We start from the raw sequence: 57455 nt of genomic DNA, 5'->3' as shown, positions 1-57455 counted from the left end.
CAAAGTAAACGCAATGACGCTATTGATTCAGGGGTAGGATTTATCGTCTCATTTGGTTTTTTCGCAACACTTTTCATCATTGCAACTGTTATTAAATTTATCGGTTCTTAAAGACTGCCACTTCATGGCAGTCTTCTCTTTTTCATCTATTATGTGTTTTATCATATGTGATTTTACTTTTAAAGGTTCCATTTTCCCCTTTAAAAACATAGGAAATAGCACCTTGCTTGTCCGTGCGCCATATCGCACTCCCCATCTTCTCAAAACGCTCTATCACTTCTTTATGCGGGTGTCCATACCTATTCTGCTTACCAACAGATATAATCGCTACACGAGGCTGTATGACGTTCAAAAAAGGCTCTATAGATGACGTATTACTCCCATGATGAGCAACTTTTAAAACATCCACTTGTAAATCTGGATATGCCTCTACTAAAATCTTTTCCCCTTCTTCTTCCAAATCGCCTGTAAATAGCCACTTCAACCCTCCAAATTTTGCCCATATTACAATTGAAGCGTTATTTTCGCTTTTTTCTTTTCCTTTTGGAGCTAAAACGAAAAATTCCGCTTCATTTACACTCCAACTCGCCCCTTCCCCCACTTCAGTTATTTTCATTTCCTTTTCTAATGCCTGTTTCTTGACTACTTTTTCTAATACTGCATCTTTTCCCTTTCGGCCAAATACCACTTCTTTTACAGGTATATATGATAATAATTCTTGCGCAGCACCTATATGATCTGCATCTCCATGCGTTACGATTAATTTATCAATTGTTTTAATACCTTCTTTTTGTAAAAAGGGTATTAAAACATCATTCCCAACAGAAAATTCATGCTTTTTTTGTTGCCATTCTTCCTTATTCACACGAAGCGTTCCACCTGTATCAATAAGATAAATCCCTTTATCATACGGAAGGCGAATTAATATTGCATCACCTTGTCCAACATCAATAAATGTTACACTTCCGCTTCCTCTAAAATATGGATATACATAATGACATGTGCTAATAAAAATAAATACACTCGCAACTATACAAACCATTTTTTTCGGCGCTCTTCTTTCCCAAACCATCAATATACTGACAATACTCGCGCAATATACAGCTACAAGATTGAAGGGCGTTTCCCCGAAGATAAGCTGGGTAAATGGTAAACTTTCACAATAACTTAGAAAATCATTAGACATACTCAAGCCTATTGATAATACATCCGCAAATCCTTTTGCAAGAAACGGGACAATTGGCATACACAGTAAAATAATAATGCTACATGGTAATACAATGATAGATAAAAACGGAACGTATAAGAGATTGAGGAGAATGCTATATGGAGAAAAATAACCAAAGTGATATAACAAAATCGGAGTACTAACGAGCTGTGAAATGATAGAAATATAAATAGAATTTCGGATTACTCCGTTGCTACTCCCTAACAATAACGGAGCAGACAAAAGTAAAGCGAAGCTACCTACAAAAGAAAACTGAAATCCAATATTAAAAACAAGATAAGGGTCATATATAAGCATACATATAGCTGTTACACTTAAAGCATCTAAACTAGATAAACGAATCGAGCACATAAAAGCAATCAACATCAAAACCCCTGTTATAGAAGCTCTTATAACAGAGGGTGAAGCCCCTGCTAAAACCATATACAAAGGAATACAAATGATAAGGCAAATTGTTGCTACCTCCCTCGTTGCACCGCTTCTTAGCAAAATAAAATATACTATCACCATCAACAATACAATGTGTGAACCTGAAATTGCTAACAAATGTACAAGACCAAATTGTTGATATTGCTCTTCCACTTCAAACGTCATTTGTTGTCTATCACCAAAGAGTAATGCATTCATAAAAGCACCTGATTGCTCTGGAAACATTTCTGTAACTTTCGAGATTGCTTGTTGCCTTAAAAGAAGAATCCATTGCGTGAACGACAGTGATGTTTTATAGCATTCAGAAATATATGTAGCCTCAAATGTGAAATGAATATGTTGCTTGTATAAATAATCACGGTAATTAAAACCATGAAAATTCCGAGCTGTTTCCGGTTCTTTCCTCTCACCCTCGAATACACATGATATCCCTGCGTATAATTGTTGCATTTTTTTCTTTTCCAAAGCTGATTTTATTCTATAACTTAACTGCACTATATTTTTATTCTGATCTTCAAATTGAAAAGATAGGCGATCCCCATTAACAAGCGGTGTGTTTTGTATAACCCCTCTTGTAACTGCATAGGGCTTCCCTAGAGGCTTATTCCATACTTGAACATAGGAAGTGTATATAACGCTACTAAAGCACGCTACAATACAAAAAATGAAGGTTTTACGCGAAGTGCGATATAAACAGAAGAAAACATTTAAAAAGAGGCAAAAAACTATCAATAAAAGTGACGAGGAAAAGGCAATTGCAATCCCTATTATAAACGAGATTGCAACATACCCCCATTGTTCTTGCAACTTATACTCACTCCTTATAGCATCATTTTTGCTTTCGTGAATACATGCTGTAATTCTTCCATTGATAAATTATCTTTTTCTAAAGACACAAATAATTCTTTCAACTCTGTATAACGTTTTTGATCCTCTAATGCAGCAATATCATATTCTAGCGGAACGTGTTTCACTGTTACATTCGCTTGTTCAAATAACTCTATGGCGTATGGATGATTTTTATAATCCTGCGCATAATAAACCGCTGTAATACCACTTTGAATAATTGCCTTACAACATTGTAAACAAGGGAAATGCGTAACGTAAATTTCTGCTTCCTCTGTTTTCGCACCAAACTTGGCACATTGTAATAAAGCATTCATTTCGGCATGAATTGTCCGAACACAATGATTATCGATTACGTAACAACCATCATCTATACAATGTACGCCACCTTTAATTGAACCATTATATCCACCAGCAATAATTCGTTTATCGCGAACGATTGTCGCTCCTACCGCAAGCCTTGTACATGTACTACGCAAAGATAGTAGATGGCTTTGCGTCATAAAATATTGATCCCATGAAATTCGTTCCATATTTTTCACCTACTTTTTTGTCTACTTGTAGTGTAGCGAAAGAAGAAAAACTTCGTCAATCTTTTACGGAATAATAATTTGATCTTTTATCTTTTCAAGAGACTTCGCACCAATCCCATCAATCTCTAATAAATCTTCTATTTTCTGAAACGGACCATGTTCTTCTCGATATTTCAAAATACTTTCTGCCTTTCGAGAGCCAATCCCTGTAATTTTTTCTAGTTGTTCTTTCGCCGCTGTATTTATTCGAATCTTGCCATCTTCCTTAGAAGAAGTAAGCACCCCTTGTTCTGATTCATTTTTACTCGGTATATAAAGAAGCATTTGATCTTGTACAATTTGTGCTAAATTCACTTTTTTCATATCTACTTCTGATAAAAAACCACCAGCCTTTTGAACCGCATCCTTTACGCGATCTCCTTCCTTCATTTCATATACCCCTTCTTTACTAACCGCTCCTTTCACATCAATTATAATTGTTCTTTTCTGTTCCTTTGTATCCGATATTTTCGGTTTACCCTTTTTTTCGATCTCCTTCTCTTGTACATTCATTGTAATAGGCATTCGTTCTACACTCTGATTCGTTTTCCAAAAAACAAGAAAAAGTAAAGTTCCAATAATAGCTACTAAACCTAACCACTTTTTCGGAAAATCCCACATCATTTTACACCTCTAATCATAAATTTATAACATCATTCATATTGTTTAGGAGAAAGCTGTTACGAAGGAGGGATGAAACTTTGAACATAGGAATTATAGGGACAGGAAACATGGGGAATATACTAATCGATGCATTTTTAGAAACCCGTGCTGTCAAACCTTCGTGCCTTACAATCATTAATCGGACGCCTGCAAAAGCATATCATATAAAAGAAAAATACCCTTCTGTTCATATAGCAAAAACAATCCCGGAAGTAATCGAACAATCACAACTTATTTTTATTTGTGTCAAGCCGATAGATATATACCCTATCCTAAAAAAATACGCTGAACATTTTTCTGATGAAACGTGCTTAGTTTCTATTACAAGTCCAATATCTCCATCACAATTAGAGACTCTCGTACCTTGCCACGTCGCGCGTATCATTCCAAGTATCACAAATCGCGCGCTCTCTGGCGCCTCACTATTTACATTTGGAGATAATTGCTCTGAAGAATGGCAACAAAAACTACTTCGTCTATTCAAAAACATTTCTACACCTCTTGTAATAGAAGAAGATATAACGCGCGTTTCATCTGATATAGCAAGTTGCGGTCCTGCTTTCTTTAGTTATTTACTACAATGCTTCATTAACGCTGCTGTAGATAAAACAAATATTACACACGAAGAGGCTACTACTTTAGTAAGTGAAATGGTCGTGGGGATGGGGAAATTACTTGAAAAAGAAATCTTCACATTACCTACCTTACAAGAAAAGGTTTGCGTGAAAGGCGGCGTTACTGGGGAAGGCATTCGGGTTTTAGAAGAGCACGTTGGAGATATGTTCCATAAGTTAATCGAGCGAACACATGAAAAATTTGATGAAGATTTAGAATGCGTTGATCAGCAATTCAATAAACACACATAATAAATACGTCATTTTCATTCCAAATCCTTTTTATAAATACTTACTTTTTTACAATACATTTTCACTTCAACTACTATTCCCACACTTTACGCATACAATCTTCAGATTATGCTAGAACTAAAAATACATCTTCTTTATAAAACAAAAGCAACCTTCTCGGTTGCTTTTGTTTTATCCGTTTTTCTTCGCCATGAAGAAAATACGCTCTGTTTGTTCTGTAACTTCAAGTCGCTCAAAATCACCTGTTACACGAAGCACTGTAAAACCTGCTTCTTCAAGCCATTTCGTTAACTCTTCCACTTGATATGCACGTTGCACGTGACATTCGTCAAACCGATGGTACACATCTTCTTCCGGATCTTGAACAAAGAATGTTAAATCATGCTCTACACTATTTGATTCTTCACCAGGGAAGCAATTCCAAATAAGAGATATTTCTTCTCCATTCACTGTATACGTTTCATTTTGAAATACATGATGTATTTTATATAAAGAATGTACATCAAATAAAAACAAACCATCTTGACGTAAATGATGAAATACTCTTCTAAATGTTTCTTGTACTCCATCTTCTTGCAATACATAATTTAATGAATCACAAAAGATGGTTACACAATCAAACTCACCTGGAACATCAAGCTCTCGCATGTCTTGTTGATAAAAAGGAATAAAGTATCCCTCTCCTCCTAGTTTTTGCTGAGCGACTGTTAACATTTCTTCTGAAAGATCGACACCTATTAAATCGTAACCCTTTTGCACAAGCGGCAGGGTTACATTACCTGTACCGCATGCTACATCAAGAATTTTTGCCTCTTTCATATCTGCCTGCTGTAAACTTTCCTCTGTAAATTCCACCCATTTATCATAAGGGACATCATTCATTAGTTCGTCGTACAACAATGCAATTTGTTCGTATTTCATTGGCCTAACTCTTCTGTAATATCTTCACGTGGCACATCGCCCCATAGACGCTCTAAATTATAGTGATTACGCTCATCTTTATGGAATACATGAGCAACTACATCTCCAAGATCAACTAATACCCAACGTGCTTCGTCAAACCCTTCCATACGTTGTACGTCGATTTGGAACTCATGTGCTTTTGATTTAATTTCACGTGCAATTGCTTGCACTTGTTTGTCTGAATTCCCGTGACAAATAATGAAATAATCTGCAATTGGTGAAATACCTTGCATATTTAGGACAACCATATCTTCTGCTCTCTTATCATCAGCTGCTTTTGCCGCTAATACTAATAAATCTTTATCGTTCATTTACTCATTTCCTCCTTGATAACTGCATTGTATGTTTGGAATGTTAATGGATAAATCGTCTGATCTTTTTCCATTAAAAATTGAATTGTTCTCTTTAACGCAAATAATAAAGCTTGATTTATATCCGTATATGCGAGTTTACGAGCCTCTTCCACTCCTGGAAACTTTCGCCCAGGTTCAATGTAATCAGCTACATAAATCACTTTATCTAACATCGTCATATTCTCATGACCACTTGTATGATATGTAATAGCTTGCAAAATTTCAGAATCCGTAATGCCTACTTCTTTTTCTACTAAGTATGCCCCAACAGGTGCATGCCATAACTCTTTGTTATAGCAAAGTAAATCTTTCGGCAAATCTTCACGTTTAATAATCTCTTCCATCTCTGAAATTGCTCTACATTTCGCATAATCATGGAATATAGCTGCCATCTCTGCCTTTTTTTCGTCCACACCGTATAACTTAGCAAGCTCAATCGCTGTCTCCATTACACCAATTGTGTGTATATAACGTTTTTCATGCATTTGTTGTTTGACAATATGCAGTGCATTCTCACGATTCATACAACCCATTCCTCTCGATATATACCTGTACTTTTGCGGGAAGTAAATATTTACACGTTTTCTTCTCCTTATATCTCTCACGTAATAAGGATGAAGAAACTGCAAATTCCGGAATTTCCACTGTAGTAATCTTATATGGTGTATGCAATGTATACCCAGGTCTTGCAACTCCAACAAACGTTACAAGATTAAATAAAGCTTCAATGTTATACCACTTCGGTAAATACTCAACCATATCCCCACCAATAATAAAGTGAAACTGCACATCCGGATACTTCTTCGTCAATTGTAACATAGTGTCATACGTATAAGATGGGCCCTTCCTACTTAGCTCTTCTAAACAAATAGAAAAGTGCTCTTCTGCCTCAGTCGCGAGCTCTAACATATGTAAACGACTTTCTACACTTGTAATATTCCGCCCTTGTTTATGTGGCGGAATCTGGTTTGGCAAGAACCATACTTCTTCCAAGTTCAAAGCGTGATATACTTCATTTGCAATTAGCAAATGTCCATAGTGAGGCGGATCAAATGTACCGCCAATGATGCCAATTTTTCTCAAAAGAAACGCCCCTTCCTTTTACATACAGCAACTCTCCTCTATTAGGAATGAAGAGAGTTGCTATTAATAAAAGTTCAATTGGTTTCGCTCTCTACATCATTACGCATAAACGATAAAAATAGCGCATGCTAATCTTTTTATCGAGGAAGCTTAATTTGTTTATTTTCTCTTGATTCTTTGTATAAAACGATTGTGCTTCCAATTACTTGAACGATTTCAGCACGTGCACCTTTTGCAAGTTCTTCCGCAACCTCACGGCGATCAAATTCACAGTTTTGTAATACACTTACTTTAAATAACTCACGAGCTTCTAAAGTATCTGCGATTTGTTTAATCATATTTTCATTTACTCCGCCTTTTCCTACTTGAAAAATTGGTGTTAAATGATGTGCTTGTGCACGTAAAAATCTTTTTTGTTTTCCTGTTAACATATATGTTAGCCTCCAAGTTTTTCTATAACTAATTGTTTCATTCTCTCGATATTTGGCGTGCGTCCTGTCCACATTTCAAATGCAAGTGCTCCTTGATAAACAAACATATCAATACCATTTTGAATGATTGCACCTTGCTCTTTTGCCTCACATAAAATTTTCGTTTCAAATGGATTATAAATTATATCTGATACAATCATTCCTTTTTTTAACGAACAGATTTGTAATGGCGTATGTTCTACGTGTGGATGCATACCTATCGTTGTCGTCTGAATGATAATATCATAATTTCCTTGTTCTTCTGTCGCTTTTTCTAACGACAAAGCAACAGAATTAACATCGGCCGTACGTGCAGCAATAAGTTCCTTTGCCTTATCTACTGTACGATTGGCTACATCAATCTCTTTTACACCTACATCAGCAAGAGAAAAATAAATAGCTCGGCTAGCACCACCTGAACCAAGTAACAAAATACGTTTCCCTTGAAGTGGTTCATTACTAATTGACTGCAGCGCTCGAACAAAACCAATCCCGTCTGTGTTATAGCCAATTAATCTTCCATCCTTATGAACCACTGTATTTACTGCACCGATTTTCCTTGCCAATGGGTCAATCTCATCCAAATACTCCATAATAGCAACCTTGTGCGGAGTTGTTACATTAAATCCTGAAATACCTAATGCTTTTAAACCTCTTACTGCTTCCCCTAGCAATTCCTCTTCAACAAGGAACGCATGATAATGGGCATCCATATTCAAGTGTTCAAATGCATCGTTATGCATAACGGGTGATAATGAATGTCCAATTGGATTTCCGATTACACCATATAATTGTTTCATAAATCCCTCTCCATATTAAATTAAAGATTTACGTAGTGAAACACTTACTCCTTTTGGTACGTGTGCAACAATTTTTGCTCCTGGTTCGTTCACAGTAACCCATCCTAATCCAGAGAATACAACATCCGTTTTAGGTTCACGAATATTAAATTCGTATTTCACTAGCTCAGGCATATTTGCTAATTCTTCTGGCGTTGGTGGGCTTAGTAAATCCCCGGCATGATTTTTATATAATTCATCTGCTTTCTCAAGCTTTGTACGATGGATTGTTAAGCGATTCGAGAAGTGACAAGTAAATGCACGACGACCACCACTTACATAATCAAAACGTGCCAATCCACTAAAGAATAACGTTTGTTCTTCATTTAATTGGAATACCATCGGCTTAATTTCTTTTGTTGGTGTAATAAGCTTTAAGCTTTGCTTTCCAACATAATGAGCCATTTGGTGGTGGTTAATAATACCTGGCGTATCATATAAAGAAGACTCTTCGTCCAATGGAATATCAATTAAATCAAGTGTTGTTCCTGGGAAATGAGATGTTGTAATTACATTTTCAGTCTCATCACTAAATTCTTTAATCATACGATTAATAAATGTCGATTTCCCTACATTCGTACATCCAACAACATAAACATCTTTGCCGCCGCGATAATACTCAATAGCATCTGCTAGTTCAGCGATTCCTTGTCCCTTCGCTGCACTAATTAAAAAGACATCTTCTGGTTTTAATCCTAGCTGCTTTGCACTATAGCGCATCCAATGTTTTACTTTATCATGTTTTACTGACTTTGGAATTAAATCAGCTTTATTTCCAACAAGTAATACTTTATTATTCCCTACGAAACGATGTAAGCCAGGTAACCAGCTACCATTAAAATCAAAAATATCTACAATTTTGACTACTAATGCATCTGATTTTCCAATTCCATTTAAAATGCGTAGGAAGTCATCATCTGTTAACGATACATCTTGAATTTCATTGTAATGCTTCAAGCGAAAACAACGTTGACAAATAACTTGTTCTTTCTCTAAAGATGAGGCAGGAGCATACCCCACTTCGTTTTTATTTTCTGTTTGAATTTCTACACCGCAACCAATACATTTAATTGTTTCAGTCAAACTTTATTCCTCCCAGTTAATTAAACCTTTTTTCTTCATATTTTTCATAATTCTTCGTTCAATTTTTCGATTAAAGCGCGTTACTAATCCGTCCGTTTGTGCTACCGGTACAACTAAAATTGTATGAAGGCCTACTCGGTTGCCACCAAGCACGTCCGTCAGTAACTGATCTCCAATTACTACAACTTCATCTGGCTGCAAACGCATCTCTTGTATCGCACGCTTAAATGCGCGAACAAATGGTTTACGTGCACTATGAATAAATGGAATACCTAATGGATCAGCAAAATCTTTTACACGTTGCTCATTATTATTTGAAACGACCGTTACTTGAATGCCTTGCTCTTTCATTTCCAAGAACCATTTTTCAAGTTGCGGTGTTGCATTGGGACGATCCCATTCAATTAAAGTGTTATCTAAGTCAGTAATAACGCCTTTAATCCCACGTTTTTTTAAATCTTCTGGTTGAACATGATATACATTTTTCACATATTCATTTGGTAAAAATAGTTTCAATTTCTTTCACCTCTTTGAGGATTTTTCATAAAATTTTTCGACAACATTTTTCGATATATAACCTGTGGATAAAATTGTACACATTTTCCACATTAATTTTTCAGTTAATTTGGAATTTACTAACAAACTATACACACTTTATCCACCTAGGTATGTGGATAACCACTCGTTTGTGACTGTCATATTTTTTTGGTACATTAAATGCATCAACGAATCAATCCTTATATTATTAGGAGGTGACTCACCTTGAAAACAAAACATATGGAACAGTTATCCACTGAGTTACTCACTGAGTCTTATTATAAAGCAAAAGAACTAAAATTAAATCCCGACTTCATTTTACTTATAAAACAAGAAATCATTAGACGCTCATTAGAGGACAAGCTTGTCAAATCATCTTGATTACATATAAAGTGAAAGTTTAATCAGCCCTTACCAATTAAACAGTTAAAGGATAATTTATTGGATGCCCTGTAAAAAGAGCCATCCTACGATGGCTCTCGAATAAACAAGTACTCCCATCTAGGGGATTTCATCATTAAGTATCTTTGCCCATAACTCTTACTTACGGTTATAAAAGCTTTTCTTTATTTATGAGCTAAGCGAGTAGCTATTTTTTGACCAAGACGAAGCTCTTGTCCACTCTTTAATTCCTGCACTACTTCTATCATATCTTTTTCAAACAATAACACAACTGTTGAACCAAATGTAAAGTATGCCATTTCTTCACCTTTTTGAACAGTGTCTCTCTCATGCAAAAGCTCAATACTATTAACAAACATGGCACCTACTTTTACAAGAGCCATATGCTCGCCATCACTGCTTACTTCTGTAACAGAACGATAATTTTTTGACAGTGGTTCTTTCCCGTATTCCATACCAGCTGCATTTACCGGATATGATTTTCTACCGAGTACAAATCTTTCAGTCACAGAACCAGAAAGCGGACTATGAATGCGATGATAATGACTTGGACTCAAATAAATTACCATATATGTACCGCCTGCATATCGCGTTGCACGTTCTTCATTACCTAGCATATCCACAATTGAATAGCGCTTTCCTTTAATATCAAATGTTTTTGTATCCTCAATAGGACCTTGATCTGCAAAAACACCATCAACAGGACTAACGATACTCGATGCATCTGTATCAATACTACGCTTTCCTTCTTTTAGCTTACGCGTAAATAATTCATGCAATGTTCTATATTCCTTCAAACCCTTTTCCATCTCATCTTGATTAATTTGAAAAACTTTCGCATACGATGGAATAATGATAGAGCTCAAACGAGATTGTGCAAATTTACGTAATATATAAGAAGTAAAGCGACCATTTGTAAGTTCTATCATAAGTCGATATAATGTACGTCGCAAATTGCGAAACCCCCTAATCAGTCTATAACTTTAGTTTTCCCTTCTTTTCTTTCTATATCATATGTAAAATTGGTTCTTATTCCCACATATCATATAAAGCAACCTTATTATACATACAGAAAACTAAATATGGTATTATTCTTAAATTATTTAGCACCTTCTAATATTACAGATAGAATCCGTCATTTTCAACAGTGAACATGTATTTCTTCTTAGCATAACGCGTTTTCTTTTCTTATTTACAATAAGAAAAGCAGCCCATTTTAAATATGGCTGCTTCTAATACACTTTACTCTTTCGCTTTTTTCTCTTTCTCTGCCCTTACAAACTCGTGGAACATTTTCATTAAAGCACGCTTTTCAATCCGTGATACGTAGCTTCTAGAAATACCAAGCGCCTTAGCGATTTCCCGCTGTGTTTTCTCCTTATCTAGCCCAAGTCCAAAACGTTTCACAATCACTTCTTTTTCTCTTTCGTCTAAAATATCGATATACTCTTTAATTTTTTCTAACTCCATACTAAGCTGAATCATATCAATTACATCTTCAGACTCTGATTTTAATATATCAATAAGCGATATTTCATTGCCCTCTTTATCTTGCCCGATCGGATCATGAAGTGAAACATCTTTTTTCGTTTTCTTTAGTACACGTAAATGCATCAAAATTTCATTTTCAATACAGCGTGCTGCATACGTCGCAAGCTTCGTTCCCTTTCCAGCAGAATAGCTCTCGATCGCTTTAATGAGCCCGATCGTACCAATTGAAATTAAATCTTCTGCATCTTCTCCTGTGTTCTCAAATTTTTTAACGATATGAGCTACAAGCCGTAAATTATGTTCAATTAAAAGATTTCTCGCTTGAGCATCACCTTGCTCCATTAACTCTAAGTACTTTCTCTCATCATCTGATGATAACGGCTGCGGGAACGCATTATTCTTCACATAAGAAACAAAGACAAACACTTCTCGAACCATATATCCAATTGCGGCGAATAGACTCAAACCTTTCACCTCCGCCAAAATAGTGGTCTTTATTATGTGTATGTGGGCGTGAGGTTGTTTGTGTCTGTACAGTTTATTTATAAAACTCAACACTTCCAACATTTAAAATAATTTATTGTTATATTATAATTATATAAAATTGTTATTTATATATGAATATGCTATTAAAGGGGACATTATTCATGATTACATTAGAACGATTATTAAATGTAACAATTTATTTAGGAGTATTTTTACTTTTCATTTCGTTCATTACTTTTGTTATTAAAAGAGGGCCTGATTTATTATTTTTTCAATTTGGAATTTCTTTATTTTTTGGAGCTCAAATTATAACTGGAATAAAATTTTTTCATAACTATGGTTTCTCGTTTCACTCAAAACTAGAACTACTTATCTTTATTTTCTATGTAATTGGAATTATTACATGTATACTATTGTTCTTTCATTTTCAAAATCTGTATCGAATTTTTTTATTAATTTGTAGTTTTTTATTTTTAACTGGATCCAATTATTACTTTAAAGAAACATTAAATTTTAGTAAAAAAATTCCAAAGCAACATAAAACTTTTTTAAGTACACAAGAAGACTCTTTTCCAAAAGAAGTCCGTAAATTTTCAGAGGATTACAATAACATAATAAGGAATGACTTTTATGAAATACCGATGATTCCTACTGAATTACAGATTACAAGCAAAAAAGATTCTTCCCATAGTACATCTTTCTTAGTTGAACTTCATAATAGCGAGAATAAAATTACTGATGACTCTGTACAATTAACTCCATCAGACCGTTTTTATGTGCTGTTAAATACACAAAAAACAAAAATATCAAAAATAGTATATGAAGGGCAGAATTTTTTCACATTTACAGTCACACTAAAGGCTCTTAATTTACAGCAAGAACCAGAAATTCATAATATGTTTTTAGAAATAGATAAACGTAGAGCGATAAATCTTCTTAATTTTGAAATTAAAGCCCATACTAAAGAATGGAAAGTAATATTTAAAAGTGATAGTTCTCATTCCAATCTTCCTATCACATTTACTTTTGAAAAGCGAACAGGCAAATTATAAAAATAAAAAGAGTTATTTTCTTTGAAAAATAACTCTTTTTATTTTACTTACTCCAAATCTTTCTCCCAGTTTGGGCATCAATATAACGAATTTCCCGACTACAATCAAAAGGTTCTTTATATTTTTCATCTGTCGTTTGTTTGTACAGTAGTTTGTATTTCGTTTCCTCTGCATCATGATCTACAAACCATTCTAATTTAACTCGGATAGCCGCTCTGTATATTTCTAACGCTTTTTCTTTTGTTACTTTTGGTGTTGTTTCATATGTAAGTAATTTTTTTATAAAGTTGCTAGACTCCCCCGAGTAGTGCATAACAGCACCATTTTCTGCATTGATGTTGATCATAAATTGGTTATACTCTGCCGGAATATCATTTATATATACAGAAAAGATAAATCTTTCAATCCCATCTTCTTCTGCTTCACGTTCCTCCCAAAGACGCAGATATTGTTTGATATCTGGAATAACTCGTTCTAAAAATTGAAGTGCTTTTTGTAAACATTCCTCTCTAGACAGTATTTGCTTTACTTCTTTATCATCTGTCAGTTTTATAAAACCAGTTAATTCATTGGTTAATTTATCAATTGTAACGCTAACTAAATTATTATATTTCAACATCGGTAAATGCTTGTTAAAGAATTCATTCATTAAATATGGATTCTTTTCTTCTTTCTGTTTTTGTAATTCCTCTTTCGGAACAAATTTCATCCTTATTTCATCATCATTTTCCGTCTCATCTACTTTTGTAAAACCTTCTTTATTCCAGTCAAATAATTCGAATACGTCACCTCGTTGGCTACCCCTTTTTTGTTTTCTAACAGCCACTGTTGGCGGTAATTTATAATGATCTGGTCCAAATAAATCTTTACCTGTACTTGCATCAATAAATACATGACTAGGTTCTGGTACATACACAAGGTGGTACCCTTTTACTTCTTCTCCATTTTCATATTTACATAAAGAATGTGTTAAATCTACAAATACAAGCCTCATATCTTGTTTAGCCTTTAAGTTGTCTAAAACGATATTCTCCTCAACAATCTCACTTGGCCATAACGGCTTTTCTTTTATGCTTTCTCGTCCGTTATAATGAAAATTCACAACATTCCCTGAAGGATGCACTTGCACCACACATCCTGTATCCGGTAATGGATATCCATTTACTTCTTGCATATAATTTATTTCTTTCCAGCCACGCCAATCATCCTGGATAGTTACATATGTATAAAACTCTAATCCTTCTTCCACGTGTTTTTTTATAAATACATTTGCAATCTCTCTTACCCTATTCTCCTCTATAACTTCCTTATCACTCGAAAAATAATTTCCATCATCTATCCTAAATGCAATTAAATTACCAGTATGTCTATTCAATGTAATTTGTATCGTTCTCTCCTGATCCTCTTTATGCTCCCACCATAATAGATGATACGGGTCATCAACCCCTTCTTGATCATCTACAACAAGACTATATTCATCTGGAATGTTAATAATATGAGCCACTCGCTCTTTTCTTTCTTTATCTTTTTGATTCATCATACCGCTCCCTTTATTACATTTTAAGGTAATTATAGCAAACAAAACCAAGGAACTATAAAAAAAAGACTAGAGATATCTCTAGTCTTTCACTTCGTCTCACGATGTAACGTTACTCGCTTTAATCGTGGACAATATTTTTTTAGTTCGATGCGTTCTGGATTGTTTCGTTTATTTTTCTTAGAAATGTAATTACGATCGCCGCACTCCGTACAAGCTAATGTAATATTTACACGCATATTTAATTCTCCTTTCTTTCAAAGATCGCAACTAAAACGTAATGATTACGATTTATATATTATAAAACTTCATTCTATTTGTCAATTGCAAAAACAAGAAGATTCCATTTAGAATCCCCTTGTTTTTATAGTTAAATCAATTTTCTCCCGCATTAACGGGCAGTAAGACCCCCACTAATTAAAAGTTTCACTTTATTAAAACGATTCGTATGTAACAAATTCACTAATCGGCTTTCGATATCCTCGTGGGCGAGTTTTAGTCATATCACTTTTTCCTATCGTAATCATTAAAACAGGTACTATATGCTCCGGCATATTTAATTCACTTTGTACTGCTTTTTCATCGAAACCAATCATTGGACATGTATCATAGCCATAATATTTAGCTGCGTACATAAAAGTCATCGCGCTTAACGAAGCATTTCTAATCGCTTCATCCTCCATGAAACGCTCTCCTTTTCCTTCATATAAACCTTTCGTTTGCCTAATTGTATCTTCATATTCACATTCATCAATCATTTTTAAAACTTTCATACCGAAGTAAATATTTTCAACATTTTGGTATGCTTTTTTATCACCACAAACGAGCACTACCGCTGATGCACTCGATACTTTATATTGACCGAAAGCTAATTCTTTTAATCTTTCTTTTCGCTCTTGATCACGAATTACAACATAATGTGTGTGCTGCAAATTATAGCAAGATGGAGAAAGCTTAGTTAACTCAAATATTTTTTTAAAATCCTCATTAGGGATTTCTATACCTTGTATAAATTTCATTGCAGAACGTCTAGCAATTGCTAATTCTTCAAAGTTCACCATATATCCTCCTCAATAACTATAAATTCAAATATACATTAATTTATACAAATAGATAAATCAAATAAAAACACTTTAAATCCGAATAATAATTATGATTAACAGCAAAAAAGACAAAAAGCTGAAACAATTAGTTCATACGAAATTCACACGAATCTATTACTATAGAAACTGTACATAGTGAACTTATTAACAATCACGTTTATTTATATAAAATCTTACTCGAAAGGAGTTGAAAGTATGAAAACTAAATATCGCTTTATGATCTCATCATTTGCTGCTTGCGCTTATATGATTTGGTATTTAGTATAATAACGACCTCACTTGCAAATAGGAAAAGGTGTGTATATAAATGGAATATAATCAATCAACAGTTAACTACTGGAAAGCTTTTGTATTACCATATACATTTGCTTTAGAAGAGTTAAAAACTAAATTTGAAATTATGAACCGGGAAGCTCAATTTCTAGAGGATTACAACCCGTTTGAACATATAAAAACAAGACTAAAACAACCTGAAAGTATTATTAAAAAACTAGAGCGCAAAAGCTTATTACCAACAGTTGAAAACGCTCAAACACATTTACAAGATATTATTGGTATTCGTATTACATGTTGCTTCGTAGAAGATATCTATCATTTGAAAGAAGTCATTCAAAAACGCGAAGATATGGAAGTCATAGAAGTAAAAGATTATATCGCTAACCCAAAACGAAACGGATATAAAAGTTTACACATGATTATTAAATACCCTTTATCACTAAATTCTGGTACAAAAGATGTATTTGCAGAAATTCAGTTACGTACACTGGCAATGGACTTTTGGGCAAGTTTAGAACACAAACTTTATTATAAATATGAAGGGAAAATACCGGAGTATTTAAAAGATGAACTACATGATGCAGCAATGAAAGCTGAAGATCTGGATAATAAAATGGCCACAATTCGTCAAGATATTGATGATATTGAGGCATGTTCAAATCAAATTATGCTACCACTATAAAAAAAGGTTCTCGCCAATGAGAACCTTTTTTCTACCATTTTGGGAAGTACGACTCCTACACTTATTAAAGTTTCACGTTATTTTTTCTCTATTGTTCGAACCTCTTCAATCTTCCATTTATCCTCTTCTTTTCCAAGGGCATACTGTACTTTCTTTTGAAGAGTGATACTGTCGTCTACTTCCTTTTCTTTCGTTTCAACAATAACATACCCTACTTTACTAACTTTCATATCTATATGTTCCAATTCAATTTTCTTATTTCCCTTTTGAAATGCGGCTTCTTTTTGTGTTTTTAAGTCTTCAGCACTAGGCATCTTCTTTGAAAATAACTCCATATGTTCTGCAAGATTTTTTTCATTCGTCGTTCGCACAAATGTATGAATAACATCTTGAATAGATCTCTCTTCTTCTTTTGTTATTTGTACCTTTTCCTCAGTTTTTTTAGTAGTAGATTTTTGTTCTACATTATTCTCTTCTTGTTGACATCCAACTAGTAATACTACAAATACTAAAAGGAATCTTAATTTCCTAAATAAATTTTTCATATTCCCAACTCCTAAAAAGAAAAGTGAGGCATTTCGCCTCACTTTCGCTCTTAATTAGCGTCTTCCTTTATTCGGATCGCCGCCGCCAACAATATCAAAGACACGTTTCGCTATATTTGTATTCTCTTGAACGCCAGAGAACAAGTATTTACCTGGACCAAATGCATATACGTTCACATCTTCCCCTGTATGTCCACCCGTTGTCCAGCCTGTAACCGAGCGCTTATTGAAAATATCTTCAATTGCATTATCAATCTTTGTTACATCTTTTGAAGGAGCTATATCATTTACAGCTTGAATTTCTTCTGGAGTTAATTGTAAATCAATATACTTTTTCAATGTTTCTTCTACATTTGCACCTTTTGCAATCTCATTTGCCATAAAGTCTGGTGTACGCTTTGCAGCTTTAATTGGATCTACTTTAAAGTTATACTCGCCATTGGCACCTAAAGATAATCCACCAGTAGCGTGATCTGCCGTTGCAACAACTAACGTATTTTTATCTTTTTTCGCAAACTCAATCGCTGCTTTGAAAGCTTTTTCGAAGTCTTCCATTTCACTCATTGCACCAACAATATCATTATCATGTCCAGCCCAGTCGATTTGACTTCCTTCCACCATTAAGAAGAAACCATTTTTATTTTTGTTCAAACGCTCAATTGCTGCATTAGTCATTTCTTCTAATGAAGGTGTTTTCTCATTACGGTCAATCATTTTATCTAATCCACCTGGTGCAAATAAACCAAGAATTTGATCATTTTTATCATTTAACAATTGATCTCGATCCGTTACATAGCTATAACCAGATTTCTTGAACTCTTCTGTAAGATTACGATCTTTTCTAACAAAGTTCTTTACGCCGCCGCCAAGCATAACATCTACTTTATGCTTCCCTTTAATTTTCTCATCAAAATAATCATTTGCAATTGCGTCCATATTTTTACGGCTAATGTCATGCGCACCGAAAGCAGCTGGTGTTGCATGTGTAATTTCAGAAGTTGCAACGAGTCCCGTTGATTTCCCTTTTTCTTTCGCTTGCTCAAGAACTGTTTTCACTTCCGCTTTATCATTATCAACTGCAATTGCAGCATTATATGTTTTAATCCCTGCTGACATAGCTGTTGCTGCCGATGCAGAGTCTGTAATATTTTCATGTTCATCTTCTGGGTATGTTTTTTGTGTTCCTACAAGATGCTTATCAAATTCTGTAGATTCCATTTCAAAGGTTTTTGGATTATCTTTCATATAACGGTGAGCCGTCATATATGAAGGGCCCATACCATCCCCAATTAATACGATAACATTTTTAATCTTTGCATTGCTTCCGTTCTCATCTGCATTAACCTCACTAGAACGAGTAAAATTCCATGTTGCTACCGAAGTAACTGCTAATGATGCCACAACTGCAAATGGCCATGCTTTTTTCACAAACTTTTTCACTGTCTTGTCCCCCTAATTAGGTTATTCATTTCCCACTATCAAATTTAATGGAAGACTATTAAGAGAAAATTAGCTGTATGTAAATTTTTTGTTAACTTATGTAAATATCAGTTATAATTTGTATAACTTTGTCTTTTTGTATCAATCATCCCGCCCTTTACAATTTAAATATAAACAAGTTGGATTTCATTTAACGTAAATCTCTTTTTTTACATTTTGACTCTATTTTTATGAAAATAAATAGAAATGCGGTGAGCCTTTATGAAAATAGTAAAGCTAAATGAGTCTTTTATTTTTGAATTACTTAATCTTTGCAAATCTGTTGGATGGTTACACGATGAAATTTTTATGAAAAAACAATTCGAAATGTATCTTTCTATCGGCACACTTGTAGGTTACATTCATGAAAACAAACTCATTGCCACTGGAGGAGTATTTCCCTTTCCAAGTAACTTCGCTTCCATTGGTATGTTAATCGTTCACCCTAATTTTCAAGGACGCGGATTAGGGCGCATGTTGCTAAATCATTGCTTGGAACAAATTCATCCAAAACAACCCATTGCACTTATTGCGACAAAAGCTGGCGAACCTCTATACACATCATGTGGATTTCAAACAGCAACAACGATTCATCGTTTTGAAAAGCAGACTATTAAGACGTATCCTTCTCACTTACAACAAGTACAAGAAGAAGACCTTATATCTCTTACTTCTCTGGATCAAATTGCAACTGGTATGAATCGTTCTCTACTTTACTCTTTGCTATTACCAAGGGCCGTATACTCTTTTAAAATTGAAAGAAATAACTGTATAGAAGCTTTTTCATTATGCATACAAAAGGGCAATATATTATGTATCAATCCACTTATCGCCAAGCAAGAAGAAGATGCTATCCAATTATTAAAAAAGATATGTGAATGTTGGAATGGTATAGTACGAATTAATGTTCCACACTCACAATTTACATTTCGTCAATTTCTTCAAACAGAAAATTTCCAAGAAACGCTCCTTTCACCTCTTATGATAAAAAATGGTAGCCAACTTCCTGGAAATCGTAATATGCTATTTGCTATGATAGATACAGCGTTATGTTAGAAAGGAGACACCTAATTGAAGCGATTTAGCTATTTTATGGTAGGTTGTCTTACTCTTACACTATTAGTAGGATGTAGTGCAGCAGAAAAGCCAGTAGAACAAGTAAAACAAGTTAAAAATACAATTACAGCGAAACTAGCTACCGAGGAAAAAATGGTAGAAATAGATGGTCAAACCATTTACTTTAAAAAGATTGGTAATGAAAAACCACCTTTACTTATGATTCATGGCTTTGGAGGGTCATCAGATGGTTTTCAAAAGATTTACTCCGATTTAGCAAAAGATCATACAATTATTTCTGTAGATGCTTTAGGATTCGGGCGCTCATCTAAGCCAATGGATTTTTATTATTCTTTTCCAACTCATGCAAATTTGTATTATAAATTAATGAAAAAACTAGGGTATGATTCATTCGCAATACTGGGGCATTCCATGGGGGGAGAAATTTCTCTAAATTTAACATATTTATATCCTGAAGCAGTTTCTCACCTTATTTTAACTGATGCTACAGGTGGCCCTCATACATTCGTTAATAAACAAGGCTCACCAAAACCACAATTGTCGACTGATTTAAATGCCGTTTCTTCTATTACAGATTATGATGAAAGCAAAGTGAAATTCAAACGTAATGATGAAGAGCATTATAATAAAATGAAATTATGGCCTAGACGTCTTAAAATTAATGCAAATGAAATAAAACAGCCAACTTTAATTATATGGGGCAGAAATGATAGTAGCGTTTCCTGGAAAGAAGGAGAAACGTATCATCAATTCTTAAAAAATAGCACTTTACATATTATTGAAAAAGGTTATCATGCACCATTTCGCCAAGAACCACAAGAATTTGTCGGGTATGTAAAAGATTTCTTTAAGAACAATCCGATTAAAGTTGAAAAATAACATAAACGGGTATCTCAAAATGAGATACCCGTTTTCATATATTAAGCAGCTTGCTTTTGGCGTTTTGGAGTTTTTGATCCTAATACTTTCGGGATAACGAAGCCATCCATTCCAAATTTCCCAGCGTTCATACCGGAAACAAGAACAAACATAGATAAGATAACCATCTCAGGGTTCACACCAATTGACCCACTAAACATATAGGAAAAGTTCATTACAAGACCAAAAAAGACCGCTGTTTTTGTTAAACAGCCTACAATTAAACCAATTCCGACTAAAATTTCTCCCCATGTTACAAGTGTATTAAACAAATCTACATTTGGAATTGCAAATTCTTGTAAGAATGATGCCCACCAAGATTGAACAGCCGGTTGTGCACCTTTAGATTTTTCAATTGCCCCTTGCAAATAACCTGTTGCATCGAATCCTTTTCCTTGTAGTTTACCGATTCCAGCCATTAACCATGTGTAACCAAGATATACTCGAATTACTGCTAATGCAAAAGAAACTGCTTTGTTTTCTCTTAAAAATTGAATAACCATATCTTCCTCCTAAAGTTGTAATTAAGTTAGTTACAGTTAATATAATAACATTAGTTACTCATTTTTCAAACGTTAATTATGAATAATTCATGACATGTGTATAAAACATTAAAAACTAACGTTTATATAGTAACTTTTATTACCTGTAAAAACTTGAACATATCATACCACAGGTGATAATCATTTTCATTGAAAAAAATGTAAAAAAATTGTGAGTTAAATGTGAAACACGTTTATTCGAATATAGAATAAACGTGTTTCATACTAATTATAGAATCGAAATGTATGTGTCTCCTCATCAATTAAACTCGCTTCTTGAAACGCTTCTTCTAACGTTTTCCCATGGTTAATAACCCCATAAAATAAGCGTATAGTAAACATAAGTGCTGCATTTCCATCTACATAATCAATCGATCCAATATATGATTTTGCACCACTATGTAAAAAAGATTTTGCAAGTTTTTGCTCCCCTAATGTGCACCCGCTATTTACAATATGTGTATTATGCAATTTTGCATATTTATAAATTTCTGCTTTACCAAAATACCCTCTCGGTTCATCTTGTTCATATACTTCTTCGCCTAACTCTTCCATGACAAACTTTCCTTCTTCACCATGAAAGCAAAAAATAATATAATTAATATCGTCAAATAAGTTCTTTCCAGAAAGAACTTCCACAAAATCTTTCGGTCTACCAATCCAATATGTCACAACTCTTGCACCAAAATACTCAAGAGATGCTCGTATTGATTGCGCCTCTAAATCCGAATTAAAACCAACTACTAATGCAATATTCAACAAACAACCTCCATCCTATAATCAGCCCTTATCAATCAGACTTTTATGAGATAAATCCATTTCATATATACCTGTTTCTTTCAAAAAATCTGATCTAGTTAAAACGACTTTATGTAAATATTGCCTATATGCTGTAATTGTTCCATCGTGAGATACAATGCAAATTCTTTCCGCACCCAGTTCATAACACCAAAGAAGAAATTCATCTACTATTTGCTGAAAACTATTCTCTGAAATAGTGTTTATACCTTCCTTCCATAACTGATTATTTGAGCTTTTCTCTATCGAAAAATGCGGAAATAACTTTGTTATCATTCCCTGATCTACTATATAATCGCACGGTAATGTTCTCGCTTCTTCTCGATAAGGAAAAATACGCGGAGATACATATGGATGAACGATTTTTTGACAAGCAACTTTCGCACTCCATATTGTCGCCGTTTGCAAAGTTCTAAGTGTAGGACTAGCAATTAATATATCCGCCTCTTGTAATGGCACATTGCATTGAAGTAATTTAGCCTGATTCCTTCCTTCATCCGTCAATGGCGGATGAAGCACTTTTAAACTTGATGGCAAATCCCTTGTATGTTCTCCTTCCCCGTGCCGAACAAAGACGATTTTCATCCCCTTCCTCCTCTCATTATGAAATCCTCTTACATATTTCTTCCCTATCTCATACTTTATTCCTGCTATATGAAAACCAATATGTAAAAAACATTTGACATGAAACTTTGTAAAATATTACAATATTATATGTAAAAAACTTTTTACATAGAAAGGAGAATTACATATATGAAATGGATAATTGTCTTTATTGGAATGATTGTATGGGGATATATAAACGGCTTCTTTAGTAGTGATAAAACTGCTAATCCTTGGATTACAGATGATGAACGTGAAACAAAAATTAAGCAAAAAGCAATTACGGCAAGCTGGTCCGGTGTTTTTATGTTTTGTACCATTAGCCTCTTAAATAAATGGTTAGGTTTAAGCACAAACGATAAATCACCGTACTTACCAGACACTATCGCAGCTATTTTAAAAGAAAATGTAGAGTTACAAGTTTTACTCATGCTATTTGTTATGTATGGAATATTTTACTTACATTATCGAAGAAAATTAAGTGCCTAACTTCTAACTCATGATTATCCTCCTAAATGGTTATAGTAATCATGACAAAATGAAAGGAGAGATATAAACATGAGTAACTCGAATGAATTTTTAGATACACTACATGAAAAACAAGCAAAAGATGAACAAAATAGAAAACGTCAAGGGAACGGAAACCCAGCGAAAAAGAAGCCAAATAAAACACATAAATAACAGTAAAAAACTGCCTAAAACGATCTTTTAGGCAGTTTTTTATTCTTCTTTCACCGAGATAACATTTTCCCAATTCCATTTCTCATAATACCACTCTGGTATATCTACATTTTCAATCCACTTTTTTTCATGTTTTCCATCACTATGAGCTATCCATATATTAGCTTTCTTACGATCTGAACGTATCCATATTAATTGATTGCTCTTCTTCATGAAAATTGGATGATAATCGCCTTGCTTATTAGATGACTTTGTAATTTGATATTGTTTATCGCTTGTGCTATTTATCTCATATAAAGATGGGAATGGCCTTTTTTCTGGCAGAGTTTCAAACCCTCCCTCTTTTGCTCGTGAAACGATAATTACATTATCGTTCTTCCATGTAAAATCCCAATCCACATATCCTTTCGGCGTAAATGTTTGCTGCTGGAGTGCTGGCAGTTCTTTTATTTTTAAATGTTTATTCTCTAATGCAACTCTCCCGCTTCCTTCAATATAAGCCAATATGTTTTTTGATGGCGCCCATTTGAACCATTCTGTATTTAATAGCATTTGATCTACTATTTCAAACCGACTACCATCTGCTCGAACTAAGCAAAGCGTATTACTATCAGCTGACCATGAAGCTGTCGGTACTGCTAAAAATGAAATCCACTTTTGATCTGGTGACCACTTAAAGCCACTTGCTACTAGCGCTAGGAAATCATCGTGTTCATTTGGCAATGCATACAAATGCTTCATTTTGTGAGGATTCATATGTGCATCTTTTTGCACTTCATATAGCTGAGCCCCTGTCCATCCTGTTGGAAGTAAGTGCGCTTCAGAGGATACAAGAAAGTTCTTTCCATCGGGGTACCATGCATAATCCCCTACACCAGCCGATACATTTTCAAAATCTGCATTCTTTTTTTCTACATCAAATGTATGTAATGTACCTGTAAATATAAATGCAATTATATTTTCTGTTGGTGACCATTGATAATTCGATGCTTCTGAGTGAAACGGCGTAACTTTCTTTCCATCTTTCAGCCGATATAACTCAAGAATATTTTGTTTCTCCCCTTTTACATATGCCAGCCATTCTCCATCATGTGACCACTTTGGCCCTGTTATGTTCTCTCCTTTTGTAAGTTGTTTTTCTTTCCCATCAACTTTAATCCAAAGGTTATGATGACGAATAAAAGCAACTTTCACACTATTATTTTCTGCGCTAGTAATAGCGATAGAACATAAAAACATAAACAACACTACACTACCACTTACTATTAGCCTTTTCATACCATCACTCCATTTCTCTCATAGCATTCCTCACTTTCTTCCTACAATATGTGAAAAATATCGATTCGACATAATCAGAAAAAATTCCCCAAGAAATTTTCAATTCATAGAGGATTGGTATGAATTATGTCGAAAGTATAGTTTAGCAAACATTTATATGTATAAGTTCTAACTAAAATGTAAGATTACATTTCTGAATATTAGCACTTTTTATTAGGGGGAGTATCAATGAAAAAAACTACATCTACACTATTAAGCATGGCGCTTGTCTTTTCTAGTTTTGGAGCTTTAAGCGCTCATGCTGAATCACTACAAAAGGAGAAGCAATTTAGTCCACAATTAAAAACAACGATTGAACAGTGGGGAGAACATAAAATTGCTCAAAATGTTGAAACGAAAACAACAAAAGAAATATCAGTAATTGTAGAATTGCAACATGCACCTCTCGCTGCTCAAAGTAATATTCAGCATGCTCCAGATTTACAAAATAGTAATGCGCAGTCTTATCATGCTGAGCTCAAAAAAGCACAAGAAGATACGACTAAGAAAATAAAAGAAAAAGCACCTGGTGCAAAAATTAAAGAAGTGTATAATACGTTATTTTCCGGATTCTCTATTTCAGTTCCTGGAGATCAAATTACCTCTCTTGCCTCTTTACCTGAAGTAAAAGCAGTCTATCCGAACTTAACATATAAATTGCATGAAACATCAAAAAGTACTACTAACGAAGAAGCACCAAATATCGGTGGACCGACAATTGGTGCACCTGAAGCGTGGAATTTAAAAGATCCATCTGGCAAACCGCTTGATGGAAAAGGCATGAAAGTAGCCATTATCGACTCTGGCGTAGACTATACACACCCTGACTTAAAGGCAAATTATATCGGTGGATATGACACGGTTGATGAAGATAGCGATCCAATGGATGGTAACGTACATGGTACTCATGTAGCTGGAATTATTGCTGGTAACGGAAAAATTAAAGGCGTTGCTCCAAACGCTTCTATTCTAGCCTATCGTGTAATGAATGACGGTGGAACTGGTACAACAGATGATATTATCCAAGGGATTGAGCGAGCGATTCAAGATGGTACGGATGTGTTAAACCTCTCCCTTGGGCAGGATTTAAATGTACCTGATCAGCCTGTAACATTAACGTTAGAACGAGCAGCGAAACTTGGTGTTACTACTGTCGTTTCAAATGGAAATGACGGACCAAAACCTTGGTCTGTTGATGCTCCCGGTAACGCAAGTAGTGTCATTTCTGTTGGAGCATCTACGGTTTCTATCCCGTTTCCAACATTCCAAGTAGCTGGTTCCAGCAAAACATATCAAGGGTTACCGTTATCAAAATCCGATTTTCCAATAGGAAATGATTCCCCTCTTGTATACGTTGGTTATGGCAATCCAAGTGATTATGCAAAGCAAGATGTGAAAGGGAAATTCGCACTTATTTTACAAGGTACTTCTAGTACATTAGTAAAAGCAGAACAAGCGAAGCAAGCTGGGGCACTTGGTGTGTTATTAATCTCTAGCGAAAAAGAAATTAATATGATGCCGGAATATTTTTCACGTGAACATCTAGCTGTCCCAGTAATGCAATTATCAAATACAAATGGGGAAGAATTAAAAACTTTAATTACAAAACGAAAGAAAAATATAAAAATTGGACAACCAAAGCAAACAGAACTTATCGGTAACTTTAGTTCAAGAGGACCATCACAAGGAAGTTGGCTAATAAAGCCTGATGTTGTTGCACCTGGAGTACAAATTACTAGTACAGTACCGCGAGGCGGCTATGAATCGCATAACGGAACAAGTATGGCTGCTCCGCAAGTAGCTGGAGCGGTTGCCCTCTTGCGTCAAATGCATCCTGATTGGACGACAGAACAATTGAAAGCGGCTCTTGCTAACAATGCCAAAACATTACATGATGTCAATGAAAATACATACCCTGTTATGGCACAAGGATCAGGTTTAATTAACATTCCGAAAGCAGCTCAAACAAATGTATTAGTAAAACCTAACAATGTCAGCTTTGGTCTTATTAAGCCAAATAGCGGAAAAGTAAAACTGACGCAAAATGTTACATTACAAAACCTTTCTAGTAAAAAGAAAAGTTTTTCAACTCGTGTGGAATTACTAGATGCAAACACAAACACAAAAGTAAGAGCTTCTGTCCCTTCATCGATTAGCATACAACCAAATAGTAGTACCGAAAAACCATTTACTATCAATGTAGATAGCTCACTACCACAAGGTGTGTATACTGGAAATGTATATGTAAAAGAACAAGGGGCAAAAGAAGAAATTCGAATTCCATTCACATTTAGTATCGATCCTAAAGATTATAAACGTATCGATGGACTTGAAATTATTAATTCTACTTTTAGCCCAAATGGCGACCACGTACTAGATGATAATCTCATCAACTACTATTTAGTTGCGCCTGTGGATGATGTCACATTGCATGCAAATTTAGTTACGAAAGAACGTGTAACGTATCAAGGGATTATCCATCAAGCTAAAAATGCAACTCCTGGATACAAACCTTTCAAATGGAATGGTACAAAAGCCGATGGCACTCCTTTAGCTGACGGGCTATATCAAATCGAAGCAGTTGCTTCTAATTCTGGCGGAGAAACAAAACAAACAGCTGCTGTATTTCTTGATCGAACTGCACCTAAGTTAACATACGAAGTTGACCAAGAAAATCTCGTAATTAAAGGAAAAGTTGATGATATTCTACTAGATTGGATGTCAGAATCTGGTTGGATAGCACCTGGTATTCCAGTGAGAATGCAATATGAAATTAACGGAAATGGTGTATGGGACCAGGCATTCCTGAACCCTTGGGAGAAAAGCTATGACATTTATTTCGATCGTACTCAATTACAAGAAGGAAAAAATACTATTCACATTGTAGCAACTGATGCAGCTGGCAATACCTCTAATTTAACTGTTAATTTAGAAGTGAAATAAAGTGAAACTCTAATCAGTGGAGATTTCGTTCATCCCCACTGATTATTAGCCTTCACCAATCGGGAGTTACGGGCAGTTAATCTCCCCTCTCACTTCTTTACTCCAACCGAATTTTGAGGTAGGAATTTTACTGCTCATTAACACGGGATAAAAAAATTTTGTTGACAATTTTTTTAATATAGTTTTATAATACAAAACATAGTTTAGTTGAACGAATTATATATCGGCTTTGAAGGAATACTAGTAGCGACTTATATCACTGTCTCAGAGAACTGATGGTTGGTGCGAATCAGTACATATACAAGCGTGAATTACAATTCTGGAGCTTCTTTCCCGTAATGCTTTTTATGCATGAAGAGAAAGACGGATCTTTCCGTTATCGTAAAGTGAGTGGTAAACAATTAGTTGTTTACAAATAGGGTGGTACCGCGATTTTTATCGTCCCTATCGGATTTTCCGATAGGGACTTTTTTGCGTCCATCCTCTTACACAATTTCATATATACGCGTTGAAAGAATCGCAGTAGTATCTTATATCCCTGTTACAGAGAGCTAATGGTCGGTGGAAATTAGCACATATATAAGTATGAATTACAATTCTGGAGCTTCTTTTTCGTAGTGCTTTTATGCATGAAGGAAAAGACGGAATTTTTCCGTTATCATTAATTGAGATGTAAGTATATTTTCACTTACAAATAGGGTGGTACCGCGATTCTTTCGCCCCTATCGGACTTTCCGATAGGGGCTTTTTCTATTTCTCACAGAAACAGATGTTAAATAATTCCGAATCTTATGATAAAATTTTATAAGCGCTTACAAAAATGAAAGGAGGTGATACAAGCTATACGAAATCGATATTCAATTTTATTGAAAAAAAGGAGGATGTCTAAATGACAAAGAAAACAGAAATTCCATCACATTTAAAACCATTCGTATCCACACAACATTATGATCAATACACACCGGTGAATCACGCTGTGTGGCGTTATATTATGAGACAAAATCATAGCTTCTTAAAAGACGTTGCTCATCCAGCCTATGTGAACGGACTACAATCATCTGGTATTAATATAGATTCAATTCCAAAAGTAGAAGAAATGAATGAGTGTTTGGCACCAAGTGGCTGGGGTGCTGTAACGATTGACGGACTTATTCCCGGCGTAGCATTCTTCGATTTCCAAGGACACGGATTACTACCGATCGCAACAGATATTCGGAAAGTAGAAAATATCGAGTACACACCAGCGCCAGATATCGTACACGAAGCCGCAGGACACGCACCGATTTTACTTGATCCTACATATGCAAAATATGTGAAACGTTTTGGGCAAATTGGTGCAAAAGCTTTCTCTACAAAAGAAGAACATGATGCATTTGAAGCTGTTCGTACATTAACGATAGTAAAAGAAAGCCCTACTTCTACTCCTGATGAAGTTAAGGCTGCTGAAAATGCTGTAATTGAAAAACAAAACTTAGTTTCTGGTTTATCAGAAGCTGAACAAATTTCACGTCTTTTCTGGTGGACAGTAGAATATGGATTGATTGGAAATATAGATGATCCAAAAATATATGGTGCTGGTCTCCTTTCTTCTGTTGGCGAAAGCAAACATTGCTTAACAGACGCTGTAGAAAAAGTTCCATTTTCTATCGAAGCATGTACAGGGACAACTTATGACGTAACAAAAATGCAACCACAACTATTCGTTTGCAAGTCCTTTGAAGAATTAACAGATGCGCTTGAAACATTTTCTAAAACAATGGCCTTTAAAACAGGTGGAAAAGAAGGTTTAGAAAAAGCAATTCGCTCTGAGAACTATGCAACAGCTGAGCTAAATAGCGGATTACAAATTACAGGTACATTTAGCGAGACAATTGAAAACGATGCAGGTGAATTAATTTACATGCGAACAAATTCGCCAACGGCATTAGCACTTCATAATAAACAGTTAGCGAATCATTCTACTTCTGTACACAGTGACGGATTTGGAACACCAATTGGATTACTCACTGAAAATATTGCATTAGAAAATTGTACAGACGAACAACTACAATCATTAGGAATTACAATTGGAACTATCGCTGAGTTTACTTTTGCAAGTGGTATTCATGTAAAAGGAACAGTAACAGATATTGTAAAAAACGATAAGAAAATTGCTCTTATTTCCTTTATCGATTGCACAGTTACTTATAACGCCCGCGTTTTATTTGATGCTTCATGGGGCGCATTTGATATGGCTGTTGGCTCACAAATCACTTCAGTATTCCCAGGTGCCGCAGATGCAGCAGCATTTTTCCCAATGGATGAAGAAGTTCAAGAAATTCCTGCTCCACTTGTACTGAATGAACTTGAACGTATGTATCAAACAGTTCGAGATATTCGAAGTGAGGGGATTTTACACGAAGCGCATATCGATCAATTAGTAGCAATTCAAGAAGTATTAAATAAATTTTATGCGAAAGAATGGTTGCTGCGCCTTGAAGTATTAGAGTTACTTTTAGAGCATAACAAAGGGCATGAAACATCTGCAGCATTACTACATCAACTTTCTACTTTCACAACTGACGAAGCTGTAACACGCCTTATTAACAATGGTCTTGCGTTACTTCCAGTAAAGGATGTGAAAAATGATGCTAAGATTAACTGAAGAAGAAGTTCACGAGGAATTATTGAAGGTAGATAAATGGATGGTAAAAGATGAGAAATGGATTGAACGAAAATATATGTTTTCCGACTACTTAAAAGGAGTCGAATTTGTCTCTGAAGCCGCCAAACTATCAGAAGAACATAATCACCATCCATTTATCCTTATCCAGTATAAAGCAGTTATTATTACTTTGTCATCTTGGAATGCAAAAGGTTTAACGAAACTAGATTTTGAGCTTGCAAAACAATTTGACGAACTATTTTTACAAAACGAAAATGCAATTATAAGAAAATAAAAAAGAGAAGCCTTTTTAGGCTTCTCCTTTTATTTTGAAATGGATACAATGTCCAAATGGATCCTCGACTTGTAATATTCCATCTTTGTACGTAGCAATCTTGCCAATATTTTTTAAGCTTTCACATACTTGCTCTTTTTGTTTTTCATCCGCTAGTACAATTGTGAAATATTTTAAACCAACAGAACCTGGCATTTGCGGTGGTACCCCTTCACCTTGCCACGTATTTAAACCGATATGATGATGATAACCACCTGCTGATACGAACAACGCTCCATTACGAGCTGGGATCGTTACTTCAAAACCAAGACCATCAACATAGAAACGTTTCGCTTCCTCTAAATCAGCTACATGAAAATGAATATGCCCCATCACAGTACCAGCTGGAAAGCCATTCCATGTACTTCCTTGCTGTAATAATTCTTCACCAGCTAACGGGTTACTAACAAATGGGAGTTCTCCATTCTCATCACGCCAAACTTCTTTTTGTCGATCATGATAAATTTCAATCCCGTTTCCATCTGGATCAGCTAAATAAAGAGCTTCACTAAAGTAATGATCGGCTCCGCCATGTAGTGGATATACCATCTCTACAAGATGACGAAGAACATTCGCTAAATCCTGTCTACTTGGTAATAAAATTGCGTAATGATATAACCCTGTTCTTCCTCTTTGCTTCGGAAAAGCTTCTTTCTTTTCTTCAATGATAAGAAGTGGTTCATCATTTTCATTCCCAAATGTAACGACTGCTTCTTCTTCTCTTAGCACCTTCATACTTAGTACTTCCGTATAAAACTCTAGTGATTTCTTTACATTAGATACGTATAAATGAACAACATCAAGTGTTGTATCGGGATGAAGTTGAAAACTCATCTTGTTAGCCCCCCCATTTAAATTAGTTCTTCTTTGACATTTTTTCTTTTAAGAAATTATCTACAAAGCCATCAGCTTTTGCAACAAATAAGTATGCACCCATTGCTAATAATGCAAGTTCTAATTCGAAACCAGGATTTTTTCCATCTCCCAATAAACCAGCTGACCATTTCACTTTTACGATTGCTCCAACCATAACAAGTGCAAATAATAATCCAATATATCTTACACCTAAACCTAGAATTAATAATAGACCTCCAACTAATTCAAACGTTGCTACACCGTATGCAAGTCCTCCTGGTAAACCAATACTTGTAAACCATCCTGCAATATTGTCAATTCCTGATTGGAATTTTGTTAAACCGTGCATGAAGAATGTTACCCCTAACACGATACGAATAATTAAGTTACCAATATGTTGATTCATTTCATTCTCTCCTTTATAGTTTTCTTATACAAAACTTTTATTTACATTACAAAACATACACTAATTTTTTTTATTCGTCAATTCATTTTCACTGGGAAAAAATATATTTTTTTTGCTATGATACAAATAGTTGTTTACAAAAAGGAGCTTGATTTTATGAATATTGGTTCTGCAATACGTGAAATTCGTCAACGTAGGGGCATAACAATCGCACAAATTTGTGAGGGAACAGGTCTTTCTAAAGGATTTATGAGTCAGGTTGAAAATAATAAAACATCACCATCTATCTCAACTTTAGAAACGATCTCCAATTTTTTAAACGTTCCCCTTCCCTATTTATTGTTAGAGCAAAAAGATCGATTAAAAATTGTCAAAAAAGAAGAACGGAAATACAGTGTATACGGCAAAGATGAGCAAAGAATTGAACACGTTGCGGAGCAAGGGGGCCTTCGCCTATCTTTAGTAGAAATCCCTACTGGATTCCCGAAAGAAAATTCACCAAATGCCCATGAAGGGGAAGAATGTCACCTTGTATTACGCGGAAAATTAGAAGTTCAGCACGGTGAAGATATTGCAATTGTAGAAGAAGGTGATTCTTTCTCATGGAATGCATGCGTTCCTCATATTGTTCGTAATATAGGAGAAGAAACTGCATTATTACTCATCTCTAGTTATGCAGAAAATCGAAAACGTGTTTACTAAATAATAAAAAAGAAGCCTGTTAAACAGGCTTCTTTTTATCCCCTTATAATTCCATAACTTGTCCCAACTAGTACAGTCTTCTCATGCTGATTGCGATAAACTGACTCGATTGAAACTTTTTTATAGCCTTCCATTTGCTCAACATTTGTTAAAGTTAGTTCACAAGTGATCGTATCTCCTGTGAAAACTGGTCTAATAAACTCACTTACTAATTCTCTTGCTATGTAATGTAACTCTTCTCCCACTTTCGTCCCAATGCTAGCAGTCAATAAACCATGAACCATTAATCTTCCATTTTCATCGTATTCCACATGGTGTCTACCTTTATCACCTGTAATATTTGCAAATTCAAAAACTTCTTCCTCAGTAAATCTTCTTTCATATTTAAATACATCCCCAGCTTTTACACTCATTTTTATCCCCCTAATAATAAACAGAATTTTCTTTTATTTTATCATAAAACGAGCCTCAATCCATTCTCTATTATCAAAAGTCTCAAAATTACCTCGCTATACTTTTTTACTTTCCATTCATTTATCGGTGACCATCTCTTTTTGCGACTTGATATCCATAATACGCACATGTTCCATTTCTCGATAGCTCTCTAACTTCAAATCCACAGCTTCTATAAAAATCAAAATTGTTCGCTGATGTATGCGCAAACCAATCACCGTGGGGAAGTTTTTGCAGGCAAAGAGCTACAAGCTTCTTACCTAATCCCTTCCCTCTATATTCACACTTCACAACTAAATTTACTATGTTCGCAATCATAATTCCATCAGAAATGACTCTAACCATCGCAATCATCTCTTCCTCATCCCAAATTGTGAAAGCCCATGTTGAATTTTCGAATGCTATCGTAAATTTTTCAATTTGCCAAGAAGGGATATTATCATTACTCCAACCGGCATCTTCAAATAAAGCTTTAATTGCATATGCTGGTACACTACTCGTTCCCTCACGAATAATAAGTCCATTATGATAAATGTACATGTAACCCCTCCCTTTATTTTCATATACCATTCTTCAAAAAATGCAATTTACCTTTAAAAAAGTAATTTTTTCATCCAACACGCTTAATAGAATAAACTAGAGCATCGATTCCATGAAATGACGTTGTTTTCTCGTAGCTGAGCCCAGTTTTTCTAGCAACAAATATTGAGGCGGGATGATTCGGATTAATAAGAGAAATTAATTTATTCATTCGTAATGCTTGGAAACCATAGTCACGAAATGCTGCCGCCGCTTCTTTTGCATACCCTTTTCCCCAATACTGAGGAAGTAACCAATAACCAATTTCAATTTCCTCTTTTCCATCTATTTTCTGCTTTACCAGCCCTGCATGACCAATTCTTGTTCCCGTTTCCTTTTCAATCAATACAAATAAACCGAGACCGTTTTTATAGCTAGGAATCACCCATTCCTCCAGACTTTTTTTACACTGCATATATGTTTTTAATGTCCCATTTCCAATATAACGCATTACCTTCTCGTTCCCCCATAGTGAAGCGTAGAACTGTAAATCATCCATTGTATATTTGCGAATTTGTAAACGTTCTGTATGAAACATGCTGGCACTCCTTTCCACTAATTTATTCTTCATTTCACGATCATGTTTTGTATGTATACGGTATGTTACTATTTATTATAAAGTGAAACTTTAATCAGTGGGGAATTTTGTTCACCCCAATGATTATTAGCCTTTACCAATCCGACGTTTACGGGCAGTGGATCTCCCGTCTAACTTCTTTTCTTTAACTGAATTTTTAGGCGCGAGTCTTACTGCCTGGAAAATAGCGGGATAAATGAACCAACAATAAAATACAGAATATTCATTCTAAATAACTAAAAAAAGCAGTAGACAAATATTGTCCACTGCATCCATATCATAACTAGCATAAAGAAAACTACAATTGAGGGGGGTGTAGGATTTTCAAATATACTAGATACTTATCCCGTTCTAACGGGCGGTAAACTTTCCAATTGTTTCAAGTGAAAAGTTTACCGCACATAAGAACTTCCTTCGTTCATTAAGATAGTATTGCTAAATAATCATATACACGCTTAGATTTCTCTCCACCCATTCGTGCATGTTGAAGAAGAGAAATACCATGAGGGCCAGATGCACGCAATGCTTCTGGTTGAGCTACTAAAATAGCTTGTACAACTTCTAATTCACCAAGCATAGCTGCTGCAAAAATATCCATCCGAGCACCCTTTTCTAGTAAATAAAGAGCAATATCTTTACGACCTACATGTGCCGATGCGCCTAACGCACTTTCCCAATCTGATCCACCCCAATTATAAGAGGCGTGAAGTAAGCTTGGTGATTCAACCAATAGCTCTTGTACTTTCTCTAAATCCCCGTGAGCTGCCATAACAAATTCTCTTACTAATTCAGTGGTAATACGCTCTTCTGTTTGCATCGCTCTTCTCCCCTTTTAGAAATTCGTTTCGGTGTAAAAAAAGGCTTGTCACTTCCCTGAAAAATATCTACATCTATGCCAAATACATGTTGAAACATTTCATGGCATAGTACTTCTTCTGGTATACCATCATACTGAATCTTTCCTCGCTTTAATACAAGTAAACGATCACTATATTGAGCAGCTTGGTTAATGTCATGTAAAACCATTATAATTGTCATTCCAAACTCCTCATTTAATCGTTTCACAAGTTCCATTACTTCCAACTGGTGAACGATATCTAAAAAGGTTGTTGGTTCATCCAATAATAAGACATTTGTACGTTGCGCTAGCGTCATCGCAATCCAAGCACGTTGCCGTTCCCCTCCTGATAAAGAATGTAAAAGACGATATTCATACCCTTCAAGATTTGTAACAGACAATGCCCAATCAACAATTTCTTCATCTTCTTTATTTAAGCGGCTACTCCATGATTTATGTGGACCTCTTCCGAACTCAATTAGTTCTTTCACTGTTAAGTCTAATTGATGATCATGCATTTGTGGTAACATTGCTAATTGCTTCGCTACATCAGCACTCTTCATCATATGAATATTTTTCCCATCTAAAATGATGTCCCCTTCGCTTTGTTTCAGTAGCCTTGCTATTAAACGAAGCAAAGTAGATTTTCCCGATCCATTCGGACCAATTAAACTAACGATTTCTCCAACCTTAATATGTACATTCATATTTTGCATTTGAAATCTTTCAGAGTGTGCGTAAAACACTTTGTTAACGGAAATCACTTTGTTTTCCTCCTCTATGAATTAAATATAAGAAGAACGGACCACCTAAGAAGGACAGTAAAATACCAACAGGCAATTCGATTGGGTCAAACCAACTTCGAGCTATTGCATCCGCAAAAACAAGTAATACCCCGCCGCCAAGGCATGATAAAGGTAGCAAATATCTATAATCATTTCCAACTAATAAACGTAGCATATGTGGTACGACAAGACCGACAAATCCAATAAGACCAGACACACTTACTGCAATTCCAGCTAATAATGTACTTACTACGATTAAATAAAACCGACTTTTTTCCACATTATGTCCTAATAACTTTGCCATTTCATCTCCAAGCATTAACACTCGAATATGCTTAATACCAAAGAAAGCTAATATAATGGCGACTATTGCATAATAAATAATCATGTTTAAATGTGCCCAACTTACACCACCAATACCGCCCGCTAACCACGGTAACACCGATTGTACTTTGTCACTATGTAATAACATTAATGCTGACGTTGCTGCACCAATTAATGCATTGATCGACACCCCTACTAAGACGATCCTTGAAGGTGGTGCCCCTTTTTGCCATGATAAAGCATAAATAACCATCGCTGTTATGAAAGCTCCTAAAAACGCCCCTAGTGGTAAAAAAGCTAGATGCTGTGGGAATAAAATCATGATGACAATTGCTACAAAGCCTGCTCCAGATGAAACTCCGATAATACCAGGATCTGCAAGAGGGTTTCTCATAACCCCTTGTAGCAGTGTACCAGATGCAGCTAAACATGTTCCTACTATAAACCCAATAAGCACTCTCGGTATGCGAAGATCCCATACAATTCGATGAACTGTCGAACCTTCCTCTTGTATACCTGTTAAAATATCTCGTATAGAAAAGGATAAACTTCCTGCGAAAAGACCGTACAAGAGACCTAGGATTGTTAATATAACTAAAGTAACTGCTATTATCCATCTTTTTTTCGCAAAAGGATGTTCCTTTTCTCTTACTACTTCACTACTTTCCATACGTATCATTTCCTTACATCTTGTATACTTTTATACATAAAGTCCATTGCTTCTGTAACTTTTGTACCAGGATTAGATCCAAATAAATCAGGTGGCAAAATAACTACGCGGTTTTGTTTTACTGCCTCTAAATTTTTCCACGCTTCATTTTTCATCATTTCGCCTTCGAATGCTTTTTTCACACTTTTTGGATCTCCGTGTGTAATTAAATAAATCACATCTGGATTCGCCTCAATAATACGTTCTACACTTAGCTGTGCATATTGCGGATATTCTTTCGTTTCTGGAAAATCAGAAGCAATATTTTTTCCGCCTGTTTTTTCTAAAATATCACCTGATAAAGATGTTGGTAATGCCGCTAAATAAGTACCTGGTGCGCCATACACTAGCAATGCTTTCACATCGCTCTTTTTCTCATATTTCTTCATTTGATCATTCATTTTTTGATTAATTTCTTTTGCTTTATCTTCTTTCTTCATTACCGTTCCATATAATTCAATATTCTTTTGAATATCTTGTACAGAATTCGCAGAAGAAATGATAACTTGCGTTCCTTGTCCTTCAACCGTTGGCACATTCTTTTGGAATCCATTGTTAGCAACAAGTACATCGGGCTTTAAACTAGCAATTTGCTCAAAATTCGGTTGATGTGCATTCCCAATTACTTGTGCTTTCTTTAACTCCTCTGGAAGAGTTAATTTCGTATCCGGGCGACCTACTATTTTTCCACCTAAAGCATGAATAATATCCATGTCCCCCATACTTAATGTTGCAAAACTTTCTGGCACTTTATCGAATGTTACCTTTCTTCCTAATAGGTCGGTAATTTCGATTTTCTCTTTTCCTTTTTCTGTTTTGGTTGCAGACGCTTTTTCGTCCCCTTTGGCACTGCAACCTATTAACAAGAAAAAAATAGATAAAATCGCTGTAAATAGCGTAATAGATTTTTTCATTCCTCCACCTCTAATTGATAATGATAATCATTAACTACTATTCTACTTTAATTGATAAGGATTATCATTGTCAACACGAAACGCATACATTTTTCTACAAAAAACAAAAAGCGTGACAAAAAGATTTTTTCTTTTCGCCGCGCTCTAGTTAACAATATTATTCACATTCATTTTCCTCTAGCTGGTCACGCATCACTTTCACACGCTGAAAGAAAAAGAACGATAAACTTAAAAATATAACGATGCTCCCCATCATAACAAAAAATTGGATTGTCTCTTTTGCTCCATTCGGAATCAACAAGCCAACCATTAACAATGTACTTACAGCGAGAAGAATTTGTCCGAACCGAGTATAGTCTTCTATTTTCCCTTTTAATTCTTTCATTATATTCTCACTCCTCCATTTCACTGTATCATATTCTATGAAACTGAAAGACCAGTAAATACAGGCATTCTGGGAGATATTTTCCAATAAAAAAAGAGCCGCTTTACTGCGGCTCTTTTTTAATCATTATTCACCTTTATATGCTTCCATATAAATTTCTTTCAGTTCTGAAATAAGCGGCAACTTTGGATTAGCAGTTGTACATTGATCTTCAAAAGCTCTTTCTGCTAATACTCCAACAACCTCTTCAAATTGCTCTTTATCTACTCCTTGTCCTGCAATACTCATATTAATATTTAAGCTTTTTCCAAGCTCAATAATTGCTTTGACGAGTGATTCCACCCCTTCTGCTGCCGAGCTTGCTGGAAGCCCGAGCATTCTCGCTATATGTGCATATCTTTCATCTGCCACAAAGTGCTCATATTTTGGGAACAATGCGTGTTTTCTTGGCTTAATAGCATTATAGCGGACTACATGCGGCATTAGAATGGCATTTGCGCGTCCGTGCGGAATATGGAATTCTGGTCCAATTTTATGTGCTAAGCTGTGATTAATACCGAGGAAAGCATTTGCAAATGCCATACCTGCAATTGCAGAAGCGTTATGCATTTTTTCTCTTGCTTCTTCATCATTTCCATCTTTATATGCTCTCGGTAAATATTTGAATACGAGATCAATAGCTTTTAATGCTAATCCATCTGTATAGTCATTTGCCATAACAGACACATACGCCTCAATTGCATGTGTTAAAACATCCATACCAGTATCTGCTGTTACATGTGGTGGAACTGTCATTACAAATTGCGGATCAACAATTGCTACATCTGGTGTTAATTCATAATCTGCAAGCGGATACTTTATATTATTTTTCTTATCTGTAATAACCGCAAATGGTGTCACTTCTGATCCCGTTCCTGATGTCGTTGGAATCGCAACAAACTGCGCCTTATTTCCTAATTCTGGATATTTACATGTACGTTTTCTTATATCTAAAAACTTCTGTTTAATGCCATAGAATGTCGTTTCTGGATGCTCATAGAATAACCACATTCCTTTTGCTGCATCCATAGCTGAACCACCACCAAGTGCGATAATTACATCTGGCTTAAAGCTTCTCATCATTTCCGCACCTTTAAAAACAGTTTCATCTGATGGATCTGGTTCGACCTCAAAGAAAACTTCAACTTTCACATCATTTGCATGCTTGTTTAAATAGTGCGCGACTGTATCGACATAGCCATGTTCAACCATTCCAGGGTCCGTTACAATAAATGCACGTGAAATGTTAGGCATATTTGCTAAATAAGCTGTAGCATGTTTTTCAAAATAAATTTTTGGTGGCAATTTGAACCACTGCATATTCTTTTTTCTATTTGCCAGCCTTTTTATATTTAATAAATGAGTGGCTGTTACATTTTGGGAAACTGAATTCTTTCCGTATGAACCACAACCAAGTGTAAGTGATGGAATAAATCCATTATATATATCCCCTATTCCACCTTGTGATGAAGGTGCATTTACAATGAGACGGCAAGCTTTCATACGTAACCCAAATTGCTTTTGCACATCTTTATTTGTAGAATGGATAACTGCTGAATGTCCTAAACCACCTAGGTTCAACATTTCTTCGCAATATGTAAATCCTTCTTCTAATGAATTCGCCTTCACACAAGCTAATACTGGACTCAGTTTCTCACGAGATAACGGATATGCTGCTCCGATACCTTGAATTTCAGCTACAAGCATTTTTGTATGTTCAGGAACAGTAATCCCAACTAAATCGGCAATATACTGTGCTGATTTCCCTACAATATCACTATTTACTGCACATGTATTTTCATTTATAACAAGCTTTTCTAATTTTTTTCTTTCTTCTTCTGTTACAAAGTAACAATTGTTTTCAATCATTTCTGTTTTAACATCATCATAGATTTCTTTATCGACAATGATTGCTTGTTCCGATGCACAAATCATACCGTTATCAAATGTTTTCGATAAAATTAAATCATTAACAGCTCGTTTTACATGTGCTGATTTTTCTATATAACACGGTACATTACCAGGCCCAACACCTAACGCTGGTTTTCCAGTAGAGTAAGCTGATTTCACCATACCAGCGCCTCCAGTTGCTAGAACGAGTGCTACACCATCATGGTTCATTAATTGTTTCGTCGCTTCAACAGACGGTCTTTCAATCCATTGAATACAGTGTTTTGGTGCACCAGCTTTCATCGCTGCATCATATACTGTTTTCGCCGCTGCCACAGAACATTTTTGTGCGGAAGGATGAAATGCGAAAATAATTGGATTTCTTGTTTTTATCGCAATTAACGCTTTAAACATTGTTGTCGACGTTGGATTCGTTACTGGCGTTACCCCAGCTACTACACCGACAGGTTCCGCGATTTCTATTATTTCTTCATGAGAATCTTCGTGAATAATTCCTACCGTTTTATCTTGCTTTATACTATGCCAAATATATTCAGTGGCAAAAATATTTTTAATGCATTTGTCTTCATATACACCACGGCCGGTTTCTTCAACTGCCAATTTTGCTAGCGGCATATGTTGATCAACACCTGCTAATGCCATTTCATGAACAATGTTGTCAATTTCCTCTTGTGTAAAACTTTCTAATGCTTGTAAAGCTTGTTGACCATTATTTACTAGCGTATCAATCATCTTTTTTACTTCCTGCATTTCATTTACAACTTTCTCTTTGACTACCATGTAAATTTCCTCCTATTCTACTATCACGGTCCTTATATGTCCCTATAGGTCAAAATAAGTCCCAATTAACATAAAAAAATAGAGATGCTTTCCTACATGAATTTCATTGTTTGTGAAATGTTTCACAAGTTTGTTCGTGAGTAACATTTCCTGAATTCAATATACATGAAATCATTTCGTTTGTGTATGTCTATTTTGTGAAATATTTCACAAAATGATGTAATAAAAAAACGCACTGCTCTATATTAGCAGTGCGTTTTTTTATTATGCTAGCGCTTGTGCTAAATCTTCAATTAAATCTTCACCATCTTCAATACCGACAGAAATACGAATTAATGTATCTGTAATTCCTAATTCTTTGCGGCGATCAGCTGGGATTGATGCATGTGTCATTTGAGATGGAATAGAAATTAAACTTTCTACTGCTCCTAAACTTTCAGCAAGTGTAAAGTACTGCAATTTCTCAAGTACTTTATTTAATGTCTCTTCACTATCTACATCAAATGAGATAATAGCACCAAATCCATTTGCTTGTTCTGTTGCTAATTCGTGGTTTTGATGTGATTCAAGACCTGGGTAATATACTTTATTTACTTTTGGATGATTATTTAAGAACTCAGCAATAGCGCGTGAATTCGTTTCATGTTCTTCCATACGAATTCCTAATGTTTTTAAACCACGAAGTAGTAAGAAGCTATCTTGCGGCCCAAGAATACCTCCTGTTGAGTTTTGTACAAAGTGAAGATCTTCTGCTAGTTGTGGGCTATTTACAACTACTAGACCTGCAACTACGTCACTATGACCTCCTAAATATTTCGTTGCACTATGAAGCACAATATCTGCTCCTAAAGAAATCGGCGACTGCCAATATGGCGTCATGAATGTGTTATCAATAATTGTTAATAAGTCTTTCTCTTTAGCAAGAGTAGATATTTTCTTAATATCAGTAATTTTTAGTAGTGGGTTCGTTGGTGTTTCCACATAAATTGCTTTCGTATTTGGACGAATCGCTTCTTTAACTTCCTCTAAGTTTGTTGTATCTACAAATGTATGCTCAATACCGAAACGGTTTAATACTTTTGTAATAACGCGGTATGTTCCGCCATACACATCATCTGTTAAAATAACGTGGTCACCTTTTGAGAACAACATAATTGTCGCTGTAATAGCAGCCATTCCTGAACCAAATGCAAATCCAGCATGCCCATTTTCTAATACAGCAATCATTTCTTCTAAAGCTGCACGTGTTGGGTTACCTGTACGTGAATATTCATATCCTTGATGCTTACCAACTGCTTCTTGTTTGTACGTACTTGTTTGATAAATCGGTACGTTTACAGATCCAGTTGAAGGTTCTCCTATGCGAATACCATGAATTAACTTTGTCTTTGCTCTCATTTTTTATTCCCATCCTTTGTATATGTCTTTACTTAAATAGCGCTCACTGCTATCAGGAAAAATGGTTACAATATTTGTACCTGGTGCTGCCTTCTCTGCCTCAAGTAAGCTCGCATGAAATGCTGCTCCTGAAGAGCTCCCAACGAGAAGTCCTTCTTTTTGCGCTAATTCTTTCACTCGTAAAAATGCATTTCGATCAGAAATCGTATGAATTTCATCAAAATAAGATGTCTTCAAAAATGGCGGGATAAATTCCAGTCCAATTCCTTCGGTCTCATGTGAACCAGCCTTACCACCATTTAAAATAGATCCTTCTGGCTCTACGATAACTGTTTTAATATCTATATTTTTTTCTTTCAAATAAGATGCAGTCCCCATAAATGTACCGCCAGTTCCTGCTCCAGCAACAAATATGTTAATCTCTCCATTCAATGCGTCCCACAGTTCAGGTCCTAATGTTTTAAAATATGCACGAGGATTTGCCTCATTTGCGAACTGACTTGGAGAGTATGAATTCGGTATTTCATTTACTAACTCTTTTGCTTTGGCAATTGCACCGGTCATTCCTTGCTCAGTCGGTGTATGCACGACAGTTGCACCTAGTGCTTTCATTAATTCTTGTTTTTCAATACTAAATTTCTCTGGTACACAAACAATAACACGTAAATCATGCTCTAATGCTGCAAGTGCCAGTCCAATACCAGTATTCCCAGCAGTCGGTTCAATAATTGTTCCACCCTGGGTAACAAGCCCTTTTTCTAGCGCATCTTCGATTAATTCTCTTCCTAAACGATCCTTAACGCTTCCGCCTGGATTATAAAATTCAAGCTTTGCAAATAAACGGACCCCTGTTGGAAGTGAAAAACGAGTAATTTCTACAATTGGTGTATGACCAATTAACTCATGAACTCCACGATATACATTCATCGTGTTCTCCCCCTTGTTTGCCAATAAAGAAAAGGCAACTGTATGTATTTTCTTTATATGAGACAGTTGCCTTTTTGTTACATTACTTTAACTCTTCTAACACTTTTACGATAAAGTTTGTAGAATGAAGAGCTGCTTGATCTAAAAACTGATCAAATGAAACATTTGATTCTTTACCAGCAATATCAGAAAGTGCGCGAATGATAACAAACGGAATTTCATATTGGTGGCATACTTGTGCAACAGCTGCTGCTTCCATTTCTACCGCATAAAGATTTTCAAATTTATCACGGATGGCTGCAACGCGGTTCGGATCACTCATAAATGAATCACCTGTTGCAATCATACCTTTTACAACTTGAATATTTTCTTCAGCCTGCATACATTTCTCAGCTAATGCAACTAACGCCTCATCAGCTTTAAATCCAGGCGGCATTCCTGGTACTTGACCATATTCATAGTTAAATGCTGTTACATCTACGTCATGGTGACGAACTTCAGTGGAAATAACTACATCACCAACGTTTAGAGAATGATGGAATCCACCAGCTGAACCAGTATTAATTACTTTTTCAGGCTTATATTTTTCTAATAAAATTGTCGTTGACATCGCTGCGTTTACTTTACCAATACCAGACTTTAACAAGATTACTTCATGCCCTGCTAATAGCCCTTTCGTAAATTCACAACCAGCAACCGTTTCTGTTTCTGCTTGTTCTAATTTGTCACGTAAAATACGTACTTCTTCTTCCATTGCTCCAATTACAGCAATTCTCAATCTAATCCCTCTTTCTATTGCTTAGTTGCCTCCATTACCCAAACGAAATGATTTAATCTCGTGAATGTTACATGGAAGCCATTGTTTTCAAAAATAGTCTGCATAACTGGAATACGTGTATAGTATTCCGTTTGCAAATCGTTTGCTAACTGGTGGAAACCTCTTTCTTGTGCTGTTTCAACAGTTTTATCATATGCATCTTGATCTGCAAATATCGTATCAGCAAACACTATTTTACCACCTTTGTTTAGCAATTGACTATACTTCGCAATCGCTACATTTTTTTCATCATCTGTTAAATGATGAAATGCATAGGTGCTTACAATGGTATCAATTGAATTTGGAACTTCAAACGAAAGAAAATCACCCTCTGTAATTGAAAATTCTTTTGGCAATTTCTCTTTTGCAATCATGCGCATTTCACGCGACGGTTCTATACCGTAAACTGTGCGGCCAGCAAGTAATAATTTATTTGTTAAATTACCTGTACCGACACCAAATTCTAATACATTACCAAATGACTTGTTAACTACATCCTCTAGAATGTCCTCATAATGGGCGAAAACTTCTTTATATTGTATATCTTCGCCTTGTACAAATGAGTCGTACGTATGAGCCCACTCATCAAATAAACCATTAAATTCTGTACCCATAAAAATTCCCCTTTTTCTTATCGGTTTTATCAGTATGATATTCCCTCTTTCTAAAAATGTCAATTGAAATGTACATGGTATTTCCTTCTTTTCTTTGTTACACTATAGTTGATTACATAGGAGAGGGGCCGTCTTCATGTCATTTACCTTTGAAATGTTAGAAGATAAAGTAGAGTTTTTTGAAGCGGGAGACTTAGCTTCTTTAGAACGAAAAATTAGTGAACAAATCGATAATAATAAAGCGCTTATGCTGGAAGTTCATCACATCTCTCATCAAATGGTTATGGATCCTGAAAGCAAAAGACCGTATTATAGCGCGGTTGTTCATTTTAAATTAAAGAAATTGCGTTAACAAAAAAGAGAAGCTCCTAAGGAGCTTCTCTTTTTTAGTTTAGAGTTTGAACAAGTACTGGTTTCCAGCCCTCATTGTCTACCCAATCAATATTTACGTAATATCTTTTCCCACTTTGCTTATCTTGAACATCACCATAAGCTTTGCTCTTTCCAGTTTTGTCTCTTCCAACAAAATGGAATACTAATTGCTCTTTCGGTATCTCAACACCTGCAGCAATTGCACTTTGCATCTCATTCCAATCTGATGACCCTTGTTTAAACGTCATCGCCGGTGATGAACCTTGTTCTGTTCCTACAGCTTTCCAAGAAGGTTTTGTGTAAGCCTCTTTTGCCTTAGATACAGTTTTTTCAGCTGATACTTTCTCGTTAGCTTTCGCTTCTTCTTCAGCTTTTTTCTGTTCTTCTTCAGCCTTTAGCTTCTCTTCTTCAGCTTTTTTCTTAGCTTCTGCTTGCTCTTGTTCTTTTTCTTTTTTCTTAGCAGATTCTTTATCTTCTGATTTTCCAGCTTTCTCATTCTTTGTTGTTTGTTGAGAGACTTTCTTATCAGTAGAAGATGCTTGCTCTTTCGTACTAGGAACGAACAATTGATATGCTACAATAGCTACTAATAGTAATACAATAGCGATTGCAATATTTAAAACACCGTTTTGACGACGTTTTTGTTGTTTCTGTTGGAATCTTGATCCTCCTGCCATTCTCCAAACCTCCATGCAGTTTTTCCTAATTGCTATTGTAACATTAAATCTAGAAAGGTTGAACATTTACAATGATATTTTCATGAAATGAAGACATTTCACTATAAATTGCAAGATTACTTTTCATTCTCCAATTGATAGATTGCTCCCACCATATCTTTAAAAATAGGTGTAACTTTATTCACTTTGCTATCAGTCTCTAGATCAACAACAACTAAAGCATATCTTGGATTCTCATACGGAAAATAACCTGCAAACCAGCGATTCACCCTCGTCCCTTTCCCCGTTTGCGCTGTCCCGGATTTTCCAGCGACACTTAGTGGCAACGAACGGAATGCCGTTCCTGTTCCTTTCTCCCTTGTTACAACGCCTCTTAATAACTCTTGTAATGTTTTCACTGTTTCATACGAAAGCTGTTTTCCATTTAACGTATGGCTCTCAAATGTAAAAAAATCCGCTCCATTTTTATATACTATTTTTTCAACAGCTTTCACTTCCATCTTTTCTCCATTCCTCGCAATCGTCGCCATCATATTGGCAATTGCTAGAGGTGATATACGTACATCTTTCTGTCCAATCGCTGTTTGTTCTACCGCTTTTTTATTACTTTTATTTTCTTCATTCCCCCAAATAGTAGTGCCTTTCTCTTCTGACATTTGCTCAAAATGAGGTGTATGAAATACAGAACCTTTCCATCCAACCTTTTCATTTGCTCCTAGAGCTGCTACGTATGTTTCTAACACCGTCCTATCCTTTTGTAATAGCTCGTTACCTAACTCGGAAAATGTCCTGTTACAGCTCCTAGCAAAGCTCTCTTTAAAGTTAAGCGTACCCATCCTAACTTGCGGGTCGTTTTCACCATATAAATCTTTATTACAGTTAAATGTCCGATTAAACAAATTTACTTTTTGATCAATGACTGCAGCTGCAACTACTGTTTTAAAAACCGAGCCTGGAAAATGTGGCGTTAACATTTGATTTTCAAGTGTAGTTTTATATAAATTCTCATCCCTTACTTGTAAAGACGGCTTACTAACCATCGCTAATATTTCATTTGTCTTTACATCAAGTAATACTAATCCCCCCTTCTTTATTTCGTTTGCTTCAATCACTTCTTCTGCTTTTTGCTGCAACTCTTTATGTAAAGTAGTTTGAATCCTAACTGGATAAAATGGATTTCCTGGTGAAGTGTATTTCGCTTGCTTTCCGAAAATTGGTTCTCCTTGCCGATCTACTTGATATAATACTTTTGCCTCTCCATCAGTCAATAGAAATTCATCAAATGATTGCTGTAATCCTGAAATACCTATCGGCGTTTGTTTTGAAATTTTTTTCAATTCTCCATATCGCTTTTGAAATTCCCTTTCGTTCTCCCCTACATCACCAATTAAATGACTTATCTCTCCAGTTTGTTTTAATCGCACTTCAGCTGCTACAATACCTAATACATGTAATTCATTTACCTTCTCCATCTGCTCTCGTGTCACTCGAAATGGAGCAGTTTCTCCTTGTAGGGTAAATGCTTTTTTGTTATTTTTCATTTGTCTTCTAATCTCTTGTCTCGACACACCAATGATATGCGCGATTTTCTCTAACATGTCATTTTTTATTTGTAAAAATGGAAAAATAATTAAAACAGGATATTTTTCCTCACCTATTTCTTTACCATTACGATCTATAAACTGCCCACGTCCATCGTCTACTGTAATGGATTGTGTGCGTTGCGTAACACTTTTTTCAATTAAATTTATTTTGCGATCAGTAAATGATTCTGTATCTATAATTTGAATTTGGATTAAACGACAAAGCAATAAAAACATAACGCTCATAAAACAAATTAAAACAATTGTAATTCTCCGTTTTATTTTCATAAAAAACACCTCGTCTATTGTAGTTTAGACGAGGTACTATTTTATTTATACAAGCTCCAAAACAAAAATAGATATTATATAAAGCTATTATTGTTTTTTTGGCTTCTCTAAAAATTTCGTAAGAAGCGATTTAAATTCAGTTTCATTCACTCCATTGTTTTTAGCAACTTCAATTACAGTAGTTGTTACATTAGCCGCTACTTTTAAATAGTCCTTACTGAAATTATCCATTTCATTTCTTTTTTCTTTTGCATTCTCAACTGTTACAGAATCAATACAAGTAATCATCTTATCTACAATATGTAAATAATTATTTTGTGCATCTATTATTTTTTGAACGTCATCTTTATTACTTACTTTCGATTGTTTTAAATATGTATATGCTTGATTCACTTCATCTTTTAAAATTTTATCATTATTTTTCGCCTGTTCTTGTAACATATTCTTCATATCATCTATTGTTTTTTGATCCATCGAATCTCGCAATAAATAATCTGGATTCCCAATCGCATAATCGTACTTAATCGTTACATCTTGAAATATTTTCATCACAATAGCTAATTGATACGCTACATCAAAATCATTGAATTCCTTTTTATCTTGTGGATTTGCTAAGGCTTTTGAACTCTCAGTTGCTTTTGAACTCTCAGTTGCTTTAATATCCTGTTTTTCTTCTTGCTTCACTTTTTCTCCCTTTGATGATGTAGTTTCCTCTTTCGTTCCGCAGGCAGCAAGTCCTAATATAGAGATACTACAAACCAATCCTGTAAAGATTTTATGTTTCATAATTAGCCCCTTTTCCCTTTTGAAACCTATATTCTCCAATTATGATATCAAAGTTTAAAATGTTTTTTTGACATTTTTTGTCGAATCACTCCCAGGTTTACACAATTTTTTCTATTCTACAGATAAAGTGAAACTTTAATTAGCCCTCACCAAGCGGGCGTTTACGAGCAGTCCGACGCCCACCTAACTTCTTTACTTCCGCTGAAGTTTGAGATAGTGGTCTTACTGCCTGGCAAATAGCGGGATAAAAAAAAAAGATTCTCCCGATAGGAGAATCTTTTTTTTTATTTTACAGAGACAATCTCTACTTGCATTTCTCCGCCTGGTGTTTGGATTGTTACTTTCTCACCAATTTGCTTACCTAATAAGCTTTTTGCGATTGGAGAATCGTTAGAAATTCTTCCTTCAAATGGGTCAGCTTCCGCGCTACCTACGATTGTGTACGCTTCTTCATCTCCATTTGGTAATTCTTTAAATGTTACTGTTTTACCTAATGTAACAACAGTTGATACTTCGCCATTATCTTTAATGATAACTGCGTTACGAATCATATTTTCTAATTGTGTAATACGTCCTTCTACGAACGCTTGCTCATCTTTCGCTGCATCGTACTCAGAGTTCTCAGAAAGGTCCCCGAAGCTACGTGCGATTTTAATACGTTCTACTACTTCTTTACGTCTTACTGTTTTTAATTGCTCAAGTTCGTTCTCTAGTTTTTGCTTACCCTCTTGCGTCATAGGGTATGTTTTTTCTGTTGACATATTTTCCACTCCTTTTATATACCAATCCCCCGAAAAAAAGAGGAGTTCCATATGAAAACTCCTCCGCTTCCATTGTTAGCGGAGGTTTCTAGTACCCTTGCACTAGCGGAGTTGTCACATACAACCCCGTATTTCCAATTCTTCTTTATATAAAGAAGATATGTATGGAAAGTTGATATAAATATGCCCTCACCTATATATAGATGAGGTTGCATGTTTCATTGTATTCGATAGGAAGGGAAAAAATCCCTTCCTACCGTATATCTTTTACTATGCTATTACAAATTTACTTTTTGTTCAAGAATTGTTGCAATTTTTGTCACCATAATATCAATTGCAACGTGGTTTTGTCCACCTTCAGGGATAATAATATCCGCAAATTTCTTAGAAGGCTCAATAAATTGATTGTGCATTGGACGTACAACATTTACGTACTGATCAATAACTGAATCCATCGTACGACCGCGCTCTTTAATATCACGCTGCATGCGGCGCAGAATACGAAGGTCAGCATCCGTATCAACGAATAATTTAATGTCCATTAACTCGCAAAGACGTGGGTCTTCTAAAATAAGAATTCCTTCTAAAATAATTACATCTTTCGGCTCAACTGGAATAATTTCTTCTGAACGCGTATGCAATGTATAGTCATATACAGGCTTATCAATTTGCTCATATGCAAGCAACTGCTGCAAATGTTCAATTAACAGATCATTATCAAACGCAAGCGGATGATCATAATTTGTTTTTAAACGCTCTTCCATTGGTAAATGGCTTTGATCTTTGTAATAATAATCTTGCTCTAAGATTAAAATAGAATGACCTTTAAAATGGTCAAAAATCGCTTTCGTTACACTCGTTTTACCTGATCCCGAACCACCAGCAATTCCAATTACAACAGGCTTATTCGTCCCCATTCGACTATCACTCTTTCTTATTGAAGTATGCTTTTGCGCATCATATTATTCACATACACTCGTTGATCCACTTTGAATTTCACGATTTGCAACGGATGTCTCGCTGCATCTAATTCGTTTCCATCCTCATCCCAAATTTTCTCCACCGTTTGCGTAAAGTTTTCTATTTCTGGTCCAAAGAACTCCACTTCATGTCCTGGTTTGAAATGATTACGTTGCTCAATCGTTACGATGCCCGTTTCTTCATTATAATCTAACACTAAACCAGCAAAATCATACGTTGTTTTCTTACTATGATTTCCAAACATTTGCTCTTGATGTCCTGGAACCCCTTCAAAGAATGCAGGAGCTGTATCACGATTTGCACATTTATCAAGCTCATCTAACCATTCTTGTTTAAACTCAAAGTTATCTGGATCCGCACAATAAGCATCAATTACTTTACGATATACAGTTGCTACAGTCGCTACGTAATGGATTGATTTCATACGTCCTTCTACCTTTAAGCTATCGATTCCGATTTCAATCATTTTCGGAATTGATAAAATTAAATTTAAATCTTTTGGACTCATCGCAAAGTGAGCATCTCCTTCTTGGAATAGAGGAAGCTCTTTTGCATCTTTATGTTGTGATACTGTTTGAACTAAATCATAATCCCAGCGGCAAGATTGGCAACAACCACCACGATTAGAATCACGCGCTGTCATATGGTTACTTAATGTGCATCTTCCTGAATATGCGATACACATTGCACCATGTACGAATGCTTCAATTTCAATATCCACTTTTTCTTTAATTTCTTTCATTTCTTCATAGCTTGCTTCACGAGCTAATACAAGACGATGTAAACCTTCTTCTTTCCAATACTGTGCTGCTTTCCAGTTGGATAGTGATTGCTGTGTGCTTAAATGCACCTCAACAGAAGGCGCTACGCGTTTACAAGTCTCAATGATAAGCGGATCAGCAACGATAATTCCCGTTACGCCAGCTTTTTCAATCCCTTTTAAATATTCCTCTAGCCCGTCCATATTTTCATTATGTGCAAAGATATTTGTTGTTACGTATATTTTTGCTCCATACTTCTTTGCAAACTCAACGCCTTCTGCCATTTCTTCTAGCGTAAAGTTACCTGCATTCGAACGAAGACCAAATTCTTGTCCACCTAAATATACAGCATCTGCCCCGTAATGGATAGCTACTTTTAATTTTTCTAAGTTACCCGCAGGGATTAACAGTTCAGGTTTCTTCACAATAACACGTTTGCCATCGATCACTCGTGAAATTTCTTGTACAGTCATTTCCTACACCCTCCTCGTTTAGTAAACCGTTTCTTTAAAGAAGAATCCTGTATCTAACGGACGATTTACTGGTTGCATTTCTTCTATTTCTTTATATAGATCATCTTTCACGTCATAATATGCATCACGATCTTCTACGCATAAATCAATCGCTTGACGATATTTCTTCGTTACTTCAATAATGTATTCAGAGCTTTTTAGTACACCGTCGATTTTTAAGCTATCAACTTCAGCTTCGATTAGTTCCTCTAATTCATCGATGAAACAAATATCGTTCGGACTCATAATGTGAGTACCATTTTCATCTTCATAAATTGGATATTTATTGTTACGCTCTGGGTCATATAAGAACATATTCTCTTCATATTTTTTCTTTTCAATGTCAAGATTACGTCCTTGATACTCAAAGTAGTTTCCTACTAATGAACGCTTCGATTGGAACATACAAGTCATACCGTGAATTTGTACTTCTAGTTCCACTTCAGCATTTTCTTTTAAATCAACAATTTCATCTAAGCTCAGCTCACGAGCTAATACAGCGCGCTTCGCTCCTCTTTGTCCCCAGTAGTTACAAGTGAACCAGTTTGTTGCTGTCGTTTCTGTATTCCAGTGCAACTGCATATTTGGTGCTACTTCGCGAACAGCCATTAATACCGCTGGATCTCCGAAAACAATTGCATCTACATTTACTTCGTTTAAAAATGAAACGTAATCTGTTAATTCTTCTACTTTATCGTTGTGGAACATAGCGTTCATGGCTACGTATACTTTCACACCATTTTCATGTGCAATCTTCACAGTTTGTTTTACATCTTCACGTGAAAACTCCCCTGCTAAACGTAAACCAAACTTTTGCTCACCGATCATTACCGCATCTGCTCCTGCTTTCGCAAGAGGTTCGATATCCGCCACCGCTCTTGGCGTTACTAACAATTCAGGTTTCTTCATACCTTGGTCACCCTCTCTTTTTACTAACAGCTACTCCATCACCAATTGGGAAAATCGTTGTATCATATCCTTCATGATTCATAAGCCACTCATTGTACGTCTTAATACGACGGATTAAACCACGTGTACGTCTGTTTTCAATTTTCTCTTTTGTCGTTACAAGACCGTGGTACATAACATTATCTGAAATAATTACTCCACCAGGATTTAATAACGGTTCATATAAGTCAAAAAAGCGACGATACTGTCCTTTTGCTGCATCAATAAAAATAACGTCAAATGTCCCGTGTTCTTTTACTTGTTCACCTGTCTCTAACGCATCACCGTAAATAACTGAAATACGATCTGTTACTGGGGAACGTTCTATATATTCAAGTGCTTTTTCATATCTCTCACGATTGCGCTCAACTGTCACAATACGTGAATTTGGAATAGCTTGCATCATACGAATACTAGAATAACCGATTGCTGTTCCAAGTTCTAAAATGCTTTTCGGTCCAATTAAACGTAAAAATTGCAGCATAAATTCCATTCCAAGTCGATCCATAATTGGCACATGATTTTCTGTTGCATATTCTTCCATTTCAAGAATTAATTTATCTTTCGGATCAATAAATGATAATAGGTACTCGTTAACTGCATCCTCCATAAATGGTCCTCCTTATTTACATGGAGAAGTGCCTCTATGACGTCTTTTCACACATAGAATGCAATAAAAATACAAGCCAGCTTTACCCTTAGCTTGTACGTCCCGTTTTGATATTAAAAACGATTCTTCTGCCAGTTTTTAACCCGATATATTTTACCACAAAAAAGAGGGATGTGCGACTTTTTTCGCTATCCCTCCCCATTTCACTGTTTTTTCGTAATGTATTTTTGCTTTAATGCATTATGCTCTTCTAATGTTTTCGCATAATACACTTCACCACTTGGTGCAGCTAAGAAATAATAATAATCTGTTTGCGCAGGTTCTAACGCAGCTTCCACTGAATGTTTACCAGAGTTTGCGATCGGCCCTACCGGCAACCCTTTTACAACATACGTATTATACGGTGAGTTGACCTTTAAATCTTCGTATAATACACGTTGTTTATGCTTTCCAAGTGCATATAATACCGTTGGATCCGTTTGAAGTGGCATACCTTTTGTTAAACGATTATAAAAGACACTAGAGATCTTTTGACGATCTGTAAAACCAGTTGCCTCTTCTTCAATAAGTGAAGATAATGTTAAAAGCTGATGAACATCCCAATTCTTCGCTTTCATTTTCGCCTCATTTTGAACAATGATTGCATTTGTTTTCTCAAGCATTGGAATTACAATTGCTTCTAACGTCGTATCTTTCTTATAAAACGAATACGTTGCAGGATATAAATAACCTTCTAATGGGTATTTAATATTACTATCAAAGATTTTATCTGTTAATAACTTCGGATACTTTTGCTGCATTTTTTGAATAAATGCTTTATCGTTTAATTGACGCGTAACATCATCTTTATTCCACTTTAGTTCTGTCGCAATCGTTTCTGCAATTTCAGTTACTTGCGCCCCTTCTTTAATCGTCACTTTATAAAGAGCTGGACGATGCACGTTGCCAGATGACATTTGTTCGATCACATCTTCAGCATTCATTGAAGGATTTAATAAATATGTACCTGCTTGTAAACTTTTCGATTTAGCCTTTGTATAAAAACTAAAAACTGTACCGTTTTTTACAGCGCCTTTTTCTTCTAAAATTTCTCCAATTTTACTTGTAGATGATCCTTTCGGAATTTCTACTTCAATCTCTTTTTTATTCCCGCTATCAACTGGTCCTAATGCAGATGAAATATACGCATAGACTGAACCACAAACTAAAAGCAATGCAATAATCGAAAATAAAAAGATGCGTCTACGCTTCTTTTTCACTTGATTCTCTATCAAAACATTTCCTCCTTACTTAATTGTAGACCGTATGTACACCTTTCTATACAGCACGATGTAAAAACGCAACAAATTCACTTATCTTTTTTAATTGACACTTTATTTTTCTACAATCCGTCTCATTATACTACAAAGACTTACACAGTTTCGACAAAAAATCTTTCATTTTACATATAAATACAAAAAAAGATGGACTGTATGTCGTCCATCTTTTCAGTACTTATTATTCAGCTTCTTGCTCATCAGCTAGAGTGTTGAACATTTCTTGTACCATTTCCCACTCTTCTTCAGATTCGATTGGAAGTAAAGTTCCGCCCTCTTCCTCATTTTGCTCATAAGCCATTGCATCATAAATTTGGTCTCCATCTTCGTCTACTTCACCGATTGGAGAGAAGACTACGTATGATTTTTTACCAAATTTTTCAGCGTCAAAAGTGAAAATAATTTCACATAAATGTTCGTTACCTTTTTCGTCTACAATTGTAATTTGATTTTCTTCCATTTTGGTCACCTCTTATTTACTATCTAAAAATCCTTGTAAGATTACGACTGCAGCCATCTTATCAATTACTTGCTTTCGCTTCTTACGGCTTACATCGGCTGAAATGAGTAGACGTTCCGCTGCCATTGTTGACAAACGCTCGTCCCACATTACAACGTCTAATTGTAACAGCTCCCGTAGGTTTTCTGCAAATTGTTGGCACGCTTCACCACGTGGGCCAATTGTACCATTCATATTTTTAGGTAAACCTACTACTATTTTGTCCACATTGTACTGCTTTACTAACTCACAAATACGATCAAAACCAAAGTGACCTCGTTCTTCGTTAATCTTAATTGTTTCTAATCCTTGTGCTGTCCAGCCCATCTCGTCGCTAATTGCAACTCCGACTGTTTTTGTACCTACATCTAAACCTAATATCCGCATAAACTACTCCTCACGATGATGTTTCAAGTAAGACTTCACAAGCTCTTCAATTAACTCATCACGTTCAAGCTTGCGAATGATGCTACGTGCATCTTTATGGCGAGGTATGTATGCTGGGTCTCCACTTAATAAATAACCGACGATTTGGTTAATCGGATTATAGCCTTTTTCTTGAAGTGCATCATACACAGTTAAAAGTACATCATTTACATGGACACTCTGTTTTTCATCTTGAATGCTAAACTTCATTGTTTTATCAAAACCGTCCATTTCAAGCACCTCACTTATATAGTAAGTATAGGGAGAAGAACTTCTCCTCTCCCTACCATTGTACACTACTATCTCTTTATTTTGAAACAGATTTAACGTACTCTTGTACAAATGCTAAAGCTTCTTCGACTTGAGCTGGGTTTTTACCGCCTGCTTGTGCCATATCAGGACGGCCACCACCGCCACCGCCGCAACGAGAAGCTACTTCTTTCACAAGTTTACCAGCATGGTAACCTTGGCTAATTAAGTCTTTCGTTACACCTGCTAGGATGTTTACTTTATCGTCATTAACAGACGCTAATACAACAACTGCTGATTCTAATTTATTTTTCAGATCATCCATCATCGTACGTAAGTTGTTCATATCTGCAACATTTACTTTCGCTGCTAATACATTCACACCATCAACTGTCATTACAGAATCAGTTAAGTTTCCAGCTTCGATATTGCTTAATTTCGCAGCAAGAGATTCATTTTCTTTTTGCAGTTGTTTCACTTCAGCAAATAGACCATCAACTCTTGTTAAAATATCTTTCGGATTTGTTTTCATTTTTCCTGCTGCTTCTTTTAATAAACCTACTTGATCGTTCATTAATTCGTATGCAGACTTACCAGTTACTGCTTCAATACGACGAGTTCCTGCACCAATACCAGACTCAGCAACGATTTTGAAAATACCGATAGAAGCTGTATTATCAACGTGACAACCACCACAAAGCTCTAAGCTGTAATCGCCAACTTGTACAACGCGTACAACATCTCCGTATTTTTCACCGAATAATGCCATTGCGCCCATTTCTTTCGCTTCTTCGATTGCTTTTTGAGAAATCTCAACATCAATACTTTCCCAAATTTTTTCGTTTACCATACGCTCAATTTTTTCTAATTCGTCAGCTTGTACTTGACCGAAATGAGAGAAGTCAAAACGTAGACGTTCAGAAGTTACAAGAGAACCTGCTTGGTTAACGTGTGTTCCAAGTACGTCTTTTAATGCTTGGTGTAGTAAGTGAGTTGCTGTATGATTTTTTACAACGCTACTACGGTTTTTCGTATCGATAATAGCTTTTACAGCCGCACTTTTCGTTAATGTACCTTCTTCAACAACAACTTTATGCAAGTTTTGGCCGTTTGGTGCTTTTTGTACGTCTTTTACAAGAACTTTCACACCATCTGCAAGAAGGTAACCACGGTCTGCAATTTGTCCACCACTCTCAGCATAGAATGGTGTTACATCAAGAATTAACTGTCCTTCTTCACCAGCTTGTAAGCTGTCTGTGTATTCGCCGTTTTTCACAAGTGCAACAACGTTACTTTCTGTTGCAACTGTACCGTAACCAACGAATTCGCTCGCTACTTTAATTTCTCCAAGGACACCACCTTGAACTTGCATAGAATCAACGTCTTGACGAGCAGCACGTGCACGCTCACGTTGTTTTTCCATTTCATTTTCAAAGCCTTCATGATCAACTGTCATGCCAGCTTCTTCTGCATATTCTTCTGTTAATTCAATTGGGAAACCGTATGTGTCATATAGACGGAACGCATCTACTCCAGAAATAACAGTTGTTTTTTCTTCTTTTGCTTTTGCAATTACTTCAGCTAAAATCGCTTCACCATCATGAAGTGTTTCATGGAAACGCTCTTCTTCGTTCTTCACAACTTTCGCAATGAAATCTTTCTTTTCAAGTACTTCTGGATAGAAGTCTTTCATTACTTCTCCAACAACCGGTACTAATTCAAACATAAATGGACGGTTGATGTTTAATTTCTTCGAATAACGAACAGCGCGGCGTAATAAACGACGTAATACATAACCACGGCCTTCGTTAGATGGAAGAGCACCGTCACC

The 57455-nt window shown here is 35.5% G+C and carries 64 protein-coding genes and 2 other annotated features (2 of these 66 only partly in view); of the genes, 14 read left to right on the top strand and 50 right to left on the bottom strand.

Going from position 1 to position 57455, the window contains the following annotated elements; translation table 11 throughout:
• Positions 1–111, top strand: the 3' portion of a protein-coding gene (locus ACTFRM_RS15945; RefSeq protein ID WP_000997609.1) for a YqzM family protein. Its footprint begins 24 nt before the window's first position; only the last 111 of its 135 coding nucleotides appear in the window; the start codon falls outside the window, past its left edge; it ends in the stop codon at positions 109–111.
• 31 nt (positions 112–142) lie between these two features.
• On the opposite strand, the gene ACTFRM_RS15940 is transcribed toward ACTFRM_RS15945, so the two are convergent.
• From ACTFRM_RS15940 to ACTFRM_RS15930, 3 genes are all read right to left on the bottom strand, one after another.
• On the bottom strand, positions 143–2464 hold the full coding sequence (locus ACTFRM_RS15940) for a DNA internalization-related competence protein ComEC/Rec2 (protein WP_234574211.1): 2322 nt from the start codon (positions 2462–2464) through the stop codon (positions 143–145).
• Positions 2465–2478: 14 nt separating this feature from the next.
• Entirely contained in the window at positions 2479–3036 is a 558-nt protein-coding gene (locus tag ACTFRM_RS15935; RefSeq protein WP_000439770.1) for a ComE operon protein 2, read from the bottom strand.
• 63 nt (positions 3037–3099) lie between these two features.
• The gene (locus tag ACTFRM_RS15930) at positions 3100–3699 is read right to left on the bottom strand and encodes a helix-hairpin-helix domain-containing protein (RefSeq protein ID WP_000989932.1); all 600 of its coding nucleotides are present in this window, start codon (positions 3697–3699) and stop codon (positions 3100–3102) included.
• Positions 3700–3776: 77 nt separating this feature from the next.
• Here ACTFRM_RS15930 and comER point away from each other — a divergent pair, with 77 nt between their 5' ends.
• Positions 3777–4604 (top strand): late competence protein ComER, encoded by an 828-nt coding sequence (gene comER / locus ACTFRM_RS15925; RefSeq protein ID WP_001020554.1) that lies wholly within the window; start codon positions 3777–3779, stop codon positions 4602–4604.
• A 171-nt stretch (positions 4605–4775) separates the two neighbouring features.
• On the opposite strand, the gene ACTFRM_RS15920 is transcribed toward comER, so the two are convergent.
• The 8 genes from ACTFRM_RS15920 to ACTFRM_RS15885 form a co-directional block, all read right to left on the bottom strand.
• Positions 4776–5525, bottom strand: coding sequence for a methyltransferase domain-containing protein (locus ACTFRM_RS15920; RefSeq protein ID WP_440043452.1), 750 nt, complete (start codon positions 5523–5525; stop codon positions 4776–4778).
• A complete protein-coding gene (rsfS, locus tag ACTFRM_RS15915; protein ID WP_000998173.1) occupies positions 5522–5878 on the bottom strand; it encodes a ribosome silencing factor in 357 nt (118 codons plus the stop codon). The genes ACTFRM_RS15920 and rsfS overlap by 4 nt, the downstream gene beginning before the upstream one ends.
• Entirely contained in the window at positions 5875–6444 is a 570-nt protein-coding gene (gene yqeK / locus ACTFRM_RS15910) for a bis(5'-nucleosyl)-tetraphosphatase (symmetrical) YqeK (RefSeq protein WP_001078477.1), read from the bottom strand. The genes rsfS and yqeK overlap by 4 nt, the downstream gene beginning before the upstream one ends.
• Positions 6434–7003 carry a nicotinate-nucleotide adenylyltransferase gene (nadD, locus tag ACTFRM_RS15905; RefSeq protein WP_322372385.1) on the bottom strand — a complete coding sequence of 190 codons (570 nt, stop codon included), beginning with the start codon at positions 7001–7003 and terminating at the stop codon, positions 6434–6436. Before nadD ends, yqeK begins: the two co-directional genes overlap by 11 nt.
• Positions 7004–7140: 137 nt before the next feature.
• Positions 7141–7434 carry a ribosome assembly RNA-binding protein YhbY gene (gene yhbY, locus ACTFRM_RS15900; RefSeq protein WP_000955224.1) on the bottom strand — a complete coding sequence of 98 codons (294 nt, stop codon included), beginning with the start codon at positions 7432–7434 and terminating at the stop codon, positions 7141–7143.
• Positions 7435–7439: 5 nt separating this feature from the next.
• A complete protein-coding gene (gene aroE, locus ACTFRM_RS15895) occupies positions 7440–8273 on the bottom strand; it encodes a shikimate dehydrogenase (protein WP_000812075.1) in 834 nt (277 codons plus the stop codon).
• A 15-nt stretch (positions 8274–8288) separates the two neighbouring features.
• Positions 8289–9395 (bottom strand): ribosome biogenesis GTPase YqeH, encoded by a 1107-nt coding sequence (gene yqeH / locus ACTFRM_RS15890; RefSeq protein ID WP_000140799.1) that lies wholly within the window; start codon positions 9393–9395, stop codon positions 8289–8291.
• A 3-nt stretch (positions 9396–9398) separates the two neighbouring features.
• Complete coding sequence (locus tag ACTFRM_RS15885; RefSeq protein ID WP_000765314.1) at positions 9399–9911, bottom strand: YqeG family HAD IIIA-type phosphatase; 513 nt, start codon at positions 9909–9911, stop codon at positions 9399–9401.
• A 246-nt stretch (positions 9912–10157) separates the two neighbouring features.
• On the opposite strand from ACTFRM_RS15885, the gene ACTFRM_RS15880 reads away from it, so the two are divergent.
• Positions 10158–10313: a sporulation histidine kinase inhibitor Sda gene (locus ACTFRM_RS15880; protein WP_000850094.1), complete on the top strand. Its 156-nt coding sequence runs from the start codon at positions 10158–10160 to the stop codon at positions 10311–10313.
• 185 nt (positions 10314–10498) lie between these two features.
• Here the strand turns inward: ACTFRM_RS15880 and ACTFRM_RS15875 are convergent, their stop codons facing one another.
• Positions 10499–11287: a phosphatidylserine decarboxylase gene (locus tag ACTFRM_RS15875; RefSeq protein WP_001255003.1), complete on the bottom strand. Its 789-nt coding sequence runs from the start codon at positions 11285–11287 to the stop codon at positions 10499–10501.
• Between the two features lie 289 nt (positions 11288–11576).
• Positions 11577–12290: an RNA polymerase sporulation sigma factor SigK gene (gene sigK, locus ACTFRM_RS15870; RefSeq protein WP_000051382.1), complete on the bottom strand. Its 714-nt coding sequence runs from the start codon at positions 12288–12290 to the stop codon at positions 11577–11579.
• Between the two features lie 152 nt (positions 12291–12442).
• Between sigK and ACTFRM_RS15865 the strand changes: the two genes are divergently transcribed.
• Positions 12443–13363, top strand: a complete 921-nt coding sequence (locus ACTFRM_RS15865; RefSeq protein ID WP_440043450.1) for a hypothetical protein — start codon at positions 12443–12445, stop codon at positions 13361–13363.
• Between the two features lie 43 nt (positions 13364–13406).
• Here the strand turns inward: ACTFRM_RS15865 and ACTFRM_RS15860 are convergent, their stop codons facing one another.
• The 3 genes from ACTFRM_RS15860 to ACTFRM_RS15850 all read right to left on the bottom strand — a co-directional run bounded on the left by ACTFRM_RS15860 (position 13407) and on the right by ACTFRM_RS15850 (position 15961).
• Positions 13407–14903 (bottom strand): YcdB/YcdC domain-containing protein, encoded by a 1497-nt coding sequence (locus tag ACTFRM_RS15860; RefSeq protein ID WP_136363640.1) that lies wholly within the window; start codon positions 14901–14903, stop codon positions 13407–13409.
• Between the two features lie 86 nt (positions 14904–14989).
• The gene (gene rpmG, locus ACTFRM_RS15855; protein ID WP_001265617.1) at positions 14990–15139 is read right to left on the bottom strand and encodes a 50S ribosomal protein L33; all 150 of its coding nucleotides are present in this window, start codon (positions 15137–15139) and stop codon (positions 14990–14992) included.
• Positions 15140–15334: 195 nt separating this feature from the next.
• Complete coding sequence (locus tag ACTFRM_RS15850; protein ID WP_000245983.1) at positions 15335–15961, bottom strand: nitroreductase family protein; 627 nt, start codon at positions 15959–15961, stop codon at positions 15335–15337.
• A gap of 349 nt (positions 15962–16310) precedes the next feature.
• On the opposite strand from ACTFRM_RS15850, the gene ACTFRM_RS15845 reads away from it, so the two are divergent.
• Positions 16311–16961 (top strand): GTP pyrophosphokinase, encoded by a 651-nt coding sequence (locus ACTFRM_RS15845; RefSeq protein WP_000456230.1) that lies wholly within the window; start codon positions 16311–16313, stop codon positions 16959–16961.
• Positions 16962–17038: 77 nt separating this feature from the next.
• On the opposite strand, the gene ACTFRM_RS15840 is transcribed toward ACTFRM_RS15845, so the two are convergent.
• Positions 17039–17506 carry a hypothetical protein gene (locus ACTFRM_RS15840; protein ID WP_000792894.1) on the bottom strand — a complete coding sequence of 156 codons (468 nt, stop codon included), beginning with the start codon at positions 17504–17506 and terminating at the stop codon, positions 17039–17041.
• Positions 17507–17560: 54 nt separating this feature from the next.
• Positions 17561–18946 carry an alkaline phosphatase gene (locus tag ACTFRM_RS15835; protein ID WP_000714912.1) on the bottom strand — a complete coding sequence of 462 codons (1386 nt, stop codon included), beginning with the start codon at positions 18944–18946 and terminating at the stop codon, positions 17561–17563.
• A 261-nt stretch (positions 18947–19207) separates the two neighbouring features.
• Here ACTFRM_RS15835 and ACTFRM_RS15830 point away from each other — a divergent pair, with 261 nt between their 5' ends.
• Together ACTFRM_RS15830 and ACTFRM_RS15825 are read left to right on the top strand one after the other, a co-directional pair.
• Positions 19208–20041 carry a GNAT family N-acetyltransferase gene (locus tag ACTFRM_RS15830; protein ID WP_322372384.1) on the top strand — a complete coding sequence of 278 codons (834 nt, stop codon included), beginning with the start codon at positions 19208–19210 and terminating at the stop codon, positions 20039–20041.
• A 15-nt stretch (positions 20042–20056) separates the two neighbouring features.
• Entirely contained in the window at positions 20057–20941 is an 885-nt protein-coding gene (locus tag ACTFRM_RS15825) for an alpha/beta fold hydrolase (RefSeq protein ID WP_000819807.1), read from the top strand.
• A 41-nt stretch (positions 20942–20982) separates the two neighbouring features.
• On the opposite strand, the gene ACTFRM_RS15820 is transcribed toward ACTFRM_RS15825, so the two are convergent.
• The 3 genes from ACTFRM_RS15820 to ACTFRM_RS15810 all read right to left on the bottom strand — a co-directional run bounded on the left by ACTFRM_RS15820 (position 20983) and on the right by ACTFRM_RS15810 (position 22905).
• Positions 20983–21483: a DoxX family protein gene (locus ACTFRM_RS15820; protein WP_000236592.1), complete on the bottom strand. Its 501-nt coding sequence runs from the start codon at positions 21481–21483 to the stop codon at positions 20983–20985.
• Positions 21484–21747: 264 nt separating this feature from the next.
• Positions 21748–22284, bottom strand: a complete 537-nt coding sequence (locus ACTFRM_RS15815) for a delta-aminolevulinic acid dehydratase (protein WP_098976539.1) — start codon at positions 22282–22284, stop codon at positions 21748–21750.
• Positions 22285–22302: 18 nt separating this feature from the next.
• A complete protein-coding gene (locus ACTFRM_RS15810) occupies positions 22303–22905 on the bottom strand; it encodes a histidine phosphatase family protein (protein WP_322372382.1) in 603 nt (200 codons plus the stop codon).
• A gap of 168 nt (positions 22906–23073) precedes the next feature.
• Here ACTFRM_RS15810 and ACTFRM_RS15805 point away from each other — a divergent pair, with 168 nt between their 5' ends.
• Both ACTFRM_RS15805 and ACTFRM_RS15800 read left to right on the top strand, forming a co-directional pair.
• Positions 23074–23412: a hypothetical protein gene (locus ACTFRM_RS15805; protein ID WP_000871150.1), complete on the top strand. Its 339-nt coding sequence runs from the start codon at positions 23074–23076 to the stop codon at positions 23410–23412.
• A 69-nt stretch (positions 23413–23481) separates the two neighbouring features.
• On the top strand, positions 23482–23604 hold the full coding sequence (locus ACTFRM_RS15800) for a DUF4023 domain-containing protein (protein ID WP_000071866.1): 123 nt from the start codon (positions 23482–23484) through the stop codon (positions 23602–23604).
• Positions 23605–23643: 39 nt separating this feature from the next.
• On the opposite strand, the gene ACTFRM_RS15795 is transcribed toward ACTFRM_RS15800, so the two are convergent.
• On the bottom strand, positions 23644–24882 hold the full coding sequence (locus tag ACTFRM_RS15795) for a TolB family protein (protein WP_259591332.1): 1239 nt from the start codon (positions 24880–24882) through the stop codon (positions 23644–23646).
• A gap of 228 nt (positions 24883–25110) precedes the next feature.
• Here ACTFRM_RS15795 and ACTFRM_RS15790 point away from each other — a divergent pair, with 228 nt between their 5' ends.
• The 3 genes from ACTFRM_RS15790 to ACTFRM_RS15780 all read left to right on the top strand — a co-directional run bounded on the left by ACTFRM_RS15790 (position 25111) and on the right by ACTFRM_RS15780 (position 30803).
• Entirely contained in the window at positions 25111–27864 is a 2754-nt protein-coding gene (locus ACTFRM_RS15790; protein ID WP_259591331.1) for a S8 family peptidase, read from the top strand.
• A gap of 220 nt (positions 27865–28084) precedes the next feature.
• Positions 28085–28313, top strand: a binding site (T-box leader).
• Between the two features lie 50 nt (positions 28314–28363).
• Positions 28364–28591 (top strand) — a binding site (T-box leader).
• Between the two features lie 162 nt (positions 28592–28753).
• A complete protein-coding gene (locus ACTFRM_RS15785; RefSeq protein ID WP_000163213.1) occupies positions 28754–30508 on the top strand; it encodes an aromatic amino acid hydroxylase in 1755 nt (584 codons plus the stop codon).
• On the top strand, positions 30489–30803 hold the full coding sequence (locus tag ACTFRM_RS15780) for a 4a-hydroxytetrahydrobiopterin dehydratase (protein ID WP_000979538.1): 315 nt from the start codon (positions 30489–30491) through the stop codon (positions 30801–30803). Before ACTFRM_RS15785 ends, ACTFRM_RS15780 begins: the two co-directional genes overlap by 20 nt.
• A gap of 15 nt (positions 30804–30818) precedes the next feature.
• On the opposite strand, the gene ACTFRM_RS15775 is transcribed toward ACTFRM_RS15780, so the two are convergent.
• Together ACTFRM_RS15775 and ACTFRM_RS15770 are read right to left on the bottom strand one after the other, a co-directional pair.
• The gene (locus ACTFRM_RS15775; protein ID WP_000009847.1) at positions 30819–31676 is read right to left on the bottom strand and encodes a VOC family protein; all 858 of its coding nucleotides are present in this window, start codon (positions 31674–31676) and stop codon (positions 30819–30821) included.
• A 22-nt stretch (positions 31677–31698) separates the two neighbouring features.
• Positions 31699–32103 (bottom strand): DoxX family protein, encoded by a 405-nt coding sequence (locus ACTFRM_RS15770; protein WP_001071553.1) that lies wholly within the window; start codon positions 32101–32103, stop codon positions 31699–31701.
• 156 nt (positions 32104–32259) lie between these two features.
• Here ACTFRM_RS15770 and ACTFRM_RS15765 point away from each other — a divergent pair, with 156 nt between their 5' ends.
• The gene (locus ACTFRM_RS15765) at positions 32260–32805 is read left to right on the top strand and encodes a helix-turn-helix domain-containing protein (RefSeq protein WP_001020693.1); all 546 of its coding nucleotides are present in this window, start codon (positions 32260–32262) and stop codon (positions 32803–32805) included.
• Between the two features lie 35 nt (positions 32806–32840).
• On the opposite strand, the gene ACTFRM_RS15760 is transcribed toward ACTFRM_RS15765, so the two are convergent.
• The 13 genes from ACTFRM_RS15760 to ACTFRM_RS15700 all read right to left on the bottom strand — a co-directional run bounded on the left by ACTFRM_RS15760 (position 32841) and on the right by ACTFRM_RS15700 (position 44855).
• Positions 32841–33218, bottom strand: a complete 378-nt coding sequence (locus tag ACTFRM_RS15760; protein ID WP_000111564.1) for a MaoC/PaaZ C-terminal domain-containing protein — start codon at positions 33216–33218, stop codon at positions 32841–32843.
• Between the two features lie 121 nt (positions 33219–33339).
• A complete protein-coding gene (locus tag ACTFRM_RS15755; RefSeq protein ID WP_000276126.1) occupies positions 33340–33798 on the bottom strand; it encodes a GNAT family N-acetyltransferase in 459 nt (152 codons plus the stop codon).
• Positions 33799–33868: 70 nt separating this feature from the next.
• Entirely contained in the window at positions 33869–34408 is a 540-nt protein-coding gene (locus tag ACTFRM_RS15750; RefSeq protein ID WP_004408018.1) for a GNAT family N-acetyltransferase, read from the bottom strand.
• A gap of 427 nt (positions 34409–34835) precedes the next feature.
• On the bottom strand, positions 34836–35231 hold the full coding sequence (locus ACTFRM_RS15745; RefSeq protein WP_001192766.1) for an ankyrin repeat domain-containing protein: 396 nt from the start codon (positions 35229–35231) through the stop codon (positions 34836–34838).
• A complete protein-coding gene (locus tag ACTFRM_RS15740; RefSeq protein WP_000626552.1) occupies positions 35198–36016 on the bottom strand; it encodes an ABC transporter ATP-binding protein in 819 nt (272 codons plus the stop codon). The genes ACTFRM_RS15745 and ACTFRM_RS15740 overlap by 34 nt, the downstream gene beginning before the upstream one ends.
• Entirely contained in the window at positions 36003–37031 is a 1029-nt protein-coding gene (locus ACTFRM_RS15735; protein WP_002204710.1) for a FecCD family ABC transporter permease, read from the bottom strand. The genes ACTFRM_RS15740 and ACTFRM_RS15735 overlap by 14 nt, the downstream gene beginning before the upstream one ends.
• A 5-nt stretch (positions 37032–37036) precedes the next feature.
• Positions 37037–37984, bottom strand: coding sequence for an ABC transporter substrate-binding protein (locus ACTFRM_RS15730; RefSeq protein WP_322372380.1), 948 nt, complete (start codon positions 37982–37984; stop codon positions 37037–37039).
• Between the two features lie 157 nt (positions 37985–38141).
• Entirely contained in the window at positions 38142–38369 is a 228-nt protein-coding gene (locus ACTFRM_RS15725) for a YrhC family protein (RefSeq protein WP_000661263.1), read from the bottom strand.
• Between the two features lie 126 nt (positions 38370–38495).
• Positions 38496–41099 carry a bifunctional acetaldehyde-CoA/alcohol dehydrogenase gene (adhE, locus tag ACTFRM_RS15720; protein ID WP_000260508.1) on the bottom strand — a complete coding sequence of 868 codons (2604 nt, stop codon included), beginning with the start codon at positions 41097–41099 and terminating at the stop codon, positions 38496–38498.
• A gap of 264 nt (positions 41100–41363) precedes the next feature.
• Positions 41364–42497, bottom strand: coding sequence for a bifunctional cystathionine gamma-lyase/homocysteine desulfhydrase (locus tag ACTFRM_RS15715; protein WP_001201917.1), 1134 nt, complete (start codon positions 42495–42497; stop codon positions 41364–41366).
• Between the two features lie 3 nt (positions 42498–42500).
• Positions 42501–43424 (bottom strand): O-acetylserine dependent cystathionine beta-synthase, encoded by a 924-nt coding sequence (locus tag ACTFRM_RS15710; RefSeq protein ID WP_001103883.1) that lies wholly within the window; start codon positions 43422–43424, stop codon positions 42501–42503.
• Between the two features lie 82 nt (positions 43425–43506).
• On the bottom strand, positions 43507–44202 hold the full coding sequence (mtnN, locus tag ACTFRM_RS15705) for a 5'-methylthioadenosine/S-adenosylhomocysteine nucleosidase (protein ID WP_001217024.1): 696 nt from the start codon (positions 44200–44202) through the stop codon (positions 43507–43509).
• Between the two features lie 14 nt (positions 44203–44216).
• Positions 44217–44855, bottom strand: a complete 639-nt coding sequence (locus tag ACTFRM_RS15700; protein ID WP_000536321.1) for a class I SAM-dependent DNA methyltransferase — start codon at positions 44853–44855, stop codon at positions 44217–44219.
• A gap of 136 nt (positions 44856–44991) precedes the next feature.
• Between ACTFRM_RS15700 and ACTFRM_RS15695 the strand changes: the two genes are divergently transcribed.
• Positions 44992–45207: a YrzA family protein gene (locus ACTFRM_RS15695; RefSeq protein ID WP_000010984.1), complete on the top strand. Its 216-nt coding sequence runs from the start codon at positions 44992–44994 to the stop codon at positions 45205–45207.
• Positions 45208–45241: 34 nt separating this feature from the next.
• On the opposite strand, the gene ACTFRM_RS15690 is transcribed toward ACTFRM_RS15695, so the two are convergent.
• The 13 genes from ACTFRM_RS15690 to alaS all read right to left on the bottom strand — a co-directional run.
• A complete protein-coding gene (locus ACTFRM_RS15690) occupies positions 45242–45904 on the bottom strand; it encodes a YrrS family protein (RefSeq protein WP_000897098.1) in 663 nt (220 codons plus the stop codon).
• Between the two features lie 116 nt (positions 45905–46020).
• The gene (locus ACTFRM_RS15685; RefSeq protein ID WP_322372377.1) at positions 46021–47775 is read right to left on the bottom strand and encodes a peptidoglycan D,D-transpeptidase FtsI family protein; all 1755 of its coding nucleotides are present in this window, start codon (positions 47773–47775) and stop codon (positions 46021–46023) included.
• A gap of 87 nt (positions 47776–47862) precedes the next feature.
• Positions 47863–48561 carry a hypothetical protein gene (locus ACTFRM_RS15680; RefSeq protein WP_322372376.1) on the bottom strand — a complete coding sequence of 233 codons (699 nt, stop codon included), beginning with the start codon at positions 48559–48561 and terminating at the stop codon, positions 47863–47865.
• A gap of 284 nt (positions 48562–48845) precedes the next feature.
• Positions 48846–49322: a transcription elongation factor GreA gene (gene greA / locus ACTFRM_RS15675; protein WP_014894880.1), complete on the bottom strand. Its 477-nt coding sequence runs from the start codon at positions 49320–49322 to the stop codon at positions 48846–48848.
• 278 nt (positions 49323–49600) lie between these two features.
• Positions 49601–50239 carry a uridine kinase gene (udk, locus tag ACTFRM_RS15670; protein WP_000537078.1) on the bottom strand — a complete coding sequence of 213 codons (639 nt, stop codon included), beginning with the start codon at positions 50237–50239 and terminating at the stop codon, positions 49601–49603.
• 17 nt (positions 50240–50256) lie between these two features.
• Positions 50257–51537 carry a peptidase U32 family protein gene (locus ACTFRM_RS15665; protein ID WP_000217974.1) on the bottom strand — a complete coding sequence of 427 codons (1281 nt, stop codon included), beginning with the start codon at positions 51535–51537 and terminating at the stop codon, positions 50257–50259.
• Between the two features lie 18 nt (positions 51538–51555).
• On the bottom strand, positions 51556–52485 hold the full coding sequence (locus ACTFRM_RS15660; protein WP_000742801.1) for a peptidase U32 family protein: 930 nt from the start codon (positions 52483–52485) through the stop codon (positions 51556–51558).
• Positions 52486–52492: 7 nt separating this feature from the next.
• Positions 52493–53134 carry an O-methyltransferase gene (locus ACTFRM_RS15655; RefSeq protein WP_000389102.1) on the bottom strand — a complete coding sequence of 214 codons (642 nt, stop codon included), beginning with the start codon at positions 53132–53134 and terminating at the stop codon, positions 52493–52495.
• A 203-nt stretch (positions 53135–53337) separates the two neighbouring features.
• The gene (gene mltG, locus ACTFRM_RS15650; protein WP_000572134.1) at positions 53338–54408 is read right to left on the bottom strand and encodes an endolytic transglycosylase MltG; all 1071 of its coding nucleotides are present in this window, start codon (positions 54406–54408) and stop codon (positions 53338–53340) included.
• Positions 54409–54631: 223 nt separating this feature from the next.
• Positions 54632–54910: a DUF1292 domain-containing protein gene (locus ACTFRM_RS15645; RefSeq protein ID WP_000392247.1), complete on the bottom strand. Its 279-nt coding sequence runs from the start codon at positions 54908–54910 to the stop codon at positions 54632–54634.
• Between the two features lie 12 nt (positions 54911–54922).
• Positions 54923–55336, bottom strand: coding sequence for a Holliday junction resolvase RuvX (gene ruvX / locus ACTFRM_RS15640; protein ID WP_243341038.1), 414 nt, complete (start codon positions 55334–55336; stop codon positions 54923–54925).
• A 3-nt stretch (positions 55337–55339) separates the two neighbouring features.
• Complete coding sequence (locus ACTFRM_RS15635) at positions 55340–55606, bottom strand: IreB family regulatory phosphoprotein (RefSeq protein ID WP_000348590.1); 267 nt, start codon at positions 55604–55606, stop codon at positions 55340–55342.
• A gap of 76 nt (positions 55607–55682) precedes the next feature.
• A protein-coding gene (gene alaS, locus ACTFRM_RS15630; protein WP_440043448.1) for an alanine--tRNA ligase crosses the window boundary here: on the bottom strand, positions 55683–57455 show its 3' portion. Its footprint extends 870 nt past the window's final position; only the last 1773 of its 2643 coding nucleotides appear in the window; its start codon lies beyond the right edge, outside the window — the gene reads right to left on this strand; its stop codon occupies positions 55683–55685.

Origin of the sequence: Bacillus cereus group sp. MYBK227-1, from assembly GCF_051916325.1 — a bacterium.
In the GTDB taxonomy this organism is placed as follows: Bacteria; Bacillota; Bacilli; order Bacillales; family Bacillaceae_G; genus Bacillus_A; species Bacillus_A cereus.
Note: the sequence above shows the minus strand (reverse complement) of the source record. Positions and strands in the feature narration are given on the sequence as shown.

What these genes read in the sequence shown, in the direction of transcription:
- greA (WP_014894880.1), bottom strand. Translation starts at nt 49,322, where the DNA reads ATGTCAACAGAAAAAACATACCCTATGACGCAAGAGGGTAAGCAAAAA.
- ACTFRM_RS15805 (WP_000871150.1), top strand. Translation starts at nt 23,074, where the DNA reads ATGAAATGGATAATTGTCTTTATTGGAATGATTGTATGGGGATATATA.
- ACTFRM_RS15800 (WP_000071866.1), top strand. Translation starts at nt 23,482, where the DNA reads ATGAGTAACTCGAATGAATTTTTAGATACACTACATGAAAAACAAGCA.
- ACTFRM_RS15680 (WP_322372376.1), bottom strand. Translation starts at nt 48,561, where the DNA reads ATGAAACATAAAATCTTTACAGGATTGGTTTGTAGTATCTCTATATTA.
- rsfS (WP_000998173.1), bottom strand. Translation starts at nt 5,878, where the DNA reads ATGAACGATAAAGATTTATTAGTATTAGCGGCAAAAGCAGCTGATGAT.
- ACTFRM_RS15830 (WP_322372384.1), top strand. Translation starts at nt 19,208, where the DNA reads ATGAAAATAGTAAAGCTAAATGAGTCTTTTATTTTTGAATTACTTAAT.
- ACTFRM_RS15850 (WP_000245983.1), bottom strand. Translation starts at nt 15,961, where the DNA reads ATGGTGAACTTTGAAGAATTAGCAATTGCTAGACGTTCTGCAATGAAA.
- ACTFRM_RS15645 (WP_000392247.1), bottom strand. Translation starts at nt 54,910, where the DNA reads ATGGAAGAAAATCAAATTACAATTGTAGACGAAAAAGGTAACGAACAT.
- adhE (WP_000260508.1), bottom strand. Translation starts at nt 41,099, where the DNA reads ATGGTAGTCAAAGAGAAAGTTGTAAATGAAATGCAGGAAGTAAAAAAG.
- ACTFRM_RS15685 (WP_322372377.1), bottom strand. Translation starts at nt 47,775, where the DNA reads ATGAAAATAAAACGGAGAATTACAATTGTTTTAATTTGTTTTATGAGC.
- ACTFRM_RS15755 (WP_000276126.1), bottom strand. Translation starts at nt 33,798, where the DNA reads ATGTACATTTATCATAATGGACTTATTATTCGTGAGGGAACGAGTAGT.
- ACTFRM_RS15655 (WP_000389102.1), bottom strand. Translation starts at nt 53,134, where the DNA reads ATGGAGGATGCAGTTAACGAGTACCTATTATCATTTATTGATCCGAAA.
- ACTFRM_RS15760 (WP_000111564.1), bottom strand. Translation starts at nt 33,218, where the DNA reads ATGAGTGTAAAAGCTGGGGATGTATTTAAATATGAAAGAAGATTTACT.
- ACTFRM_RS15845 (WP_000456230.1), top strand. Translation starts at nt 16,311, where the DNA reads ATGGAATATAATCAATCAACAGTTAACTACTGGAAAGCTTTTGTATTA.
- ACTFRM_RS15810 (WP_322372382.1), bottom strand. Translation starts at nt 22,905, where the DNA reads ATGAAAATCGTCTTTGTTCGGCACGGGGAAGGAGAACATACAAGGGAT.
- ACTFRM_RS15775 (WP_000009847.1), bottom strand. Translation starts at nt 31,676, where the DNA reads ATGAGTTTTCAACTTCATCCCGATACAACACTTGATGTTGTTCATTTA.
- yhbY (WP_000955224.1), bottom strand. Translation starts at nt 7,434, where the DNA reads ATGTTAACAGGAAAACAAAAAAGATTTTTACGTGCACAAGCACATCAT.
- udk (WP_000537078.1), bottom strand. Translation starts at nt 50,239, where the DNA reads ATGGGGACGAATAAGCCTGTTGTAATTGGAATTGCTGGTGGTTCGGGA.
- ACTFRM_RS15920 (WP_440043452.1), bottom strand. Translation starts at nt 5,525, where the DNA reads ATGAAATACGAACAAATTGCATTGTTGTACGACGAACTAATGAATGAT.
- aroE (WP_000812075.1), bottom strand. Translation starts at nt 8,273, where the DNA reads ATGAAACAATTATATGGTGTAATCGGAAATCCAATTGGACATTCATTA.
- ACTFRM_RS15735 (WP_002204710.1), bottom strand. Translation starts at nt 37,031, where the DNA reads ATGGAAAGTAGTGAAGTAGTAAGAGAAAAGGAACATCCTTTTGCGAAA.
- ACTFRM_RS15935 (WP_000439770.1), bottom strand. Translation starts at nt 3,036, where the DNA reads ATGGAACGAATTTCATGGGATCAATATTTTATGACGCAAAGCCATCTA.
- ACTFRM_RS15820 (WP_000236592.1), bottom strand. Translation starts at nt 21,483, where the DNA reads ATGGTTATTCAATTTTTAAGAGAAAACAAAGCAGTTTCTTTTGCATTA.
- ACTFRM_RS15730 (WP_322372380.1), bottom strand. Translation starts at nt 37,984, where the DNA reads ATGAAAAAATCTATTACGCTATTTACAGCGATTTTATCTATTTTTTTC.
- ACTFRM_RS15770 (WP_001071553.1), bottom strand. Translation starts at nt 32,103, where the DNA reads ATGAATCAACATATTGGTAACTTAATTATTCGTATCGTGTTAGGGGTA.
- ACTFRM_RS15795 (WP_259591332.1), bottom strand. Translation starts at nt 24,882, where the DNA reads ATGAAAAGGCTAATAGTAAGTGGTAGTGTAGTGTTGTTTATGTTTTTA.
- ACTFRM_RS15690 (WP_000897098.1), bottom strand. Translation starts at nt 45,904, where the DNA reads ATGGCAGGAGGATCAAGATTCCAACAGAAACAACAAAAACGTCGTCAA.
- rpmG (WP_001265617.1), bottom strand. Translation starts at nt 15,139, where the DNA reads ATGCGTGTAAATATTACATTAGCTTGTACGGAGTGCGGCGATCGTAAT.
- ACTFRM_RS15785 (WP_000163213.1), top strand. Translation starts at nt 28,754, where the DNA reads ATGACAAAGAAAACAGAAATTCCATCACATTTAAAACCATTCGTATCC.
- ACTFRM_RS15700 (WP_000536321.1), bottom strand. Translation starts at nt 44,855, where the DNA reads ATGGGTACAGAATTTAATGGTTTATTTGATGAGTGGGCTCATACGTAC.
- ACTFRM_RS15750 (WP_004408018.1), bottom strand. Translation starts at nt 34,408, where the DNA reads ATGAAGAATAAATTAGTGGAAAGGAGTGCCAGCATGTTTCATACAGAA.
- ACTFRM_RS15780 (WP_000979538.1), top strand. Translation starts at nt 30,489, where the DNA reads ATGATGCTAAGATTAACTGAAGAAGAAGTTCACGAGGAATTATTGAAG.
- yqeK (WP_001078477.1), bottom strand. Translation starts at nt 6,444, where the DNA reads ATGAATCGTGAGAATGCACTGCATATTGTCAAACAACAAATGCATGAA.
- ACTFRM_RS15745 (WP_001192766.1), bottom strand. Translation starts at nt 35,231, where the DNA reads ATGCAAACAGAAGAGCGTATTACCACTGAATTAGTAAGAGAATTTGTT.
- ruvX (WP_243341038.1), bottom strand. Translation starts at nt 55,336, where the DNA reads ATGCGGATATTAGGTTTAGATGTAGGTACAAAAACAGTCGGAGTTGCA.
- ACTFRM_RS15695 (WP_000010984.1), top strand. Translation starts at nt 44,992, where the DNA reads ATGTCATTTACCTTTGAAATGTTAGAAGATAAAGTAGAGTTTTTTGAA.
- ACTFRM_RS15635 (WP_000348590.1), bottom strand. Translation starts at nt 55,606, where the DNA reads ATGGACGGTTTTGATAAAACAATGAAGTTTAGCATTCAAGATGAAAAA.
- ACTFRM_RS15930 (WP_000989932.1), bottom strand. Translation starts at nt 3,699, where the DNA reads ATGATGTGGGATTTTCCGAAAAAGTGGTTAGGTTTAGTAGCTATTATT.
- ACTFRM_RS15790 (WP_259591331.1), top strand. Translation starts at nt 25,111, where the DNA reads ATGAAAAAAACTACATCTACACTATTAAGCATGGCGCTTGTCTTTTCT.
- ACTFRM_RS15715 (WP_001201917.1), bottom strand. Translation starts at nt 42,497, where the DNA reads ATGAGAGCAAAGACAAAGTTAATTCATGGTATTCGCATAGGAGAACCT.
- ACTFRM_RS15665 (WP_000217974.1), bottom strand. Translation starts at nt 51,537, where the DNA reads ATGACTGTACAAGAAATTTCACGAGTGATCGATGGCAAACGTGTTATT.
- ACTFRM_RS15725 (WP_000661263.1), bottom strand. Translation starts at nt 38,369, where the DNA reads ATGAAAGAATTAAAAGGGAAAATAGAAGACTATACTCGGTTCGGACAA.
- ACTFRM_RS15710 (WP_001103883.1), bottom strand. Translation starts at nt 43,424, where the DNA reads ATGAATGTATATCGTGGAGTTCATGAGTTAATTGGTCATACACCAATT.
- ACTFRM_RS15765 (WP_001020693.1), top strand. Translation starts at nt 32,260, where the DNA reads ATGAATATTGGTTCTGCAATACGTGAAATTCGTCAACGTAGGGGCATA.
- ACTFRM_RS15860 (WP_136363640.1), bottom strand. Translation starts at nt 14,903, where the DNA reads ATGATGAATCAAAAAGATAAAGAAAGAAAAGAGCGAGTGGCTCATATT.
- ACTFRM_RS15840 (WP_000792894.1), bottom strand. Translation starts at nt 17,506, where the DNA reads ATGAAAAATTTATTTAGGAAATTAAGATTCCTTTTAGTATTTGTAGTA.
- ACTFRM_RS15865 (WP_440043450.1), top strand. Translation starts at nt 12,443, where the DNA reads ATGAATATGCTATTAAAGGGGACATTATTCATGATTACATTAGAACGA.
- ACTFRM_RS15660 (WP_000742801.1), bottom strand. Translation starts at nt 52,485, where the DNA reads ATGAAGAAACCTGAATTGTTAGTAACGCCAAGAGCGGTGGCGGATATC.